The 57,671-nt window shown below is 34.0% G+C and carries 43 protein-coding genes and 1 tRNA gene (1 of these 44 cut by a window edge); 19 read left to right on the top strand and 25 right to left on the bottom strand.

The window, feature by feature from the left end:
- The 8 genes from ACFSSE_RS01480 to ACFSSE_RS01445 all read right to left on the bottom strand — a co-directional run.
- Positions 1-291, bottom strand: the 5' end (the start) of a protein-coding gene (locus ACFSSE_RS01480) for a transglutaminase family protein (RefSeq protein ID WP_379040911.1). Its footprint begins 666 nt before the window's first position; 291 of the gene's 957 nt are visible here — the first part of the coding sequence; it begins with the start codon at positions 289-291; its stop codon lies off the left edge, out of view.
- Between the two features lie 9 nt (positions 292-300).
- Positions 301-1,236 (bottom strand): alpha-E domain-containing protein, encoded by a 936-nt coding sequence (locus tag ACFSSE_RS01475; RefSeq protein ID WP_379040913.1) that lies wholly within the window; start codon positions 1,234-1,236, stop codon positions 301-303.
- A 12-nt stretch (positions 1,237-1,248) separates the two neighbouring features.
- Complete coding sequence (locus ACFSSE_RS01470) at positions 1,249-2,697, bottom strand: circularly permuted type 2 ATP-grasp protein (RefSeq protein ID WP_379040914.1); 1,449 nt, start codon at positions 2,695-2,697, stop codon at positions 1,249-1,251.
- Positions 2,698-2,938: 241 nt separating this feature from the next.
- Complete coding sequence (locus tag ACFSSE_RS01465; RefSeq protein ID WP_379040915.1) at positions 2,939-3,781, bottom strand: DUF2911 domain-containing protein; 843 nt, start codon at positions 3,779-3,781, stop codon at positions 2,939-2,941.
- A 219-nt stretch (positions 3,782-4,000) separates the two neighbouring features.
- Positions 4,001-4,639 carry a ligase-associated DNA damage response endonuclease PdeM gene (gene pdeM, locus ACFSSE_RS01460; protein ID WP_379040916.1) on the bottom strand — a complete coding sequence of 213 codons (639 nt, stop codon included), beginning with the start codon at positions 4,637-4,639 and terminating at the stop codon, positions 4,001-4,003.
- A 66-nt stretch (positions 4,640-4,705) separates the two neighbouring features.
- Complete coding sequence (locus ACFSSE_RS01455; RefSeq protein WP_379040918.1) at positions 4,706-7,183, bottom strand: ligase-associated DNA damage response DEXH box helicase; 2,478 nt, start codon at positions 7,181-7,183, stop codon at positions 4,706-4,708.
- Positions 7,184-7,484: 301 nt separating this feature from the next.
- Positions 7,485-9,080, bottom strand: coding sequence for an ATP-dependent DNA ligase (locus tag ACFSSE_RS01450; protein ID WP_379040919.1), 1,596 nt, complete (start codon positions 9,078-9,080; stop codon positions 7,485-7,487).
- Positions 9,077-10,111: a ligase-associated DNA damage response exonuclease gene (locus ACFSSE_RS01445; protein WP_379040920.1), complete on the bottom strand. Its 1,035-nt coding sequence runs from the start codon at positions 10,109-10,111 to the stop codon at positions 9,077-9,079. The genes ACFSSE_RS01450 and ACFSSE_RS01445 overlap by 4 nt, the downstream gene beginning before the upstream one ends.
- 408 nt (positions 10,112-10,519) lie before the next feature.
- Between ACFSSE_RS01445 and ACFSSE_RS01440 the strand changes: the two genes are divergently transcribed.
- Together ACFSSE_RS01440 and ACFSSE_RS01435 are read left to right on the top strand one after the other, a co-directional pair.
- Positions 10,520-14,581, top strand: coding sequence for a PKD domain-containing protein (locus ACFSSE_RS01440; protein WP_379040921.1), 4,062 nt, complete (start codon positions 10,520-10,522; stop codon positions 14,579-14,581).
- Positions 14,582-14,608: 27 nt separating this feature from the next.
- On the top strand, positions 14,609-15,616 hold the full coding sequence (locus ACFSSE_RS01435) for a PorP/SprF family type IX secretion system membrane protein (protein WP_379100663.1): 1,008 nt from the start codon (positions 14,609-14,611) through the stop codon (positions 15,614-15,616).
- Between the two features lie 120 nt (positions 15,617-15,736).
- On the opposite strand, the gene ACFSSE_RS01430 is transcribed toward ACFSSE_RS01435, so the two are convergent.
- Entirely contained in the window at positions 15,737-16,339 is a 603-nt protein-coding gene (locus ACFSSE_RS01430; RefSeq protein WP_379040923.1) for a transposase, read from the bottom strand.
- 515 nt (positions 16,340-16,854) lie between these two features.
- Positions 16,855-16,966 (bottom strand) — tRNA-Asp (locus ACFSSE_RS01425).
- A 163-nt stretch (positions 16,967-17,129) separates the two neighbouring features.
- Between ACFSSE_RS01425 and ACFSSE_RS01420 the strand changes: the two genes are divergently transcribed.
- Together ACFSSE_RS01420 and ACFSSE_RS01415 are read left to right on the top strand one after the other, a co-directional pair.
- Entirely contained in the window at positions 17,130-17,606 is a 477-nt protein-coding gene (locus ACFSSE_RS01420; protein ID WP_379040924.1) for an Lrp/AsnC ligand binding domain-containing protein, read from the top strand.
- A gap of 101 nt (positions 17,607-17,707) precedes the next feature.
- On the top strand, positions 17,708-17,938 hold the full coding sequence (locus tag ACFSSE_RS01415; protein ID WP_379040925.1) for a hypothetical protein: 231 nt from the start codon (positions 17,708-17,710) through the stop codon (positions 17,936-17,938).
- Between the two features lie 116 nt (positions 17,939-18,054).
- Here ACFSSE_RS01415 and ACFSSE_RS01410 read toward each other — a convergent pair whose 3' ends face one another.
- The 3 genes from ACFSSE_RS01410 to ACFSSE_RS01400 all read right to left on the bottom strand — a co-directional run bounded on the left by ACFSSE_RS01410 (position 18,055) and on the right by ACFSSE_RS01400 (position 23,581).
- Positions 18,055-20,208 carry a S9 family peptidase gene (locus ACFSSE_RS01410; protein WP_379040926.1) on the bottom strand — a complete coding sequence of 718 codons (2,154 nt, stop codon included), beginning with the start codon at positions 20,206-20,208 and terminating at the stop codon, positions 18,055-18,057.
- A 248-nt stretch (positions 20,209-20,456) separates the two neighbouring features.
- Positions 20,457-21,755 carry a M20/M25/M40 family metallo-hydrolase gene (locus tag ACFSSE_RS01405; RefSeq protein WP_379040927.1) on the bottom strand — a complete coding sequence of 433 codons (1,299 nt, stop codon included), beginning with the start codon at positions 21,753-21,755 and terminating at the stop codon, positions 20,457-20,459.
- 5 nt (positions 21,756-21,760) lie between these two features.
- Entirely contained in the window at positions 21,761-23,581 is a 1,821-nt protein-coding gene (locus ACFSSE_RS01400) for a M61 family metallopeptidase (protein ID WP_379040929.1), read from the bottom strand.
- A gap of 448 nt (positions 23,582-24,029) precedes the next feature.
- Here ACFSSE_RS01400 and ACFSSE_RS01395 point away from each other — a divergent pair, with 448 nt between their 5' ends.
- Positions 24,030-25,283: an LVIVD repeat-containing protein gene (locus ACFSSE_RS01395; protein ID WP_379040931.1), complete on the top strand. Its 1,254-nt coding sequence runs from the start codon at positions 24,030-24,032 to the stop codon at positions 25,281-25,283.
- A complete protein-coding gene (locus tag ACFSSE_RS01390; RefSeq protein WP_379100660.1) occupies positions 25,284-25,838 on the top strand; it encodes a hypothetical protein in 555 nt (184 codons plus the stop codon).
- A 13-nt stretch (positions 25,839-25,851) separates the two neighbouring features.
- Here the strand turns inward: ACFSSE_RS01390 and ACFSSE_RS01385 are convergent, their stop codons facing one another.
- Positions 25,852-27,132 (bottom strand): alkaline phosphatase family protein, encoded by a 1,281-nt coding sequence (locus ACFSSE_RS01385; protein WP_379040934.1) that lies wholly within the window; start codon positions 27,130-27,132, stop codon positions 25,852-25,854.
- Between the two features lie 268 nt (positions 27,133-27,400).
- On the opposite strand from ACFSSE_RS01385, the gene ACFSSE_RS01380 reads away from it, so the two are divergent.
- The 6 genes from ACFSSE_RS01380 (at position 27,401) to ACFSSE_RS01355 (ending at position 33,693) form a co-directional block, all read left to right on the top strand.
- Positions 27,401-27,976: a hypothetical protein gene (locus ACFSSE_RS01380; protein WP_379040935.1), complete on the top strand. Its 576-nt coding sequence runs from the start codon at positions 27,401-27,403 to the stop codon at positions 27,974-27,976.
- 24 nt (positions 27,977-28,000) lie between these two features.
- The gene (locus ACFSSE_RS01375) at positions 28,001-29,584 is read left to right on the top strand and encodes a flotillin family protein (protein ID WP_379040936.1); all 1,584 of its coding nucleotides are present in this window, start codon (positions 28,001-28,003) and stop codon (positions 29,582-29,584) included.
- 271 nt (positions 29,585-29,855) lie between these two features.
- Positions 29,856-31,889 (top strand): excinuclease ABC subunit UvrB, encoded by a 2,034-nt coding sequence (gene uvrB, locus ACFSSE_RS01370; RefSeq protein WP_379040937.1) that lies wholly within the window; start codon positions 29,856-29,858, stop codon positions 31,887-31,889.
- Between the two features lie 52 nt (positions 31,890-31,941).
- A complete protein-coding gene (locus ACFSSE_RS01365; protein ID WP_379040938.1) occupies positions 31,942-32,220 on the top strand; it encodes a DUF4834 family protein in 279 nt (92 codons plus the stop codon).
- A gap of 367 nt (positions 32,221-32,587) precedes the next feature.
- Positions 32,588-32,950 carry a DUF1304 domain-containing protein gene (locus tag ACFSSE_RS01360; protein ID WP_379040939.1) on the top strand — a complete coding sequence of 121 codons (363 nt, stop codon included), beginning with the start codon at positions 32,588-32,590 and terminating at the stop codon, positions 32,948-32,950.
- A 92-nt stretch (positions 32,951-33,042) separates the two neighbouring features.
- Positions 33,043-33,693 carry a hypothetical protein gene (locus ACFSSE_RS01355; protein ID WP_379040941.1) on the top strand — a complete coding sequence of 217 codons (651 nt, stop codon included), beginning with the start codon at positions 33,043-33,045 and terminating at the stop codon, positions 33,691-33,693.
- A 34-nt stretch (positions 33,694-33,727) separates the two neighbouring features.
- On the opposite strand, the gene ACFSSE_RS01350 is transcribed toward ACFSSE_RS01355, so the two are convergent.
- Entirely contained in the window at positions 33,728-34,492 is a 765-nt protein-coding gene (locus ACFSSE_RS01350; RefSeq protein WP_379040942.1) for a CDP-alcohol phosphatidyltransferase family protein, read from the bottom strand.
- A 362-nt stretch (positions 34,493-34,854) separates the two neighbouring features.
- Here ACFSSE_RS01350 and ACFSSE_RS01345 point away from each other — a divergent pair, with 362 nt between their 5' ends.
- Positions 34,855-36,129, top strand: coding sequence for a M24 family metallopeptidase (locus ACFSSE_RS01345; protein WP_379040943.1), 1,275 nt, complete (start codon positions 34,855-34,857; stop codon positions 36,127-36,129).
- A 111-nt stretch (positions 36,130-36,240) separates the two neighbouring features.
- Here ACFSSE_RS01345 and ACFSSE_RS01340 read toward each other — a convergent pair whose 3' ends face one another.
- Complete coding sequence (locus ACFSSE_RS01340) at positions 36,241-37,053, bottom strand: ATP-binding protein (protein ID WP_379040944.1); 813 nt, start codon at positions 37,051-37,053, stop codon at positions 36,241-36,243.
- A gap of 539 nt (positions 37,054-37,592) precedes the next feature.
- Here ACFSSE_RS01340 and dnaG point away from each other — a divergent pair.
- The 6 genes from dnaG (at position 37,593) to ACFSSE_RS01310 (ending at position 47,153) form a co-directional block, all read left to right on the top strand.
- Positions 37,593-39,533, top strand: coding sequence for a DNA primase (gene dnaG / locus ACFSSE_RS01335; protein ID WP_379040945.1), 1,941 nt, complete (start codon positions 37,593-37,595; stop codon positions 39,531-39,533).
- Positions 39,534-39,899, top strand: a complete 366-nt coding sequence (locus ACFSSE_RS01330) for a YraN family protein (protein ID WP_379040947.1) — start codon at positions 39,534-39,536, stop codon at positions 39,897-39,899. It abuts the gene before it with no gap.
- Between the two features lie 95 nt (positions 39,900-39,994).
- The gene (locus ACFSSE_RS01325; RefSeq protein ID WP_379040948.1) at positions 39,995-41,104 is read left to right on the top strand and encodes a glutaminyl-peptide cyclotransferase; all 1,110 of its coding nucleotides are present in this window, start codon (positions 39,995-39,997) and stop codon (positions 41,102-41,104) included.
- 38 nt (positions 41,105-41,142) lie between these two features.
- Positions 41,143-41,457, top strand: coding sequence for a DUF6660 family protein (locus ACFSSE_RS01320; RefSeq protein WP_379040949.1), 315 nt, complete (start codon positions 41,143-41,145; stop codon positions 41,455-41,457).
- Between the two features lie 135 nt (positions 41,458-41,592).
- Complete coding sequence (locus tag ACFSSE_RS01315; protein ID WP_379040950.1) at positions 41,593-45,963, top strand: CusA/CzcA family heavy metal efflux RND transporter; 4,371 nt, start codon at positions 41,593-41,595, stop codon at positions 45,961-45,963.
- A gap of 2 nt (positions 45,964-45,965) precedes the next feature.
- Complete coding sequence (locus ACFSSE_RS01310) at positions 45,966-47,153, top strand: efflux RND transporter periplasmic adaptor subunit (protein ID WP_379040951.1); 1,188 nt, start codon at positions 45,966-45,968, stop codon at positions 47,151-47,153.
- A gap of 62 nt (positions 47,154-47,215) precedes the next feature.
- Here ACFSSE_RS01310 and ACFSSE_RS01305 read toward each other — a convergent pair whose 3' ends face one another.
- From ACFSSE_RS01305 to ACFSSE_RS01265, 9 genes are all read right to left on the bottom strand, one after another.
- A complete protein-coding gene (locus tag ACFSSE_RS01305) occupies positions 47,216-48,061 on the bottom strand; it encodes a hypothetical protein (RefSeq protein WP_379040952.1) in 846 nt (281 codons plus the stop codon).
- Positions 48,062-48,130: 69 nt separating this feature from the next.
- Positions 48,131-49,069 (bottom strand): DM13 domain-containing protein, encoded by a 939-nt coding sequence (locus tag ACFSSE_RS01300; RefSeq protein WP_379040953.1) that lies wholly within the window; start codon positions 49,067-49,069, stop codon positions 48,131-48,133.
- Positions 49,070-49,137: 68 nt separating this feature from the next.
- Complete coding sequence (locus tag ACFSSE_RS01295; protein ID WP_379040954.1) at positions 49,138-50,496, bottom strand: acyl-CoA dehydrogenase family protein; 1,359 nt, start codon at positions 50,494-50,496, stop codon at positions 49,138-49,140.
- Between the two features lie 465 nt (positions 50,497-50,961).
- On the bottom strand, positions 50,962-51,303 hold the full coding sequence (locus tag ACFSSE_RS01290) for a HopJ type III effector protein (protein ID WP_379040955.1): 342 nt from the start codon (positions 51,301-51,303) through the stop codon (positions 50,962-50,964).
- Positions 51,304-51,422: 119 nt separating this feature from the next.
- On the bottom strand, positions 51,423-53,909 hold the full coding sequence (locus ACFSSE_RS01285) for a zinc-dependent metalloprotease (RefSeq protein ID WP_379040956.1): 2,487 nt from the start codon (positions 53,907-53,909) through the stop codon (positions 51,423-51,425).
- A 116-nt stretch (positions 53,910-54,025) separates the two neighbouring features.
- The gene (locus tag ACFSSE_RS01280) at positions 54,026-54,733 is read right to left on the bottom strand and encodes an SDR family oxidoreductase (protein ID WP_379040957.1); all 708 of its coding nucleotides are present in this window, start codon (positions 54,731-54,733) and stop codon (positions 54,026-54,028) included.
- A gap of 194 nt (positions 54,734-54,927) precedes the next feature.
- Positions 54,928-55,980, bottom strand: coding sequence for an NAD(P)-dependent alcohol dehydrogenase (locus ACFSSE_RS01275; protein WP_379040958.1), 1,053 nt, complete (start codon positions 55,978-55,980; stop codon positions 54,928-54,930).
- 354 nt (positions 55,981-56,334) lie between these two features.
- Positions 56,335-56,727, bottom strand: coding sequence for a VOC family protein (locus tag ACFSSE_RS01270; RefSeq protein ID WP_379040959.1), 393 nt, complete (start codon positions 56,725-56,727; stop codon positions 56,335-56,337).
- A 544-nt stretch (positions 56,728-57,271) separates the two neighbouring features.
- Positions 57,272-57,481, bottom strand: a complete 210-nt coding sequence (locus ACFSSE_RS01265; protein ID WP_379100725.1) for a dihydrofolate reductase family protein — start codon at positions 57,479-57,481, stop codon at positions 57,272-57,274.
- Positions 57,482-57,671: the final 190 nt, after the last annotated feature.

Below are 57,671 nucleotides of genomic sequence, written 5' to 3'. Positions count from 1 at the left end.
CGTTTGATGAAAAATATCAGTTTCTGGAAGTGCTTTTTTAGTAACATTTACCTCAACAATAGACTCAATTTTTAATTGATTATGTGCATTTGGATTTGTAAATGTTGCCACTTCATTCCCATAATAATCAATAAAAACATCTACTGTAGGGTCGCCAGTAATTTTTATTTGTTGTTCTAATACCTCTTGCTGTTCATCCTTTATAGGGAAAAGCATAATTTGATTGGCACTATCATAAACCAAAGAATTGTAAGAATAGGTGGTAATATGGTGTACTGTAAATTTTGGCATTTTATAAGTTTAGTTGAAAGCGAAATAGTAATGGTTTAATGAATTTCCTATTGCAAGTAACTCTTTTTTTATGTAAAACAAGTATTCTTTTAATCCATTTTCTTCTAAATCTTTTAAGTCTGAGTATCTGATATAGCTTTCTAATTTACCAATCATAAAACTTATTGCTTTATAAGCTTCGCTGTTGCGATCTGTTTTTAAGGTCTCAAAAGATTGTTTTAATCTTTTGACAGAATACACAATAGATCTTGGAAAGTGTTCGTTCCAAACAATCTGATGTAATATATTTCTCGAATCTAAAGCAGATCTGTAACTCTTTAAAAATATTTCGTACCCTGATATAGAAAGTAAAAGGTGTTTCCAATAGGTTGGGTCTGTAGGCTCTTCAAGAGAGTAATTGAGTTCGCTAAACTTTACGTTTAAAATATCAACAGATTGTATTGCCCTTTCTAAGTACTTCCCTATGTTCATAAAATAATAACCTTCTCCTCTGGCCATGGTAATTTCGCAAGTGCCATAATAGTGCATTCCTTGTTGTACCAAATTATCAAGTACAGTAACGGGGTCGTCATGCTTTAAAGCAGTACCAATATTTTCATTTCTTACAGCATGGTAATACTCATTTAAACACTGCCAAAGCTCTTTAGTAACATTATCCTGTACAGAACGGGCATTTTCTCTTGATTTACTCACTAAATTTAAAACCGAGTTTTTATTTAGTTTTTCTGTTACCATATACTGTAAAACTTTACGTCCTTCGTGTTTAGTTTCTTCTATGGTAATTGGCAGCATATCAGTAAAAATCATTAACACTGGCCGCCAGCTAAATTGTTCAAACTCATCCTGAGAATAAGCATAATCTACTCGTAATAGTCTTAAAATACCATCGCAACGCTCCATATATCTCGACATCCAGTATAAGGAATTGGCAACTCTACTTAACATAAATTTTTAAAATTAAACGGTTAATACCCAAGTATCTTTACTACCACCACCTTGTGATGAATTAACAACTAAAGAACCTTCTTTTAATGCAACTCTTGTTAATCCGCCTGGCACAATTTCTATCCCAGATGGCCCAAATAATGCAAAAGGACGTAAATCTATACGGCGAGGTTGTAAACTGCCGTTGATGTAACATGGTGCAGCCGATAAACTGATGATTGGTTGTGCTATAAAAGATCGAGGATCTAACAAAACCTCTCTTTTATAATCTTCCATTTCTTGTTCTGTTGCGGAGTTACCTATAATCATTCCATATCCGCCAGATGCGTTGGTTTTTTTAAGTACCATTTTATCCATATTTGCAAAAACATGCTCACGCTCAGCAACATCATCCATTTTATAAGTAGGTACATTTTTTAAAATAGGCTCTTCGTTAAGGTAATATTTAATCATATCTGGCACATAAATATACACCGCTTTATCATCTGCAACACCATTACCTGGGGCATTTACAATGGCCACATGACCCTTTCTGTAAGCAGACATTAAACCTGCCACACCTAACATACTTTCAGCTTTAAAAACCAACGGATCAAGATATTCATCATCTACCCTACGGTATATAACATCAACACGTTGTAAGCCTTCCGTAGTTTTCATAAATACACGGTGGTTATCTACCACTAAATCTCTACCTTCTACCAACTCTATCCCCATTAAGCGGGCTAAAGTACTATGCTCAAAATAAGCCGAGTTGTATATACCCGGTGTAAGCATTACAATATTAGGATTAGAGTTTTGACGTGGTGATAATGCAGCTAAATTTTTATACAATAACTGTGGGTATTGTGTTACTGTATGAACAGCATTATGCGGCAATAAATCAGGAAAAATACGCTTAGTAATTTCTCTGTTCTCTAACATGTAAGACACGCCAGACGGAGTTCTAAGGTTATCTTCTAATACATAAAATGTGCCATCATGATCTCTGATAATATCAATACCAGAAATATGTACGAAAATATCATGTGGCACTTTTAGATTTTGCATTTCTCTTAAATAATGCTCACAAGAGTAAATTAAATCTGTTGGTATAATTTTGTCTTTTAGTATAAACTGATTGCTATAAATATCGTTTAAAAAAAGATTAAGTGCTTTTAACCTTTGCTTAATACCACTTTCTATATACGCCCATTCAGCAGCTGTAATAATACGTGGCACTACATCAAACGGAAATATTTTTTCAATACCTTCATCACCAGAGTAAACTGTAAAGGTAACTCCTTGACTCATAAATAACCGGCGAGCCATTTCCTCTTTTTTAGTAAGTTCTTCTGCTGGATAATTTTTTAGATACTCGTATAATTTTTGGTAAGGAGGTCTAATTTCTTTACCGTTATACATTTCATCGTAAAATTCGGTACTGGCCGGATAATTATTAAATAGAGTAAACGAATCCATATTTTTGAAAGAGTTAATTTCAGATATTATATTTTTTTTTAAAAAGGTATTAATTAATTTAAGAAAAACAAATAATTATTTATAAATTTTTCACTAAAGCACTAATTATTTATTGATATTGACAAATAAAAACTACTAATATCACAATATCTGTAAATTAAAACGTATTTTATTGTTTTTTTAAAAGAAAAAAAAGCTTTCTAAATAAAAAGAAAGCTTTTTTCTATCAATTACGTAAATTTTACTTAGTTGAATCCAATAATTCTTGATTTAACTTAATATATTCTTTATTATTTATTTGTTTTGCCAAATTTAATCCTTCTGTTGCTGTAACAGCAGCTGCTTTCTTATCGCCAATTTTCAATAAAATTTTAGCCTTCCAAAGTTTAATCCATGGTGCTTTTCCATCCGCTTTTTCTGCTTCTGAAACCCAAGCTAATGCTTGTTTTAAATCCTTGTTATTAGTGTAATAGTATTGAGCTGCTGCAAAATACGGCTTCTTTTCTCCAGCCATTGCTTTTTCTATATTGGCCATTACTTTAGTGTCTAAATCAACCGTTAAAGGAATGCTTAATGCTGTGTTTTCCCAACTAAGGTTCAAATGCATACTAGCTGGAGCAACATTAGCAAATTGTATGGTAAAGGTTTCTGTTTTTGTAGTCGTTGCACTTGGTTTTACTTGTATGCGCAATACATCATCATCTTTTTTATAATCGTAAGAACCCCATTGTTGCGCTGTTTTGTTTAAAATAATGGTCCATTCGTTTTCAGTTGGGATGGTAAATAAACCATAAGTACCGGCCGGAACTTTATTACCTGCTAACATTACTTCATCTGTAAACGTAATACTTGTAGCATTGTTTGCGCCTGTACGCCAAACTTCATTGTAAGGCACTAAGTTTCCAAAAACTTTACGCCCTTTTGCATCGGGTCTGCTGTAAATAACGGTTACTTTTCCTAAACCAAAATCTTGAATAATGGTTTGCCCCGAACTAGGCTGTGGCATTAAAGCCTGTGAATAAGAAAAAGATGCAATTAAAATTGCCGCTAAGGTTAAATAAGATGATTTTATCAATGATTTCATTTTAAAAAAATTTTAATGGGTAATATAAGGCTTAATAATTTTAATGCAAACTATTTTGAACGATTAGCGATCAAATCGATGTAAAACCTCGATACCAAAATAAAGCAAAAATTAAACCGAAAAAATTTAGGCTATTAAAAACCTGAAAATGTTTTTATATTATTAAAAATTTAGGCAAAAGCAATTTAGTGATTAAAATAAATGTTTTAATTATTCATTTTAAACTTTAAATACTGATTCTTTAGTAATTGCAAAAACTTCTTCTGTAGGTGCTGGTTTAATATTATACAAACCAGTAAAACCACTAAATGCAGGCATAACCGCATAATCTTTACCAAAATAAAAGCATGGGAATTTCAATTTTTGTTTTGCTTTACCAACCATTGTAACTCCGGGGTGTACATGTCCGCTTATTGGATATAGTTCTTCTTCTGTACATTTTGGTGCATCATGAATGAAACAAAAAGGCCCTATACAAAAGCTAGGCTCATGTATTTCAATACGCATTGCAGCATAATCTGCTAATGCTAGTTTATCGTGATTACCCTTTACCAATAAAAAATTTAGTTCTTTATAATCATTTCTCCATTTATAGAAATCGTCTATATCACTGTTTAAACTGTGGTGAAACATATCGCCATTAATTAAAAGTGTTTTTGGATGATACTTTTCTATAAGCACACCTAATCTATTTAAATCACTTTGTGCAATTGTAGAAGGAACTGGCACACCTGCCTTTCTAAAATGTGCTGATTTTCCTAAATGCAAATCGCTAATAGCTAATAAACCATGCTTTGGGAAAAATATCGCTCGCTCTTTATCCAAAATTAATTCTTCGCCGTGGTTGTTTATTGTCATGTATTGAGTAATGAGTATTGAGTAATGAGTATTGAGTAATGAGTATTGAGTAATGAGTATTGGTAATTATGAATTATTTAATGCTTTATCAGATTCTGCTTTCATTCTGGCAATGCGCTGTTCTAAAGCTTCAGAACTCATACTTTCTCTCATGCTATCTACTTTTATAGGGAAAGACAATGGTGTAAAACTTTTTGGTTGTGTGATCACTATATTACCTTCCTGAATTCTGTGTAAAGCTGATGCCAAACGTGGTTCTTCTAACTGCTGGTAAAAAACCTCGTGGTAAGCTTGGCGCAAAAGTAGATTATGTTTATCAAAATCGCTAAAAACATTAAAAAACAAACCTGCGGATGACTGCAAATGACGCGTAGCAACATGTTTGCCCGGATAACCCTGAAAAACTAAGCCCGAAATGCAAGCAATGTCTCTAAATTTTCTGCGAGCCATTTCTGTAGAATTAATGCTGGAAGTGATATCTTGTGTTAGGTTTTTAGGAGAAAAAATATCATAAGCAATGGCATCATCCATGGGGATTTCTATATCACTTAGCAATTCAAAACCGTAATCATTCATGGCTATAGAAAAAGTGATGGGTAATAATTTACTTAAACGGTATGCTACCAAAGCGGCTAAAACTTCATGTACTAAACGACCTTCAAAAGGGTATGCAAACAAATGAAAACCATCTTTGGTGTTTATCATTTCTATTAAAAGTTCTGTACTTTTAGGAATGTGCGACCTTTGTTGTTGCAACAAAAACAAAGGCAACATTACCCTCATTTCTTCATCTTTGTGGTTTTGGTTTAAAGCTTCATCGTACTTTTTTCGCAATACTGCACCTAAATTTGAAGATAGTGGCAACCTACCACCAAGCCAACTTGGCGAAATGGCATTCTTCTGTTTGCTGTTTCTTACCACAACATTCATATCCTTTACCTGCACAAATTCTAAAACCCTACCGGCTAATCTAAAATTATCTCCAGCTTTTAAACGGCTCACAAAATACTCTTCAACCATGCCAATATAGCCGCCAGATAAAAACTTCACTTTCAGCATGGCATCGCTTACAATGGTGCCAATATTTAACCGGTGGCGCATGGCTAATTGCCTGCTTTTTACTTTCCAAAGTCGGTCTTCTTCATCTTTAGTCACCTTTTTAAATTCTGTGTAGGCTGTTAAACTCTCGCCGCCAGAGGTAATGAATTGCATTATCCAAGCCCACTCTTGTGGCAATAACATTTTAAAAGCAAAAGTATTTCTTACTTCTTCATAAACTATTTTATCATCAAAACCATCGCCAATAGCTAAAGTAACTAAGTATTGAATTAGCGTATCAAAAACCATAATTTGTGGCTCTCTACTTTCAATTTGTTTGTTTATTGCGGCTTCTTTAATTGCGGCAGCTTCTACCAATTCTAAGGCATGAGTTGGCAAAAAGTATATTTTTGAAACTTCATGTGGCGAATGCCCAGACCTGCCTGCTCTTTGTAAAAACCTGGCAACTCCTTTTGGAGAACCTACTTGCACAACCGTATCTACAGGTTTAAAATCGACACCTAAATCTAATGATGATGTTGCGATTACGGCTTTTAATTGCCCAGTATGCAAGGCGTCTTCGATCCAATTACGTAATTCAAAATCTATAGAACCGTGGTGAATGGCCAATTGTCCAGCTAAATCTGGCTCTAAATTCAGCAAATGTTGGTACCACATTTCTGTTTGCCCACGGGTGTTGATGAAAATTAAAGTGGTTTTACTTTTTTTGATAATGGGGATTAACTTTTCAGCGAGTTTTAAACCTAAATGCCCTGCCCAAGGCAAGGTTTCAATATCATCTGGCAATATGGATTTAATTTCAATCTTCTTTTCTAAATCTGCTTTAATAATTATTCTTTTAGCGTCAGCATCTGGTGTTAAAACATCTAAAGCTTCCTCAATATTACCAATGGTTGCGGATATGCCCCAAACTCTTAATATTTGATTATTGTCGGCTTTTTGCAAACCTTTAATTCTTGATAATGCTAACTCTACCAAAACTCCACGTTTACTTCCTAAAAGCTCATGCCATTCATCAGCAACTATACATTTAAGGTTTTTAAACAATGCTGAGGAACCTTTTTGCGCCAATAAAAGATGTAAGCTTTCTGGTGTAATTAATAATATTTCGGGCATTGCTTTTTTCTGCTTCAACTTATCTGCTTGTGAAGTATCACCGTTGCGAACGCCAACTGTCCAATCTAATTCAAGCGATAACAAGGTTTCTCGCATTGCCCTAGCAATATCTTTTGCTAAAGAACGTAAGGGCGTTATCCAAATAAATTGTAAGGGTTTAGTTTTATTTTCCTGCTGGTTAATAGCTTCAATAATTACGGCTAAAAACAAAGAATATGTTTTACCAAAACCTGTTGGCGCATTTACCAAACCGCTGTAACCATCAAGGTAACTTTGCCAAGCTTCTTCCTGAAATTTAAACGGTTTTTTACCATCGGCTTTAAGCCATTGCTTAATTTTTTTGTAGCCTTTGGTTTTGATTAAGTCCATTTTTTCTTTTAAGGTTGATTTTATACTTAGCTAATTATTGTTTTACTATAACAAACAAAATTAGGATCTATATTCTATAATAACACTCCAATAGTCCACTAATAAAAACCATCCGCACAGTCTTTTCTACCCTCATGCCGGGCAATGGCAGGCACTTTTTTTCGAAAAAAGTTCCCAAAAACTCTCGCCTGCGCCTGATGCTATGAATGGAATTGCTTTCACTTCTTCACCTATACCGCACCAGACAAGGGCGAATTTTACGTTAATTAATGTTTCTACTAATTTCTTAAAACCCGAAATCTTACGTTATTAAAGTAGCTTGTAATAACTGTTGCAAATCTTCTAAAGTATTTATTTCTGAAGCGGGTTTATCTTTTCGCCAACGTAATATTCTTGGAAAACGCAACGCTAAACCGGCTTTATGTCTTTTACTTTCGGCAATGCCTTCAAAAGCAATTTCAAAAACCAATTCGGGTTTTACAGTACGTACTGGGCCAAATTTTTCAATCGCGTTTTTGTTCACAAAAGCATTAACTTCTTTAATTTCTTTATCGGTTAAACCAGAGTAAGCTTTTGCAATAGTGACTAAATTTTCGCCGTCACGAACAGCAAAAGTATAGTCAGTAAAAAAATTTGCCCTTCTTCCGCTTCCTTTTTGGGCGTAAATCATAACCGCATCAACAGTATAAGGGTTAACTTTCCATTTCCACCAATCGCCACGTTTTCTGCCGCTGTGGTAATGCGAATCCAGTTTTTTAAGCATCAAACCTTCACTGTTTATTGAACGAGATTTCTCTCTTTCCGCTGCTAAATCTTCCCAAGATGATGCTTTGATAACTGTTGATAATAACACGTTTTCGACATCAATATTATTGATTAAATGTTCTAAAATTTCTCTACGTTCAGCTAAAGGTTTTTCTCTAATATCTTCAGCATTATATTCCAATAAATCGTAAACAAAGAAACCAATTGGTGCAGCATCTAATTCTTTTTTTGTGATGTTTTTACGATTTAAACGCTGTTGCAAAGTACTAAACGGCAAAACACTTTTATCTTTTACTGCTAAAATTTCTCCGTCTAAAACTACACCATTTGGTAAAACATCCATTAAAAAATGAAGCTCTGGAAATTGATCGGTAACTAGTTCTTCTCCCCTGCTCCAAATAAATAGTTCGCCATTGCGTTTAACAATTTGTCCACGAATACCATCCCACTTCCATTCGGCTTGCCAGTCAGCAATGTCACCTAATTTTTGCGTTTCGGAATCTAAAGCATAAGCCAAACAAAAGGGATAAGGCCAAGAATTATCAGTATTTACATGTTCGCCGTTAATTAGTGCGGCAAAAGTCATTTGGTAAGGATCCCATTTTCCCATGATGCTGTGGGTAATTTGTGCACTATCCAAATCACTCAATTTTGCTAAAGCATTCACCAACATCTTTGAGGAAACACCTATTCTAAAATTTCCAGAAATAAGCTTATTGAAAATAAATCTTTCGTTGGTTTCTAAACTATCCCAAGCGTTCAGGATGAAAGCTTTTTTGGTTTCGTCATCTTTACCTTCCAATTCATGTAAATCCTCAATCCATTGGTAAAGATTTAAATCTGAAGTTTGAGTAGCTGGCGGTAGAAGCAGCGCTATGGTTTCGCTTAAATCGCCAACGTTGCTATAACTTTCTGTAAAAAGCCATTCGGGGGTTTGTGTAATTTCTATTGCCCAAACTTTAAGCAAGGCTGATTTTATTGGACGTTTTGGTTTTTTGCCGGTAAACAAAGCAATTACCCAAACTTTATCTTTCTCGTTTGCTTCGTTAAAATAGTTTATCAACGAAGCAATTTTATCATTCGTTTTATTGCTGAGTTCTAATTGTTGGATGAGTTGGGCAAAATGTTTCATGCTTTCTCCCCTCTGTTTTGTTCCACTAAATCCGCTTTGTTTTCTTCATCGTCTTCTTGTCCAAAATGTGTAGAAACTACATCAGAAGAAATACCATTATCATTTAAATACCGACTGAAAGCTGCGGTAAAACCATGAGTAACATATACTTTCTCTGCTTCTGTTGCTTTAATTGCGGTAATTAATCCATTCCAATCTGCATGGTCACTTAATGCAAAACCAGCATCCGCACTTTGCCAACGACGGTGTGCTCTTACCTGCATCCAACCAGAACAAATCCCGGTAACGGGATGGTGTAAACTTTTCATCCACTTACTATCTCGCATTGCGGGCGGCACAATTACAATTCCTTTTTGCAATTCATCTTTTGTGGTTTCTGCTGTAATTCTGGTGGTTTGTGGCAAGTTCACACCAGCTTCAATTATCACCTCATTTAAATTGGCAATGCTGTTGTGAACGTAAATTGGAATATCGCCTTCTAAATTTTTAATCAGCCTTTGAGCTTTTCCTAAACTATAAGCAATTAAAATACTTGTTTTTTGTTGCGTGATGTTCCCGTTTATCCAGTTTTTTATGCCGTCAAAAACTACTTCTTGTTTTTGCCAATTGTAAACAGGCAAACCAAAAGTACTTTCAGAAACAAAACTGTGGCATTTTACAGGTTCAAAAGGGGTGCTTATGCCATCATCTTCAATTTTATAATCTCCAGAAATAACACAAATTTCTCCTTTATATTCTAAGCGCACTTGTGCAGAACCAATGATATGCCCCGCTGGGTAAAAAGAAATATTTACGCCATTTCTGTTGATGCTTTCGCCATAATTTAGGGTTTCTACATCTAAATCTTGGCTAATTCTTCTTTTAATAATTGGTTTGGTAAGGGTATGGCAAAGGTAATGTTGGTTTCCAAACCGGACATGATCTGCATGACCATGTGTTGTAACGGCATAATTTACTGGCCACCAAGGATCAACGTAAAAGTCTCCTTGTTTACAATAAATTCCTCTTTTGGTAAATTCTATTAAGGCCATAAATCATCAACAAATTATTAATGTTTTTGTTGAATCTAAAATTATGCCGTTAGTAAAATCCAACGTCAAAAATATATTTGGCATGAAATAAATTTTTGGAAATTTTGCTGTTTTAAAGCAATATTCGCCACTAAAAATGCATTTTCGGGCATTAAAATACTCAATATCTGTTTCCTATTTTTGTTATAGCTAAATAGATTATTTAATACACCCTATCTCCAAACCTTAGTAAAGGTTATATTTTTAACCAAAATCATCAAAACCAATACATTGGCATGCACTTATAGAAATTTTATTTCGCAATTAGATAAAACGCCTTAAATAGCGTGTTTTTATAAATTTTTAGAACCTTTTATTTTTATTGAACGTATAGCTCTACATATTCACACACTTTGTAAAGGGCTATAAATGACTAAATTAAAACTACTCTTATTTTTATTATTACTAGGAGTATCCTTTACCATATTTGGACAAGCAGTAACTATAAAAAATTTGGAAGTAGGGCCTTATGGGCAAGGCTCAAGCATTGCTGTTTCTATTAGTATTGATGATGTTAACGGAAATTTGAAAACAAATAATGTTTTTAAACTTTTTATATCTGATGATACTGGGAATTTTGAAAATGCAATAGAAATAGGATCTTATCCTGGTTTTTATACCACGTTTGTTAATGGTATAATTCCAAATAATTTACCAGCTGGAGATTATAAAGTGTTAGTAAAGTTTGCTAACGACGAACTAATTAGCAATGCATCAAATACATTTAAAGTAATTGCAAAAAGTGGTGTAAAAGCAGATATTGAGGCAAATGCCATTCAAACAATTCATGACAATCCGAAAACTTTTGGAGTATGCAAACCAGAAAAAAGCACCAATTTTAGGTTTACAAATAGCTCATCGGCAGGAGCTGTAGTTAGCTTAAATGTAATTAATGAAATAAGCTTAGCCACACAAAATTTTGATTTTAATACTGCTCAAGTAGTTATAAATGCTGATATGGCACATTACACCATTTTTGCTAAAGCAGAATTGAATGGCATAATTGGAACTAAAGCATTTTTTTTAATTAATAATGCCATAAAACCAGGATTTAACGCTCCGGCAAATAATACATTATGTTTACCCGCCGAATTACTTTATGATATTGAAACAAAATCTATTAACGGGATACAAAACAATTTTCCAGGCTATTCTTATAAAGTGAATTGGGGAGATGGAAATATTGAAGATTTTACCCCAAATAAAATAATTGCAACAGGCGCACAAATTAAACATACTTATACCAAATCTTCTTGCGGCAATCAAATTAGAATTAATGCGGTTGATTATTATAATGTTTACGGCATTATTTATCAAGTTAATAGTCCGTTTTGTGGCTTAGTAAGTGTTCCAATATCTACACAGGCTAAGTTGCTTACCAAACCAGAAAATGAATTTGGTTTGCCGGCTATCGTTTGTGTAAACACACCATTTACAATTACTAACAAATCAATTGCCGGAGACAATCCAAGTTCTACTGCTCCAGAATGTGCAAATAACAACAATGTGTATTATTGGTTTGTTGATGGTGTAAACGCAACTCCACAAGGAGTTCCGCTTAGCTATGATTTTAAACCTGTTTTTACCACTCAAGGCTACCATACGGTAAGGTTAGAATCAGAAAGTTTTTCTAGTTGCGAAGCTTTACCTATAGAAAAAACCTGTTTTGTTCAACTCACTCCAACTCCAGCTTTTAGTTTATCAGAAACACAAACTTGTGCTGGTACAATCATTAAAGCTACCAATGAATCTGTTATAGATTTAAGTGAGAAAGCTCAAAATATTTACAAATGGGAATTTAGAGGCCCTTATATTGTAGATTTTGCTAACGGAACCAACAATGCAAGCAAAAACCCAGAGTTTATTTTCAATAAAGAAGGAGTATTTGACATAAGGCTAAGTATCCTTACTCCATGCGGAGAAATTTTTGTGGAGAAAACTGTTATTATTAACGAAAAACCTACAATTATAGCAAATTGGCAAACCAGTTTATGTGGTAAAGGGCAAGTCCTTAGTTTTGATGAAAGCACAGGAAACACCATGAAAACTGTTTTTACTGGAACGGCTAAAACAGAGGTTGACACTTACAAATGGGAAATTAGTGGTGGTGCGTTTTCATTTAAAAATGGAACTCATGCAAATTCAAAATTCCCGTCTATTCTTTTTGAAGATTATGCTACTTATACCATTGTTACTACGCATCAAAATAATTGTGGCACAGAAACCATGAGTAAAACAATTGTTTTTAATGAAGCCCCAACGGTTTCTGCAGGGGTAGATCAAACGGTGTGCAACACAGCAGAAGTTGCTTTGGAAGGTTCTATTAATGGTGCTTTTACTGGTGTTAGCTGGATTGGTGGCGAAGGAGTTTTCACGCCATCAAGAAATGTTTTAAATCCTATTTACAAACCTAGTTCAGCAGAAACATTAACTGGGCAAGTGAGTTTGGTTTTTTCTGTAAAAGCTAATAGCGCAGCTCCTTGTGACATTATTGAGGATGTAATGCTTATTAAAATTAAACCAGCAAACAAAATAACCAGTGCAGCAAATAAAAATGTTTGTAGTGGCACAATGGTAAATTATAGTCCAAAAGCAACCTTAGCTGGTACTACTTTTAGTTGGATAGCAAGCGGCAAAGATAATGTTAGCGGCTTTTCTGAGTCAGGCGAAGGCGATATCAAAGATGTGCTTATTAATTCTCAATCTGATAATGAAGCCTCTGTAAGTTATTTAATAACTCCAATTAACGAGGGTTGCAAAGGTGAAACATTTGAATTTATTGTAACTGTAACAGCTTTGCCAAAAGTAACTGCAATAGCAAGCAGTCCAACCATTTGTTCTGGAAAAGAATCTGTAATTATACTTAGTACTAACACAACAAACTTACGCTACACTTGGACCAGCACAGCAACCGGCAAAATAACTGGCAATAGCCAAAAAACTACGCCAACCGCTTTAACAGAAATTGCAGAAGTATTAACAAACAATGGTGATAGCACAGGTACAGTAACTTATACTATTATTCCCGAAAACATTACAGGATGTACCAGCAGCCCAATGATTATTATTGTAAAAGTATCGGCAGCTACAGGCTTTGCTACTTTTTCTCCCGATAAAACTACAGGCTGCTCTCCTTTAAAAATAGCTTTCAAAAACACCACTCCGGGTGCTGCAAATAAATACTATTGGGATTTTGGGGACGGAAAAACGCTTATCACTACAGATAATAACACGGTTAACCACATTTATATTTCAAGTATTACTAAAACATATACTGCTAAATTAGTAACCGAAACCGATTGCGGCTCTTTCACCAGCGAATATATTATACGTGTTTCTCCAAATACCATACAACCATTTTTAGTGGTAAATGGCAACGAATATGAAGGTTGTGCGCCACACACTGTTAAATTTAATAACAACACTAAAGGAGCATTATTATACAAATATGATTTTGGTGATGGAACCATTATTGAAACCAATAAATCGCCAGAAATTATTTCGCATACTTTTAAACAAGGCGGCACTTATGTGGTAAAATTAACGGCATCAAATGGTTGTTCAGACACTACCATTACCCAAACTATTAAGGTTTATCCAGCTGCAATTTCAGATTTTGTTGCTGATGTAGCAGTGGCTTGCGATTCTGTTATTGTAAAATTTAACAATAAAAGTATTGGTGCAATAGCCTATTTATGGGATTTTGGCGATGGAACCGTATCTACAGATGAAAACCCTGTTCACCAATTTGGCAATACAAAAGCTGCTTATACAGTTACCCTAATTAGCTATAGTTCATTTGGTTGCGCAACAACATCAGAAAAAGTAGATTATATTAAGCTAGGCATCGCTCCTAAAGCTGATTTTACTGTTTCGCCAGGGCTTACCATTCAATACCCAAATTATCGTTTTGAATTTAAAAATAAAACTGCTGGCACAGCAAATACTTATACTTGGGATTTTGGAGACGGCACAACTTCTTCCTTAACAGACCCAATACATAGCTATGCTGATACTGGATCTTATAAAGTTAATTTACTAGTAACCAACCAAAGCGGGTGTTCAAGTATGTTTAGCCAAACGGTAAGAATAATAGGTACACCAGGCAATCTTTTTATTCCAAACGCTTTTATGCCAAATAGCTTAACAAATGAAATTAGAACTTTCCAAGCAAAAGGTTCTGGAATGGCCGAGTGGCACCTTCGCATTTTTAATAAATGGGGGCAAATGGTATGGGAAACACATTTATTAGACGATAAAGGAAGGCCTACCGAAGGTTGGGACGGAATGATGTTTGGACAGCCTGCACCCCAAGGAATTTATTTTTGGGATGTTGCAGCAAAATTTATTAATGGTACAGAATGGGCCGGTATGGTTTTTAGCGAAGGCACAAATCCCAAAAAGGCAGGTACACTAAATTTAATAAGATAATAATTTAACCATTTTAAAAGGATAGTGATGAAGATGAGGTTAATGGAAATTAAAAAGATAGTAAAGATTGCTATTTTGCTATTGTTTGCTACAAATACGCAAGCACAAGATCATATTTTTTCTCAATTTTATAATGCGCCTATTTATTTAAATCCTGCTTTAACTGGGCAGTTTGATGCCACTTTTAGAATGAATATGACTTATAGAAACCAATGGTCTTCTATTGCTGGCGAGTTAAGTTACATTACTGCTTCTGCCGATTTAAAATTGCCGAACGGTGCTGGAGGTGTAGGTATCATTGCTAACAGTTCTTCCGAAGGTATGGCTGCGCTCAAAAAGAATTCCATAGCAGGCGTTTACTCTTATATTGTTGGCGACGATCGTTTTTCTGCATCTTTTGGTTTACAAGCGGGCGTAACCAACAGATCTTTAGATTTTGATAAATTGGTTTTTTCTGACCAATTAGACCCAAGACTGGGATTTACAGGCGGTTCAACTCAAGCAGAGCAACCTTTTAGTAATAGCAAATATTATTTTGATACCGGTGCCGGCGCTAATTTCATTTACGGAGATTTTATGTTAGGCGGTTCATTATTACACCTCAACAAACCTGACGAATCTTTTACAGGAAGTAAAGTTCCTACGCCAGTGCGTACTGCAATTTACACCAGTTATAAATTGGCTTTAAACGATGATGAGATGATGTTAATTCCGTCTGTAGTTTATTACAACCAAGCCAAAGCAACAGCTATAAGTGCAGGCATGCAATTTAAATACAATGGCGTAAATGCAGGGCTTTGGTACAGAACTGGTGGAGATTATAAAGCCAACGCAGTGGTTTTATCTTTCATCTTCGATATTTTTACCAACAGAAATAGAAACCAAAAAATGAGGTTAGGAGTTAGCCACGATGCTCCTATGAATAAACTTAACTATGGCAACACCAGTGGAACAACAGAGTTAAGCGTAGGTTTTGAAACTGGAGAAAGCAGACAGCAGCAATTTGGAGCTGGGCAATGTTTTAAGTTTTATTAGTTGGAGTTAAAAACTGTGTGTATAAAAATGCAAAAGATTTTTTATCATTTTCCATTTCAAATATTTCTCAAACAGAAAAAGAAATATTATGCACTCACTTGTAAATTGTTATTCTAACAGCTAGGTAAGCTTCTTATAAAATTTATCCTTTCCCCAATTTAATGCGTTATTGGCAATATAATTTTGAATGTTTTCAAACGATTGAGCATTTCGAATGATATGATCGTGAAAACGGGATTGCCAAGAAAAATCAACAATCCCCAGTTTCCGGGCATTGGTTGTAACCGATGATTTAAAACCACGAACAATGGATGCCAAATTTTTTGATTGTGGTCCAAACCGGTTTTGCGTTGTAGAGGCGCAATGCATTGCGCCTCCATATTCACCATCAGAAGCATCAGTAATACCATCACCACCCCCATCCACACATTCCGTATTATATTTATTGTTGCCAAACACAATAATAGCATGAAAATGATTTGGCATTACCACAAAATTGCCCATTTCCAAATTCATATCTGGCCGTAATTCAATTGTTTTTAACCATTCGTTTTCTACAATTTTTCCAAGTTCGTTTAAATGCATTTCATATTCGGCAATTTCACCAAAATAATGAATCCTATTTTGAGTGCAAATAGTGATAAAATATGCAGCATGATATCCATAATTCCAAGATTGCAGCCGGGCAGATGGTATGCGGTATTTATTTTTAAATTTATCCATTTATATTAATTCTTCATTTAGATGATATGCTTTTATCAAAAATGCTGTGCTTTTATCATTAATGCTGTGCTTTTATTGAGACGCAAAGCATTGCGTCTGTACGATATAATTAAATATCATGATTTTTTTATTTATTGAATAAGCTAATTATAGGTTATTTAGGAAAATTATAAATTAAGCATGGTTTGGGTGTTTGAAGCAAGGTTTTGCAAAAATCTTTTCTTTTCAAGCTAGCAGTTATATAAAAAAGCATCAGTTCTTAAATAAGTGAGCTAATAATAAAATACACTAAGTACCTTTTTCAGGTTTAAAAAACTCAAAAATTCCATCAATTTGTATGGTTTTTCTGATTTTTAACTCTAAAACACCCTAATTTGATGCTATTTTGAGTACTTAATATTTTATTTGATTGCTTTGCTAGAAGTCGTAACCGAAAGGCTATAAAACAGTTAAGCTCCAAACGGGGAGAATGGAGCTTAAACTAACCAATTATAAACCTAAATTAAACGAAAGGGCTGTAGGGGTAGGAGTCGAACCTACACGAAGTGGTTATTTCACATTGCTGCTATTTCCCAAACCTTCGCCACCGAGACAAGGAGGTGTGTCTGCCAATTTCACCACCCTACAGTATATTTGTTTTTTCAATTTTAACATTCGGCTTGCCCGTTTGTCTTATTGTATAGAACAAATGTAAGCGTAATCACAATACGTTGCAAATATTTCAACAAATTATTTTAATTTTTATAAATTTTTTATTTATACTTGTTTAATATTAATAATTGGTAAAAACATGATTGATAAAACGCGACCTAATTTAGAAATTGATAATTTAGATATTGACATATTATCGATTTTAATGAATGATGCTACCACAGCATATACAGAAATTGCTAAAGAATTGATAGTTTCTGGCGGAACCATACATGTGAGGATGAAAAAGATGCAGGATATGGGTATTATTAAGGGTTCTAATTTAATTGTTGATGCACAAAAAGTAGGATATGATATTACTGCTTTTTTGGGTATTTACTTAGAGAAAGGATCTATATACCACGAAGCTGTTGAAAAATTGAAACAGGTTAAAGAAATTGTAGAATTGCATTATACTACTGGTGGTTGGTCTATGTTTGCTAAAATTATATGTAGAGATACCACGCATTTACGCCATGTTTTAAATGATGAGGTGCAAGCTGTACCTGGCATACAACGTACAGAAACGTTTATTTCTTTAGAAGAGAGTATTAAAAGACAAATTACGCTTAAGTAAATTAAAGGCGGAAGGCGGTATCTGATATTACTTTTATAAGGTATTTTTACAATTGGCAAGGCTTTTGACCTATGGTTGATTATTCATTAAATTTTATAGCCATGGAAACTGAAAATAAAAAATGGGAATCTGGTCCGATGCAAGAAACGGAAGATAAGCGTACAGAAGAGCAATTAAATAGAGCTAAAGAAGAGTGCGACCGTAGAAATGAAAATTTAGACGAAGGAGGTGATATTGAAGGGTCTTACAAAGAAAAGAATGGTGACGAAGATGAGCAGTTTACTGATTTAGAAAGCGAACCAAAATTGGATAAAAAGCCAACTAAATCATAAAACTAACATTAATGTTTTGAGCATTATATAGCTAATTTTTGAAACTTAATATTGAATTGAACTTATAAGAACATAAAAAAGGAGCGATTAGAAAGTCGCTCCTTTTGTTTTTAGTTTTATTTTGCCCCCGGTGGACAGTTTTCTTTTAAAAACTTGGTATAGGTTAAAGCCAAATGTTTACTTGTACCAGCGCCTTCACTAATACTATGCGAACGGTTAGGGTAACTCATCATTTGGAAAACTTTCCCATGTTTTATTAATTCGTTAATCATTTGTTCGGCATTGTTATAGTGCACATTATCATCGCCAGTACCATGTACCAATAATAAATTTCCTTGTAAATTTTTTGCATGTGCTAACGGAGAGTTATCTACAAAATAATGTTTGTCTTCTGGCAATAAACCCATATAACGTTCTTGGTAAATGTTATCATAGTTTAACTGATTGTCAACTGCGGCAACAGATACTCCTGTTTTATAAATTTCTGGATATTGCATCATTAGGTTTAATGTTGATGAACCGCCACCGCTCCATCCCCAAACTGCTACTCTATCTGCATCTACAAAATCCCATTTTAAGATTTCTTTAGCTGCCATTGCTTGGTCTTTAATATTGATATTTCCAATGTTGTGGTAAATTGATTTGCGCCACTCTCTGCCTTTTGGCGCTGGTGCTCCCCTACCTTCAACAGACATGTATATATAACCATCATTTGCCATATTGCCAACATATAATCTATTAGAACCAGTTCCAAATCTGTCAACTACAGTTTGGCTAGCTGGCTCGCCATATACATAAAATACTACAGGATATTTTTTTGTAGGGTCAAAATTATTGGGCTTCACCATCCAACCGTCTATTTCAATACCGTCTTGGGTTTTTACCTTAAAGAACTCTACTTTAGGTAATTTCATAGACTTTGCTCTTTCACTTACCTCGCCACCGCTTATTCTTTTGTGCGTTGGTAAAGCCACTACATCACTTACAGGGTAAACCGTACTGCTAGAGTAATTATGGAAAGCTAGTTGCCCGTTAGGAGATATGTCGTAACCATGTGTTCCGCTTTGTTCTGCAGGTGTAATGCGACTGGCTTTACCGCCTTTTAAACTTACTTTATATAAATATTTTTGTGTGGCATTATCTGGCGATGCCATAAAATAAACAAACCCATTTTTCTCATCAACCAAATTTAGTTCAATGGCGTCAAAATTATCTTTTGTAATAAGCGTTTGTTTACCATTCAAATCTATGGTGTAAATGTGGCGCCATCCGTCTTTTTCAGACAGCCAAACAAATTTATTTCCTTTATCAATCCATGTCCAACCGCTTGCTTCTTCTTTTGCATCTACCCAAGCTTTATCTGTTTCTGTATAAACTGTTTTTGAAGTATTATTTACCACATTTAACAACATAATATTACTTACATTTTGCCTACGGTTTAGTTGTTGGATAATTAAATGAGTTGAATTGTTAGCCCATTCCATACGTGGAATATAGTTTTGTACTGCACTTCCTGGTACATTCATCCATTTTGTATTTGCAGTATTGAGGTCTACTACTCCAATTTTACAAGCACTTGGGTCTTCGCCAACAACAGGATATTCTACTGGTACGGTAAATGGATATAAAGAATCGGTATTATTAATCATTAAATAGTTTTTAATTTTACGGGCATCTATTTGCCAATAAGCAATTGATTTACTATCTGGCGACCATCTAAAACCGTCTCGGCAATTAAATTCTTCTTCGTAAACCCAATCAAATGTGCCGTTAATTAAGCGCAAAGTTCCATCTGTAGTTAAAGCTTTGGTTTGCCCATTGTTTAAATCTTCCACATAAATATTATGCCCACTTACATAAGCCACTTTATTGGCATCCGGAGAAAACTTGGCGAACATTAATGAAGCAACGGGTTTATCTTTACCTATTTGTTTTAAGCTTTTATCTTTTAAATCGTAAACCCAAAAATCTCCACGGGTATCATAACGCCAAACTTTTTTAGTATTGGTGCTTAATAAAACTTTTTGGTTACCATCTGCAAAAGCAAAGCGTACCACATTTAAGTTATTTAAGTCGGTTTTTGATATCAATACGGTTGTTTTACTGGCGTCTTTTGCATCACGTTGTACAATGTTGCCGTCTTCCACCTCCATAATTTTATTGCCATCTAAAGACCAATAAGTCTCTCTTCCCCATTGGGCAAAAGTGTTTGAGAAAACAAGCAGTAAAACTGCAGAAAATAGAAATTTAAGTGTTGATTTATTATTCATTTTATTTTGCTTTGAAATTTTATAATATGGCGACTTATTCTGTCTTTTTAGGTTAAAATTTATCATTCTAATGATTTTTTCTATCCTTCACGTCACATTGAGGAACGAAATGTCTCACAAGCAAAGTATGCTCATACAATTTTATACTTATTTGCGAGATGTTTCTCCACCAGCCGGCGGATAACATGACGAGCTCCTTTCTGTAATGGTAATAGCCTTATTTTTATTTAAAATAATATACCTAAAATCTACTTCACCCCACTCACTCTATTTGGTGTGTCTTTCCCGCTTACAATAGAACCAGAACTAATTGCAATGGCTTTTATAATTTCGGTAATGTTAGTAATATCCATGCTTTCAAACTCATCGTCAACAGAATGATATAATTTATCAGTATCAATTTGATCAGAAGAAATGGTATGAGCCGGAACACCTAAACGAGCTAATGTTGCATTATCTGATCGGTAAAAAAGATTTTGCTTTGGATATGGGTCTGGATAAAATTTGAAAGTTGTGCCTTCTAAATTTTTCTGTAGAATTTCTCCGAAGTTGGATTTTTCATAACCTGTAATAAAAGCGTTGTTTTTACCAAATTTAGATTCTTTCCCAATCATTTCTATGTTGAACATAGCCACCACTTCATCAGGATTTAATTGCTTAGAAAAATATTGAGAGCCATAACCGCCAATTTCTTCTGCTGTAAATGCAACAAATATTAAAGTACGTTCATTATCTTTTTTTGTTGCAAAATATTTGGCCAACTCAATAACAGCTGTTGTACCACTAGCATCATCATCTGCACCGTTGGCAATAGAATCTTGATTTACTGCTTTAATAATACCCAAATGATCATAATGACCACTAAACACCACATATTCATTTGGCTTAGATTTTCCTGGCAAAACACCTAAAACGTTAAACATAGGAATGCTGGAGATTTTATTCTTAAAATTTAAGCTCATGCTTTGCACATCATTATTACTTAGTAAGTAAATTATGGTTGGTGTTTTTGCACCATCAATTGCCATATTTCCGCGGTTTAAAAATGCTTTTAACCGATTGAAAGAAGACTTAAAACTTTCGTCAATTTGCACCAATGCATCGTTTTCTGAAGCACTTATTTCACTGTATTTTGCAAAAAAATCATCGCCTTTATTAATTTTAATAATGTTTGATAAAGTTGTTTGCTCGATATTTTCACTTGCAGATGATACAATAAAATTATCGTTAACTATTTCAGTACCGTTAACTATTAATTTTCCACCTAATGGTTTAATACTGCTTACGGTAAAACTTTGGCGGTAACTATTTAAAGGTTTAAACTTTTGCAAACCAGCTTTTTTAAACTCATCCGATATAAAATCTGCAGATAGACCAATTTCAGCCGGCTTTAAAGCACTTCTTCCCAACTTATCATCTGCAGAAAGCGTTTTGATAATTCTTGCAACTTCAGTTTCAGAGATGTTTGGAACTGATTTTTTTTGTGCTGTGCATGCTTGGCTAAATAATAAAGCTACGCATGCTCCTAATATCCATTTGTTTTTCATTTTTGTTAATTTTTACTTTTACTACCTAACCAATTTTGTCTTAAAGTTTCAATTTCTGGTGTTACAGTTAAACCTGCTTCTTCAAAACTTATTACCTCTAAATTTGGGTCACTCAATAACGTTAGTTTAGTTTCCATAATTTCGTTATTTCTTTCAAATGTTACTTTAACTGTGTAACCAATTGGAGCCTTTAAAAATTCGGGCATAACTGCTAAACCTGCAATTTCTCCATCTTCAAATTTCAATATTTTATCGCCCTCTTCTAAACCTGCCTCATAAATTGGACTGCCTTTTATGGCTGCGGAGGAGATAATAATTTTACCATTATCTTCTTTCAAAAACTCGTTTCCTATCCACGCCTTACCGGCATTTGTAAGTTTTAATACATAGCCAAATTTTGCCAATAGCGTTTTGTAATTTGCTTTTTCGGTACCATAAATATATTGCTCAAAAAATAGTTTAGCAAAATCAGGACTTTGGGTATAACTGGCTAATACATTTTGTAAATCTGATAGCTGATACGGTTTTTCCGGTTTCCCGTACGCTTGCCAAACGGCTTTCATATAATCATCTAAGTTTAAATTAAACTGAGTTCTTAAAGTTAAATCAAGCGCTAAAGCGGTAATGTTGCCATAAATGTAATAGGAACTAAAAATATTACCATGATTATTTTTATCAATAGACACACCAGCATCAACAAAAACAGCTCTTTTACTCATAAATATTGGAGAATATTTATTTGCACCTGGCGCATTTAAAACTGAATTTAAAAAGCGACCTTGCGTTTTAGCAAAATTTTCTGCGCTATTTATTCCAGCTCTAGCTAATAATAACTCTCCATAATATTGTGTAAAACCTTCTGCAAACCATAAACTTTCGCTCATGTTTGCTTTTTCAAAATTAAAAGGTTCTAAACTTTGTGGGCGTATGCGTTCTACATTCCAAGCATGAAAAAACTCGTGAGAAACAGTACCTAAAATACGGTTTGCAGATTTGTCTAAACTCTCGGATTTATTGGTAATAATAGTTGAGTTACGGTGCTCCATGCCATCGCCAGCGTTGGTTGGTAATACATCAATTAAAAACCGATACTCGCCGTTATCAAATTTGGGTAATTCGCCAAAAACAGCTTGGGCCTCTTTAACTACTTTTTTAACTTTTGTTTCAAAATCATTAAAAGTACTATCACTTGTTTTACCATGTAAAACAATATTAATTTGTTGCTTTAATCCATCCGCATTTTCTACTTCCCATGTTTTAACATCGTAATTTGAAAGTTCTGTTGGGCTATCCATAAAATATTGCAAGTTTGGCGCATGGTAGAAACCATCTTTTAGAATTAGCTGTGTTGCTATTTTCCAGTTTTGTGGAGTTACAAATTTTACAGTAATTGGTCTGTTTTGTAAAGCAGGTATCCACATAAAACTAGCCGGCATATTTAAGTGTGCATGCTGGCTGTCAATTCCAGTATAAGTTCCATCAACCCAGTTTCCAAATAAAGTATAAGTAATTTTCACCTTGTCTTGATGTTGCGGAACGGTGTAAACATCGCCTTCCGTTTGTTCAATTATTATTTCTTTACCATCGGCATTGTATGCTTTAACATCGTAAATATTTTTACCAAATTCGTGGGTGGCATATCTTCCTGGCGAGGAACGACTAACCCTAACTATTAGCGGTTCAGTTGTTAATTGGGTAACATACATGCTAATAGTAGCTTCGTGGTGTACTGCATTTTCAAAAGAAACAGTGTATTGTATAGCTTCTTGCGCTTTTATTTGCAAAGCAGCGGTAAAAATGAATAATAAGAGTAAGGTTTTTTTCATGCGTTTTATTTAATGGATGAATTTAGGATAAATTTTACAGTTTAGTTAAATGTAAAGGAATTGTGATAGTTGAGGTTAGTGTGATTTACCACCAAGTTTACAGAGTTTTTATTACAGGAAGTATAAAGTTGAGTGGTTTTCTAAAATTAAGTATCTGCGTAAATCTGTGATATCTGCGGGAGAAAATATTTAACCACAAACTTCACCAAGTTAAGAATTTTTTTAACCCCAGAGTATGCGGAGATCACAGAGCTATTTGTGAATATGTTTTCTCAAAGCAGAGTTCTTCTTTTCGAGGAAGCTGACCTTTTTATACATTTAGCTCATCTTTAAAAAATCATTTTCTAAATAAAATCCTAACTAAATCAACAGCATCAAAAAAACTTAAAACGCTTTGTATCATTTAAGTTAAAAGCTTCGTACTGCTAGATAAACAACCTCAAACTTTATGAAAAAAAATATACAAAACCTCAAATTCCTATTCTTCATAGCAATTGTTATTGTTTCTTTGTCATCATGTAAAGATGAAGTGGTAAAAACATTTACTTACCATACCCAAACACCTTATTACTTATCTGTAGCAGATATTAGGCAAATGGTTGTAGCCGAAGAAACTCCTAGAGCCATAGCTGCACCAGGCAAAATTTACATCTACAATGATTTCCTTTTTGTAAGCGAGCCTAATAAAGGCATCCATATTATTGATAATAATAACCCTGCAAAGCCACAATTTATTAGTTTTATTAACATACCAGGAACGGCAGATTTAGCAATTAATAATAATGTGCTTTACGCCGATAGCTATATAGATTTATTGGCTTTTGATATTACTAACCCAAGGGATGTAAAATTGGTAAAACGTGTTGAGGATGTTTTTGAAAACTTATATATAAATAAAGAAAAAGGAATGGTTTTAGGATATAAGGACACTATAATAACCTATACTCAAAACAGTGGCGATATTTACCATAATGGTAGAGGAGAGATGTTTACCTTAACAAATTCCTTTTCTAGCAATGCAAAAGCAAGTTATGGCACTGGTGGTTCTACTGCAAAATTTACGCTTCAAAATAGTTCACTTTATACTGTAGATAATAATAGTTTAAAAACTTTTAATGTAAGTGATGAAAAAAACCCTGCGTTTGTTAAAACAATAAATCTTGGTTTTGGGATAGAAACCATTTTCCCTTATAACGACAAACTTTTTATAGGTTCAACAACGGGAATGCATATTTATGATGCTAGCAATCCATTATCGCCAAAAAAGCTTTCTATATATCAACACGTAACCAGTTGCGACCCAGTTGTGGTGCAAGGAAAATATGCTTACGTAACCTTACGTTCTGGTAATTTTTGCAGGCAAGGAGTTAATTTATTAGAGGTTATTGATATTGAAGATGCTACAAAACCAAAGTTAATTTCTTCTTTCCCAATGATTAATCCGCATGGTTTAAGTATAGATGGTGGCAATTTATACATTTGTGAAGGGCTAAGTGGTTTGAAAGCTTTTGATAGCAGCAACATTTACAACATTGGCCAAAAACAACTTTCGTTTATTAAAGGTTTTGAAGCTATTGATGTTATTGCTGGTCCAAAATCTTTAATTGTAACTGGTAAAGATGGCGTTTATCAGTTTGATTATAGCAACCCTGCTAACTTAATACAATTGAGCCGAATTAATATAGATTCTGACTACCAATAAATGAGGAAACTTAGCTGCCTTTTGTTTTTGCTGATGTTTACTGTACAAGTAAAAGCGCAAAAACCAGAGTTTGTTAACCAAAGTGATTTTGGGGTTTTATTAGGCGAAAATACCAAAGGTGTGTTTACCGTACAAAACTTTAGTGGTTTTGCTTTTAAAAAGTATAAAACAGAATTAGGTGTAGTTGTAGGTTTTGATAATTACCAATCTATTAAAATAATTCCTTTAGCTTTTGCAGTAAAGTATAACTTGAACACTTTAAAGAAAGTAACGCCATACTTAATGATAAATACTGGCTACGGTTTTGGTTTTAACAAAGAAAATGGAAGTAGCGAAACCTATAAAGGTGGCTTTATGTTTAACCCTAGCGTTGGTTTAAAATTTAACAACACAGGTAAAATTGGTTATCATTTTATGGTGGGTTATAAAACACAAAAAGCTGTTATTACTCAAATTAACGATAACATAAATCGTTTTAGTTGGTTTATACCTAGTTTAACTACTGATAATTATTTATTCAGAAAAATTGCTGTAACTATGGGTGTAAGTTTCTAAAATAGCATTTCTTCTATTTCTCTTTTAATATTGCTTTTAATATTTCTAATTTTCCATCAATTTTTTCTTGATAAGTTAGCCCAAGAATATCTGCAACAAGCGGATAAACATTTACGTTTTCAAAAGAAGGAATTTGAATACCACTTTTAAAGGCTGGACCCCAAGCCATAAATGTGGCATGCATATCTTTAACAACAGAAGGATCAAATCCATGATAGCCTGTACCAGGTTTTCTGTTAGAAAAAACTTTAGGACAAGTAGGAATTAATAATATGTCCCCAATTCTATTCATTCTATCATCTGTAGCGTTGTAATGAAAATGTGCAGGCATCTCTGTTTTAAGATAAGCGGTATAATCTTTTTCTTGAGATTTTAACTGCTCATATAAAGGCTTAATATCAGCTTTATTTTTAGCATGAATATCCATCATTGTTCCGGCAGAAGCTATAATGTATTTAGCAGTGTCAATTGCTCTTGGTATAGAAAGTGGATTTTCCCGGTCAACTGCGGTCATACCATGGTCTGATAAAAAAATAAAATTGACTGGCAAATTTGTTGCAGCCACAGCCCTTGTTAGTTCATAAATTGCGGCATCTACATCTTGCACAGCCTTATAAGTACTATCAGATTCTGGGCCATACCTATGCCCAGCATGGTCTGGTTCTGATAGATAAAAAGTAATAAAATGTGGTCTTTTTTCTTCTGGCAGCATTAACCATTCTTTAATTTTACTAATTCTTTGTTTAACAGGTATATCTTCATTATAATCGTAATAATAAGACGGACGAACACCTTTTATAGCAGCCTCAGAACCCACCCAAAACATACTTGCAGCAATCATTTTCTGTTCTTCTGCCAGTACCCAAAGCGGAGTACCGCCATACCAACTCCCGTCTCTCACTTTCTCTTTTGCACCCATTGAGTATTTTTCATTTTTAACCCTATCTAAAAAAGAGTTATTAACTATTCCGTGGTGAGATGGGTACATTCCTGTGATGATGCTGTAATGATTTGGAAAAGTTACAGACGGAAAACTTGGAATCATAGAAGCAGCTGTTATGCCGTTTTCACTTAGTTTTTGCAGGTTTTTTGCATTATACTTTTTTGAATAATCCCACCTAAAACCATCAGCAGATATTAAAATTACGTAAGGCTTTTTTTGCTGTTTAACAGCATTTATGCGTCCTGCAATTTTATGTTCAACAGTATCAATTTGTGCAAATGTATTACCCTTAATAAACAGCAACAAAACTGACATTAATGCAGCTGTCAAAATTCTTTTAAAACTCATCATACTATTTTAATCAATAATTGAAACAATAAACTGTGAAAAGCATCGTCAAAAATACATTGAAACATTAACGTATATGTATTTTTAAGGTTATCAAAAGTTTAATACGGAGTATAAATTTTGTTACAGCGTGTTCGCAATTTGCCCATAAATCAAAATTTAATTAATTTTTATTGTAACATTATTAAAAGAAATATATCTTATTTAAAAGTAAAATTTTCTATACAAAATCTTCAAAATTAATTATCTTAACTGCATTAAATATTTGGCTATGAATAACTGGTGGGCATCCCTTGATACTTTTGATCAAACAATTTGGTTAATTACCATTCCTGTAACTGTTATTTTTGTTTTGCAGATGATTTTTACTTTTTTAGGTATGGATAGCAATAACGATTTGGATGCAGATTTTGATGGAGATATGAGTAGTGAGCATGGACAAGCCCCATTTCAGTTGTTTACTTTCCGTAATTTTACCAATTTTTTATTGGGTTTTGGGTGGACAGTTATTTGCTTCAAAAACGTAATACCTAACCAAGGAATTTTGATATTATTGGGCGTAATTGTTGGTTGCGCTTTAGTTGCTGCGGTGATGTATATTTTTATTTCTATGACAAAGCTATCGCAACAAGGCAACATGGATATTAACAATGCTTTAAACCAAACTGCTGAAGTTTATTTAACCATACCCGCAAAAAAAACAGGGTTAGGCAAGGTGCATATCCAAATACAAGGTACTTTACGAGAAATTGATGCCATTACTTTGGGCGATAAAATCCCTACTGGTAGCCAAGTCAAAATATTATCAGTTACCAAAAACAACTTACTATTGGTTGCTTTAGCTTAAAAATCAAACCTTAATTTATAAACTATGAATCCTTTAATTTTAATTGTGATTGTTGCTGTAATTCTATTTGTTACAGTTGCTGCAATACTATCACGTTACAAACGCTGCCCATCAGACAAAGTGATGGTTATTTACGGTAATACTGGTAAAAATAAAGTTGGTGGTACTTCTACCGCCCGTTGTGTACATGGTGGAGCCGCATTTATTTGGCCAGTTTTCCAAGATTATGCTTTTTTAGACTTAAAACCAATGTCTATTGAAGCTAATTTAACCAACGCATTATCAAAACAAAATATTAGGGTTGATGTACCTTGCCGTTTTACCATTGGTATTTCTACCGACCCCGAAGTGATGAGTATTGCTGCCGAAAGATTGTTAGGCTTACCAATTCCACAAATTCAAGAATTGGTTAAAGATTTATTATTTGGTCAGTTACGTTTGGTAATTGCCACCATGGATATTGAAGAAATTAACTCGGACAGAGATAAGTTTTTGACCAACGTAGCCAATAACGTTGATAATGAAATCAGAAAAATTGGACTAAAACTAATAAACGTAAACGTTACAGATTTACGCGACGAATCTGGTTATATAGAAGCTTTAGGAAAAGAAGCTGCTGCAAAAGCCATTAACGAAGCTAAAAAATCTGTTGCAGAACAAGAACGTTACGGAGAAATTGGTAAAGCCGAAGCCGATAGAGATAAAGATATTAGAATTGCCGAAACGCAAAGAGACCGTGACACCAATATTGCAAATGCGGTGAAAGACCGTGAGGTTTTAATTGCTATGGCAAAAAGAGATGAAAGCATTGGTAGAGCCGAAGCAACAAGAGATACAAACATCAAGGTTGCCGAAACGGAAAGAGATACACGTATTAAAATTGCAAGTAATAATGCTACAGCTGTTGAAGGAGAGAACAGTTCGAAAATTTTAATTGCAAATTCTGAAGCTTTAAGAAGAGAAAAAGAAGCAGAAGCAAACAGAATTGCAATTGCGGCAGAAAAAGTACAACAAGCAAAAGCCTTGCAAGAAGCTTATACCGCAGAAAAAAATGCAGAGTTAGCTAGAGCTGACAAAGAAAGAGCATCGCAAAAAGCAAATATTGTAGTGCCTGCCGAAATTGATAAAGAGAAAATGATTATTGATGCTGAAGCTGAAGCTGAAAAAATTAGAAGAGAAGCGCAAGGTCAGGCCGATGCTACTTTTGCTAAAATGGATGCAGAAGCAAGAGGTTTATTTGAAATTTTAAGTAAACAGGCAGAAGGTTACCAACAAATTGTTGCTGCCGCTGGTGGAGACCCAAAACAAGCAATCATGTTTTTAATTGCTGATAAATTACCAGAGTTAGTTAAAACACAAGTAGAGGCGGTTAAAAACATTAAAATTGATAAAATTACCGTTTGGGATGGTCAAGGTGGTGGAAGTGCTAATGGCAAAACTTCAACCGCTAATTTTATATCTGGGATGATGCAAAGTGTACCTCCACTTAACGATTTATTTAACATGGCAGGTATGGAGTTGCCTAACTATTTGAAAGGAGCAAACGCACCAGATGCTTTAGAAACCAAAGCAGATCTGGAACCCAAAACTCCTGAAAAAGAAGACTAATTTTAAAAATCACAAAAAAATCTGAGCCAAAAACTCAGATTTTTTTGTTTATATACATCGCTATAAAGAAAAAATTTATATAGGTGATTAATAGTGAAATTTTCATTACTTCTAAACGTACAATCCTTAATAAAATCTTCCACCAGCTTGCAACAATAAAACAAAATTTCCTAAATAAACATTTATAAAATTAATGGCATTTTTTTAGCTTTCTGCTTTAAGCATTAAGCCTTTGGCATTAACCCAATCAATTAATATTTATATTTGACACATGGATTTTAAAATGAACTCGCACTATCAGCCAGCTGGCGATCAACCTGCTGCAATTAAACAGTTAGTGCAAGGTGTGCAAGAGGGAGAAAATTATCAAACATTATTGGGTGTAACCGGCTCTGGTAAAACATTTACCGTAGCCAATGTGATACAGCAAACTCAAAAGCCAACTCTAATTTTAAGCCATAATAAAACTTTAGCCGCACAATTATACGGCGAGTTTAAACAGTTTTTCCCAGAAAATGCAGTCAACTATTTTGTTTCTTATTATGATTATTATCAGCCAGAAGCATTTTTACCAACCACCAATACTTACATAGAAAAAGACCTTCAAATTAATGAAGAAATAGAGAAATTGCGTTTGCGCACCACTTCATCTTTAATGAGCGGCAGGCGAGATGTGATTGTTGTTTCCTCGATTTCTTGCATTTATGGTATGGGAAATCCAGAAGATTTTTCTAATTCTGTTTTTAGATTTGGTGTTGGCACACGCATCAGCAGAAATGCTTTTTTACACCGTTTGGTTGAAATTTTATACTCACGAACCATTAACGATTTTAAACGCGGAACTTTCCGTGTTAAAGGTGATACCGTTGATATTTACCCAGCATATTTAGATTTAGCGTACCGTATTTCCTTTTTTGGCGATGACATTGAAGAAATGACCGTGATTGACCCAGCAACAGGTAAAACCATTGAAAAGATGGATCAGGTTGCGGTATTTCCAGCAAATTTATTTGTTACACCACGAGATAGGTTTACCAGTGTCTTACACCAAATTGGCGAAGACATGGTAGAAAGAAAAGCGCAATTGGAAAGAGATGGACGGTTTTTAGAAGCCAAACGTTTAGAGGAACGTACCAATTACGATATGGAAATGATGCGTGAATTAGGCTACTGTTCTGGTATAGAAAACTATTCAAGGTATTTTGACAACCGTAAACCCGGCGCAAGACCTTTCTGTTTATTAGATTATTTTCCGGATGATTATTTGATGGTAATAGACGAAAGCCATGTTACTGTACCACAAATAAGAGCCATGTATGGTGGTGATAGGTCTCGTAAATTATCTTTGGTAGAGTATGGTTTCCGTTTGCCGGCAGCTTTAGATAACCGCCCTTTAAACTTTAACGAGTTTGAAACTTTAGCACCGCAAACCATTTATGTGAGTGCCACTCCCGGAGATTATGAGCTAGAAAAAACAGAAGGTGTTTTTATAGAACAAGTAATTCGCCCAACAGGCCTTTTAGACCCAATTATAGAAATACGCCCAGTTGGCAACCAAGTGGATGATTTGCTGGATGAAATTGACAAAACCATTAAAATGGGCGACCGTATTTTGGTAACCACCTTAACCAAACGTATGGCCGAAGAGTTAGCTAAATACATGGATAGGCTAAATATTAAGGTGCGCTACATACACTCGGAAGTGAAAACTTTAGAACGTGTAGAAATTTTACGTGGTTTGCGTTTGGGCGAGTTTGATGTTTTAATTGGGATTAACCTTTTGCGTGAAGGTTTAGATTTACCAGAAGTTTCTTTAGTTGCTATTTTAGATGCCGATAAAGAAGGTTTTTTACGCTCAGAACGTTCATTGATACAAACTATTGGTAGAGCCGCCCGTAATGATAGAGGCCGAGTAATTATGTATGCTGATAAAATTACAGAATCTATGAGAGTAACCATGGATGAAACCGACCGTCGACGAGAAAAACAAATAAAATACAATGAAGAACACGGCATTGTACCAAAAACTGTTGGTAAATCTCGTGAAGCTATTATGGAGCAAACATCTGTAATGGATTTTAAAGGAGGCGTACAAAAAATTTATACTGAAGACAATGCTGAAGTAACTTTAGCCGCCGACCCAATTGTACAATACATGAGTAAAGGGGAGCTAAAAAAATCTTTAGAAAACACTAAAAAAGAGATGCAAACAGCTGCAAAAGAACTTAATTTCTTACTGGCTGCAAAACTACGGGACGAAATGTTTGCATTAGAAAAAATGATTTTAGAAAAATTTGGAGCGTAACATTACGTAAGAATTATAGTCAAATTACGTTAAAAAACTATATTTGTAAACAATGGGATTTATACGATTTTTAATTATAGCAATCTTTGTTATTTATATACTACGTGTTTTAGCTCGTATATTTTTACCTTTTTTATTTAAAAAGGTAGTTAATAATATGCAAGAAAAAATGAATAAACAACAAGCTGGCTATCAGCAATACCAACAAAAAAATAGCAAACCAGAGGGTACTCTTTCTGTAGATTATGTACCGCCAACAAACCCTGTTAAAAAGCCAAGGCTTGATAACGCCGGCGACTTTGTAGATTACGAAGAAGTTAAAGAAAAATAGGTGTTTTAGAAAAACAATGTATTTGCAACTTGGTGGCCGACAGTCCGGCTATACGCTCATACTGCTTCAGGCCTTATTCACAAGGCGGGTATCCGCTACTATCCGGTTTATGAATTTGGGGTTTTTCTAAGGTTACAAAATATAAAATCCTATGGTTTGTGTCCTTTATATTGCCAAAGAGTTTAGCAAAACGTCTCTTGGGATTAATAAATGAATTAAAGCTCTGACTATCTATAATCAATTCTTCAATTTCCTTAAATTAAACCCAATCTAAAGTGTTAACTTACCATCAAACATTAACATGATTCAACACCATATTTATAGGTAATAAACTAATTTCTTAACCCATAATTGTTTAATAAATTCTATGAACATCATTACTCAAATATTAATAGGTTTTATAGCGTTTGAACATTTATACTTTATGTATTTTGAAATGTTTGCTTGGGAAACAATTGGCAAAAAAACTTTTAAAAGCTTGCCACCAGATTTATTTACACCAACAAAGGGTTTGGCTGCAAACCAAGGTTTGTATAACGGTTTTTTAGCATCAGGACTAATTTGGTCACTCTTAATATCAGATACTATTTGGCAAAAAAATATCGCAATTTTCTTCTTGTCTTGCGTAATTGTAGCTGGTGTTTTTGGAGCTGTAACTGCAAGCAAAAAAATATTTTATGTGCAAGCTTTACCGGCAATATTCACTTTAATTTGTGTGTTGGTTTTATAATGAAAATCTAAAAACCTTTAAGTAGCAAAAATTAATGAATACAAGGCAAGATTGTTGTTTGTAAAAACCCAATTTATATAAAGTCTCGAAAAATGAAAAATAGAATCTCGTTATTTATTATTTTAAGCTTAATAGTATTGTCTGCTTGTACCAATAATACCAAGAAGGAAGCTATTCAACAAGACACCATTGTAGAAAAAACCATACCCCTGGAACCAATTTCTGAAACTATTGAAACTGTAGAGGATTCGGTTTTAGAAACTACAAAGAAAATTTTAACCAGTTTAAAAAATAAAGACTACGAAACCTTGGCCACATTTATTCATCCCAATTTAGGCCTAACATTTTCACCTTACGGTTTTATAGATACCACAAAATCTATCAATTTCTCTAAAAATCAATTTGTCAACAAAGTTCAACAACAAAAAACGATAAATTGGGGAGCTTACGATGGATCTGGAGATCCAATTTTATTAACACCTGAAAACTATTTTAAAAAATTTGTTTACTCAGCTGATTTTTTAAAAGCCGATACTACAAGTAAAAACAAGATTATCTCTAAAGGGAACTCATTAATTAATTTGAATAAAGTATTTAAAGATTGTGATTTTACTGAAAGTTATTTCGCTGGTTTTAACAAAAAATACGACGGAATGGATTGGCAAAGTTTGATATTGGTGTACAAAAAATCGAATAATCAGAATAAATTAGTAGCCATCATACACAACCAGTGGACTATTTAGAAATCTAAATTTATAAAAGGTATGATTATTTAAACTACAAAAATATTCTTCTTATCCCAATAAAAACTAAGATAAAAACAGAGTATCCAATAAAAAACGGAATAACATATAAATGCAAATTCAACAATAATAAAATTGACATACAAAGTAATTGAAATCCTAATCCATAAATAGAAATCAGTGTCATAAACCATTTAGGAAAAGGTTTACTGTTTGGTGCATTTTTATCTAACTGGTAAATTATTTTATCAAAAACTCCGTAAAAAAAGTAATAAATTTTATACAGCCTATTTACTGTACTTTGCTTCTCGCCTTTTAATGCAATTGGAGCTTCAATTTCAAAAATGCGGCTTGTAGAGTCACCGTTTACACTATTTCTCAAAATAACATAATAATAATTATACACTGTGCCTTGCAACTGAATCCCAAAAAAAGCTAAAAAAGTATAAAGCAAAGACCCATCAGTCACGTACATAAAAGTTAATAGAAACAGCAAATTCAAAATAATATCTGCAATAGAATCGTAATAACGCCCAGTGTATGACGGTGTGTTTTTTAATCTTGAAAGTTCCCCGTCTGCTGCATCTAAAGTTGATTTAAGAATTAATAGAAATGCTGCTAATGCAAAATATTTAAACAAAATAGCTGCAATTGCAAAAATACCAGAGATAATAAATAAAGTAGTAATTCCAATTGGAGTTATACCAGTATTTACCAATGAAGTTGCTATCCAACGACCAGGACGCCTTCCATAATCTGATAAATCAACAAATTTAAACTGCTTAGGTAGTTTCGACATTTTATGATGGTGAAATCAATCAATTATTTGATTGATTTTATTCCTGAAATTTATTTGAACTGCGAATTTACATAAAACATAAAATAAAACCTGTTTCTATTAATAAAAGAGGGAGATTGCTATTATAAGATTAATACTCTAATGATAAAAAAATCAAAAAATCTTTACAAAAAGAACAAATTTTGCTTAAATGAAATTTAAACAAGCTTTAAGTCAAACCATTTAAAACTGTAAAAGTTTTGTAGTAGAAAGATTAACAGCTTTAAATATCTTTATTTCGTCCTTTAATTGCCCTATATTTATTGGATAACGTTTAGAATTCCTTATGTAAGCTGTTACAAAACACCCATATTAACTGATAAATGAAAAGAAAAGAATTTTTAGGTCTATCTGCTTTAGCTGCAACTGCTGGGCTTACTTTAGGATTTACTCAGCTAAACAACCATAAAGAAAAAACATATTCTCAAGAAATAGAAAAACTAAAATTAACAATTAGTGATGCTGAACCAATTACTGTTAAAGAAAGAGAAAATAGAATTGCAAAAGCGCAACGCTTACTCATAGAAAATAAAATTGGTGCTTTAATATTAGATAGTGGCACATCACTCAATTACTTTACAGGTGTAAAATGGGGCCAAAGTGAAAGGGCAATGTTAGCAATTATTCCTGCCAAGGGAACTGTAAAATACATTTGTCCGGCTTTTGAACTGGATAGGTTAAAGGAAAGAATTATTATAGGTAATGATGTACGTGTTTGGGAAGAGGATGAAAATCCTTTCCGTTTAGTTGCTCATATTTTTAAAGAATTGGGTATTAAAGCTGGAGATATTGGCTTAGAAAAAAAAGTGCGCTTTTTTATAATGGATGGCATTAAAAAAGAAGCCCCCCACTTAAATTATGTAAGTGGCGACCCAATTTCTGTTGCTTGTAGAATTATAAAATCTGAAGCAGAAATTAAACTGATGCAGAAAGCTAATGACATTACATTGGCTGCTATAAAAATTGGTGTGAGCAAACTACAGGAAGGGATGAAACAAAGCCAACTTGCAGCCATAATTATGAAAGCTCAAAATGATTTAGGTGGCAATGCAGATTTTGCTTTATGCTTATTTGGTCAATCGTCTGCCTACCCACATGGTAGCAAGCAAGCGCCAACTTTGAAAACTGGAGATATTGTTTTAATGGATTGCGGTTGCACAGTTGAAAGTTATAATTCTGACATAAGCCGTACTGTTGTTTTTGGAAATAGCCCAAGCAAACGCCAAGAAGAAATATGGAATTTGGAAAAAAAGGCGCAATTAGCAGGTTTTGAAGCCGCTAAAGTTGGGGCAACTTGTGAAGCTGTAGATTTTGCTGCAAGAAAAGTATTAATTGATGCAGGCTTTGGGCCAGGTTATAAATTGCCTGGTTTGCCACACCGCACTGGCCATGGTATTGGTATGGACGGACACGAGTGGAGAAATATGGTTAAAGGAAATAAAAAACTGCTTGAACCCGGTATGTGTTTTAGCATAGAACCAACAATTTCTATTATTGGCGAGTTTGGTATTAGGTTTGAAGATTGTGTTTATATGACAGCGGATGGACCACAATGGTTTTCGCAACCTAGCAAATCTATTAATGAGCCATTTGGATAGCAAATTAATGGCAATGCCTCATTATATAAAAGAATAATTAAAGGATTTTAAGCAAACACTAAAAAAAACATTAAACCAAAACTGTTTTAATAATAAAATGCAATAATAAAATTACTGCACTTTGTAAGCTACCACACTATTTTTATTAAATGTAGGTACATATAAAATATTTGATTTGGGATTAAAACCAATATCAGCAGTGTTAATTTTATCTGCTCTGGTATCCATTAGCAAAGTAAAAGTACCGTCTTTTTTAATATGATAAATTAAACCCACCCAACAAGTAGCTAAAAAATCTCCATTGGCATAAGGCTCTAAACCATCGCCTCCGGCAGCTAAACCTTTTGCAATAGTTTGTATTTGTTTGTTTTTATCCACTTTTATTAAGGCTGGTCCGCTTAAAATATGGAGCTCATTGTTAATAAATTTAAGTCCATTTGCACTTTTAATACTATCTAAATAAAGATTAGGAATATCGTTTTTTATTTGGTGTACTTTGGCTAATCTGGTATCAGAAACAAATACTTCGCCTTGCTTGTTAATTGCTATATCATTTAAAAATACAGACCCACCAATTTGGATTTTAGCTTCTACCCTAGCAGATTTAATATCAATTTTAACTACTTCATTAATATCGGCTACGTATAGTTTTCCTTTATAAACACCCATACCTTTTGGTGCATTTAAACATGTAACCCAATCTTTACTAATTATAGTTCCATCCTCGCTTAAAATGGCAATACCTCCTTTTCCATCAGCTTTTGCGCCATCGCCATCTATTAAAGAAACATAAAGTAAATTGCCAATTGGCAAAACAGATTCGGGCGTTGCCAAATCTTTAGTTTCCCAAAGTTTATTCAGTTTTAATTGTGCGTTACTTGTGATGGTAAAAGATAACAATAGTATAGAAAATAGTAATTTCATGGTGTTATTTTTAAAAGACTAAAAGCTAAATTAATGATTAGGAATTGGATTTTATAAGCTCCAAAACCATAAATAACCTGCCTAAAGATATAAACAAATTCAAGATTAGCCATAGCCTCTTTTTTGTTAATGTGGTGTTTCCTGTTAAAGACTTATGAAGTTTCCTAGTCTAACCAGGCTTTCTATTCTTTGAGGACCCCGCTTTATTTAGCCCAAACATAATCTGTCATTCTGTAGAACCGTACATTATATTTTTTTGCGTTTAGGTCAAAGCAGGGTCTCTCTTTTTCAGGACCCTGCTTTATTCAGCCCAAACATAATCTGTCATTCTGTAGAACCGTACATTATTTTTTTGCGTTAACGATGGAAATAACACCCCGGATTGACCGCCTCTTTAGCGGGCAAACGGAGTTATAACGGACAGCGTGTTACCTTGCCTACCAGCAGGTAAAAAACGCAATATTAAATTCATAAAAAACCCTTACCCTAAAACTTTACTTTGCGGCTCACTTAATTTTCTGCAATTTTGCACCTACCGCATGATAAAAAAGGAAACCATTGATAAAATTCTTGAAACCGCTTTAATTGAAGAAGTGGTTGGCGATTTTGTGAACCTTAAAAAAAGAGGTTCTAGCATGACTGGTTTATGCCCTTTTCACAACGAAAAATCTCCTTCTTTTCATGTATCGCCTGCTAAAGGAATTTTTAAATGTTTTGGCTGTGGTAAAGGTGGCGACTCTGTCCATTTTATTATGGAGCATGAGAAATACAGCTACCCCGAAGCCTTAAAATACGTTGCCAATAAGTACAATATAGAGGTTGAAGAAACCGAAGTTACACCAGAATTTAAGTTAGAACAAGACCGCAGAGAGAGTTTATACATAGTTTCAACGTATGCTGCATCGTTTTTTGCGGATACTATGTGGAATACTGATACTGGTAAAACAATTGGCTTAAGCTATTTTAAAGAACGTGGTTTTAGGGATGATATCATCAAGAAATTTGAATTGGGCTATTCGCCCGATGACTGGAGCGCACTATTAGATGCTGCTGTTACAAATGGCTACCAACAAAACTTTTTAGAAGATGTTGGCTTGGTGATTAAAAACGACCAAGGTAAAGTTTACGATAGGTTTAGAGGCCGAGTGATGTTCCCAATCCATAATTTTACGGGCAGGGTAATTGGTTTTGGTGGCCGTACTTTAAAAACAGATAAAGCTGTAGCTAAATATGTAAACTCGCCTGAAAGTGATATTTACCATAAATCTAATGTGCTTTACGGCCTTTTTCAAGCTAAAAAAGCAATCAGAGATTTTGATAATTGCTATTTAGTAGAAGGTTATGCCGATGTATTATCTGTACAACAAGCCGGCGTTGAAAACGTAGTGGCATCTTCTGGTACATCTTTAACTACAGAACAAATTAGGTTAATTGCCCGTTTTACCAAAAGTGTCACCATTTTATACGATGGTGATGCGGCAGGAATAAAAGCTTCTTTACGAGGCTTAGACATGATTCTGGAGGAAGGTTTGGATGTGAAAGTCGTACTTTTCCCTGATGGACATGACCCTGATTCTTACATTCAAAAACTAGGGGCTGCTGCTTTTAAAACACATATAGATAAAAATAAAAAGGATTTCATTTTTTATAAAACAGAGATTCTTTTAAAAGATGCCAGTAATGACCCCATAAAAAAAGCAGGTGTAATTAGGGAAGTGGTAGAAAGTATTGCTAAAATTCCTGATGCCATTAAAGCTTCTGTTTTTTTAAGAGAGTGTAGCAATTTGCTACAAATGGAAGAGCGTATTTTAATTACCGAGCTAAATAAAATGCGTTTAGCAAAGGCGAAAAAAGACGCTCCAAAACCTCAATCGAATTACGAGGAAGGTCCATCGCCAGAAATGGAAGCCATGTTATATGGTGCCGAAGAAGTTGCTGCACCTATTATGCAAGCAGACGAATTTCAGGAGCGAGATATGATAAGGGTTTTGTTGTTATACGGAAACCAAATGGGCAACTGGGACGAAACTACCGACACCTATATTGGCCCATATATTATTTTGCATTTAAGCGATGTGGTTTTTATAAACCCACTTTACGCCAAAGTGGTTAAGTTTTACCACGATGAATTAGAGCAAGGCAGATTACCAACCGAAAAAGATTTTATACAACACCCAGATAGAGAAGTTTCTTCTTTAGCTGTTTCTTTAATTTCTAGCCCTTATTTACTGAGTGAAAACTGGTATAATATGCATAATATTACTGTACCAGATGAAACTGAAAAGCTAAGAGGGACAGTTATGGGCGCAATATTTCACCTGAAAAAGAAAAAAATAAGCGCTATTATAAAAGCTAAGCAAAAAGCCATTCAAGAAGAAAAAGATGCAGATAATGTGATGATTTTGATGAAGGAATATTTAGATTTAAAAGAAGTTGAAAAGTACATCTCTAAATATTTAGGTTCGGTAATTATTAGGTAAATGGCTAGGCATAATGATGATGGTAAACAGGCAGAAGTGCTTGCAAAAGCTTTTTTAGAAAATAAGGGTTACCAGATTTTAGACCAAAACTGGACTTTTAAAAAAGCCGAAGTTGATTTGATTGCCTACCATAACAAAACCTTAATTTTTGTAGAAGTAAAAGCCCGCTCTGGTACTGGCTTTGGTAAACCCGAAGAATTTGTTGACGATAAAAAACAAAAGCTGCTCTCTCAGGCAGCTGATGAATATATTTATTTAATGGAACACGAATGCGAAATTCGTTTCGATATTATAGCTATTTTATTTAAAAAAGACTTTGAACAATATGAAATTAACCATATTGAAGATGCCTTTTGGAACTACTGATTCCAAAATTACTGCTACTCAATTATCCTTAAAATAAAATAAGACCTTAGCAAAAACTCCCTAAACGCTTTAATTTAGTTTTTAAACAATATTAATTGGCATTATTTAAAGCAAAGTTTTACTTTAGCTATTCACATCCAGTAATTAGCATGAATTATAAAAACATCATAGGTTTATTTATTTTAAGTACAACTTTCTTACTTTTTTCTTGTAACGATGATAAAAAAGCAAGCCCGTCTTCTTCTTATTTTACAAGTCCAGAAAGTGGCGATGTAATTAAAGCTGGTGATGAAATTAACTTGAAACTGAGTTTCGCTGATGGTTTAGTAGATTCTATTCAATACTATTTAGACACCGTAAAAGTTGCCACCAAAACAGATACTGCCCAATTTAATTTACCTAGTGCTGGCTTATCACTTGGGAGCAGGTTAATCACAGCCAAAATTTATAGAAAAGGAGTTGCCGAAGAAGTTACAAGTAACGTTGTGCTTTTAAGCAGAATTAAACCAAAACAATATGGTTATAAAATAATTAAAACCTACCCTCATTCTACTACATCTTACGTGGAGGGTTTAGAATACCATGACGGTGTATTTTATGAAAGTGCTGGAGATTATGGAAATTCAAGTTTAAGAAAAGTTAGCTTAGATGGTAAAGTTTTGCAACAGAAAGATGTAGACAAGCAATATTTTGCAGAAGGAATGACGGTAATTGGCGATAAAATTATACAGTTAACTTATAAAGAAAAAGTAGGTTTTGAGTATGATAAGGCCACCTTCAAATTACTTAAAACATTCCCTTACAACCACGCTGCAGAAGGCTGGGGTTTAACGTTTGACGGTGAAACTGTTTATAATACAGATGGTAGCAACCGCATTTTTAGATTAGATAAAAACACCTACATGCCAAAAGGTATTATTGAAGTGTATGATGAAAAAGGCCCGGTAACAGGGTTAAACGAATTAGAATGGATTGATGGTAAAATTTATGCCAACATTTACACATCGGAATTAATTGCTATTATAAACCCTAAAACTGGTGAAGTAGAAGCATATATAAATATGATGGGTTTACCACATGGACCATTAGGCGACCCAGACCAAGATGTTTTAAACGGAATAGCTTATGATAAAGCTGGTAAACGCTTATTTGTTACCGGTAAAAAATGGGACAAACTTTTTCACGTAGAATTAGTTCCACTATAAATTAAAATCATTTTAAATCTCTTTTTTGTACATTTGAAATGATGAGGATATTTTCTTCCATATTAATGCTTTTAATATTAGCCATAAATTTTAAACCATGTGCTGATGAATTGCCATCAAAAGAAAATACCATATCTAAAACTATTCAACAAGAAAACCCCAACAATCAAAACGAACAAGATGATTGTAGTCCATTTTGTTATTGTGCTTGTTGCGCTATCAGAACTTTAACGCGTAATTTTGCTTCTCTCAATTTTTACGCTGCAAATTTAGCCAAAACAAACTCCGTTCATATTTGTGGCAAAACAAACAATGCTATATACCCGGTATGGCAACCTCCAAAAACAGCTTAAATTTTTTTTAATAATTAAAGATTTTCTTGGACTAATTAAGGAGCTTTAGGTTCTTTAATATACACCGACTAATTGTTGGCAACGAAGGCGAAAAATTCTTTTTATTTAAAATTCATTTAAAAAACTAAGACAATTATGTTGGATAGAATTATAAAATTCTCCATAAAAAATAAACTGGTTATTAGTGTTTTTACACTAATTTTAATTGCTTGGGGTTCCTACTCAATAAAGCAATTACCAATAGATGCTGTACCAGATATCACCAATAATCAGGTACAAATTTTAACCACATCGCCCAGTAATGGTGCAGAGGATATTGAACGTTTTGTGACTTTTCCTTTAGAGCAAACCATGGCCACCATCCCAGATTTAGAAGAAGTGAGGTCTTTTAGTCGTTTTGGTTTATCTGTAGTTACTTTAGTTTTTAAAGAATATGTAGATATTTATTGGGCAAGGCAACAAGTAAACGAACGTTTAACAGAAGCCAGCAAAGCTATTCCGGACGGAATGGGGAAACCGGAAATTGCACCATTAACTACCGGTTTGGGAGAAATTTACCAATACGTTGTACATACAAAAGAAGGTTATGGTAAAAAATACGATGCCACACAATTAAGAACCATACAAGATTGGGTTATCCGAAGGCAATTATTGGGCTTACCTGGCATTGCAGATGTGAGTAGTTTTGGAGGCTTTTTAAAACAATATGAGGTTTCATTAAATCCCGAGAAATTGCGAAGTATGAATATTAGCATTGCTGATGTTTACGATGCATTAAAAAAGAATAACCAAAATACGGGTGGATCTTACATTGATAAAAAACCTACTGCTTATTTTATTAAAAGTGAAGGATTAATTACCAGCATAGCCGATATTGAGAATATTGTAGTTAAAACCAATAATAACAGCACACCTGTTTTAATAAGAAATGTTGCAGATGTAAAAATTGGCGCTGCCACTAGATACGGCGCCATGACAAGGAATACAGAAGGCGAAGTTGTTGGTGGCTTGGTATTAATGCTTAAAGGTGCAAATGCAGCAAAAGTTATTGCTGATGTAAAAACCAGAATGGCTCAAATAGAAAAAAACTTACCCGAAGGGATTTTGGTTGAGCCATTTTTAGACCGTAGCAAATTAGTAGATAATGCCATTAGCACAGTTACAAAAAACCTTCTAGAAGGCGCATTGATTGTGATTTTTGTTTTGGTTTTATTGTTAGGGAATTTTAGAGCGGGTTTAATTGTAGCCTCCGTAATTCCGTTAGCCATGCTTTTTGCCATTGCCATGATGAATCTTTTTGGCGTAAGTGGCAACCTAATGAGTTTAGGCGCCATAGATTTTGGTTTAATTGTAGATGGGGCGGTAATTATTGTAGAGGCTACACTCCACCATTTATCATTAAGAAAAAACAAATTAGCTTTAAATCAAGCGCAAATGGATGAAGAGGTTTACCAATCTTCGTCAAAAATCCGCAACAGCGCAGCCTTTGGAGAAATTATAATTTTAATAGTTTACCTGCCAATTTTAGCTTTAATAGGTATTGAAGGTAAAATGTTTAAACCCATGGCTCAAACGGTAAGTTTTGCCATTTTAGGAGCATTTATCCTTTCTTTAACTTATGTGCCAATGGTAAGTGCTTTATTCTTAAGCAAAACGGTTAGCACTAAGAAAAACATTTCTGATAAAATTATGTCCTCTTTTCAAAGGATTTATACCCTAATGTTAAATTTCGCTTTAAAAGCCAAATTGCTTGTTTTAGGCATTGCCATGGCACTTTTAATAGGGGCAGTTTTACTTTTTAACAGCATGGGCTCAGAGTTTATTCCCACACTTGATGAAGGAGACTTTGCAGTAGAAACCCGTGTGTTAACTGGAAGCAGTTTATCACAAACCATTGAGGCAGCAACAAGATCAGCGGAAGTGCTAAAAAATAATTTTCCAGAAGTTATAGAAGTGGTGGGTAAAATAGGTTCAAGTGAAATCCCGGTAGATCCTATGCCTGTAGAAGCTTGCGATTTAATTATTGTTTTAAAAGATAAAAAAGAATGGACCAGTGCCAATAACAGAGAAGAACTTGCAGAAAAAATGCAAGCAAAGTTAGAACAACATGTACCCGGAGTTACTTACGGTTTTCAGCAACCCATACAAATGCGTTTTAACGAATTAATGTCGGGCGCAAGACAAGACGTAGTAATTAAAATTTATGGCGAAGATTTAAAAATGTTAAGTGCTTATGCTAAAAAAGTAGGAGCTATTGCCAGAAGAATTGATGGAGCAGAAGATGTTTATGTAGAACAAGTATCTGGCCTACCACAAATAGTGGTTAAATTTAATAGAGATAAAATAGCACAATTTGGTTTAAATGTTGAGGACATTAACACCGTAATTAATACCGCATTTGCAGGGCAATCTGCAGGGTTGGTTTTCGAAGGCGAAAAAAGGTTTGATTTGGTGGTAAGGGTTGGAAAAGACCAACGTCAAAGTTTAAACGATATTAAAAATGTTTACATCACCGCCCCAAACGGCAGCCAAATTCCGCTTACGCAATTAGCTGATGTTAATTTTGAAATTGGCCCAAACCAAATACAAAGAGATGATGCCAAACGTAGAATTATTGTAGGTTTTAATGTGAGAGGTAGAGACGTTAAAAGCATTGTTGAAGAAGCACAACAAAAAATAGATGCTGAAATTAAATTTGAAACAGGCTACTATCCTACTTATGGTGGTACTTTCGAGAATTTAGAAGCTGCTAATGCTAGGTTAGGTGTTGCTGTGCCGGCAGCATTACTACTTATTTTTCTTTTACTTTATTTCACTTTTTCATCTGTAAAACACGCATTGTTAATTTTTACTGCCATTCCATTATCTGCAATTGGTGGCGTGTTTGCCTTAGGGTTACGCGGAATGCCTTTTAGCATATCAGCCGGAGTAGGTTTTATTGCACTTTTTGGGGTAGCCGTTTTAAACGGAATAGTTTTAATTGCAGAATTTAATCGACTAAGAAAAAACGGAATGACAGATTTAATAAGCATTGTAAAAGAAGGAACTGCTGTTAGGCTTCGCCCAGTGATTATGACTGCCTTAGTGGCATCATTAGGTTTTTTACCCATGGCATTATCTAACAGTAGCGGTGCCGAAGTGCAGAAACCATTGGCAACCGTTGTAATTGGTGGTTTGCTAACCGCAACTTTATTAACCTTAATAATATTGCCAATACTTTATATTCTATTAGAAAAATATCAGCTTAAAAAGGTTTCCAAAAAATTAGGATTGGTTTTATTGATTTCTGGCTTTTATTTAACTAGTACAAAAGCGCAAAACAAAACTTATACTTTAGAACAAGCTATCGCGACAGCAAAACAAAACAACCAAGGCTTATTGGCTAATGGTTTAGAGGTTAATATGGCCGAAGTTTTAACAAAAGGCACAACGGAAATACCTAAAACAGATTTAGCTGTACTATATGGGCAAACTAATAGCATTGTAAAAAACGATAATAATATTTCTATTGTACAAAAATTCCCCTTCCCTACTGCATTTGCTGCAAATACTGGCTTAGCAAATGCAAAAGTAGAAAGTGCAAAGAAAATGCTGTCTGTATCCACAAATGAGTTGGTTTATCAGGTTACTGTAACCTACCAAATGTTACAGTATTTATACGCAAAAAAAGAACTATTGCTAAAGCAGGATACTATTTTCTTTGGATTTAAAAAAGCTGCAGATTTAAGGTTTAAAACAGGCGAAAGCACACTATTAGAAAGCACAACAGCCAATACTCAATTTAACGATTTGCAAAATAAATTAAAGCAAAACATATCTGAAATTAATATCCAGCAATCAAAATTGGCAGTACTTTTAGGCACTACTCAGGCTATTGATATTGAAGAAAAACAATTTAAAGCGTTAGAGTTTTTTGGCGATAATGATAGTACTTTGGTTCAAAACAACCCAGCATTTGCTTACCTCCAACAGCAGCGCACAGTTTTAGAAAACCAAAGAAAAGCCGAAGTTGCAAAAGCTTTGCCCGATATTACTTTGGGTTATTTTAACCAATCATTAATAGGTATTCAAAATGTTAACGGTCAAGAAGTTTATTTTGATGGAAATAAACGTTTTCAAGGGGTTCAATTAGGGCTTTCTATTCCTTTGTTCTTTGGTAATTACCAAGCAAAAGTTAAATCTATTGTTATCGCTAAAAATATTGCCAGCAATAATTTAAACTATTACCAACGTCAGTTAATGGGCGATTTTGAACAAAACTATCAAGAATATTTACAGCAAAAGGAAACTTTGGTCTATTATGAAAAATCGGCTTTGCCTAACGTTTTATCAATAGAAAAAACAAGTAAAACAGCTTACCAAAGTGGTGAAATTGGTTACCAAGAATATTTATTGAGCTTAAAAAGCGCACTCGAAATTAAAGCCAACTATTTAATAGCTGTAAAAGAATTGAATGAAAATATTGCCCAATTAACCTATTTAACAGGCAATTTAAACCAAAATTAATTATGAAATTGAGATATAAAATTTTAAGCATTTTGTTGGTATTTAGTATATTAACATCATGCGGAAGCAAAGAAAATAAAGCAGTTGAAGCGCATCATGATGAAGAAGAAGCGCATGAAAACGAAGTAAGCTTAACCCCAGAGCAATTTAAAGTGGCCAATATACAATTAGGCTTAGTGAGTGAAAAAGCCTTAAGTGGAACCATTAGAGTGAATGGCCTATTAGATTTGCCGCCACAAAGTAAAGTGTCTTTATCAACTCCTTTTGCTGGCATTCTTAAAAGCACTAACATGCTGCAAGGTAAAAAAGTAAGAAAAGGTGAGGCTGTAGCTGTGTTAGAACATCCAGATTATATAGAAGTACAACAATCTTATTTAGAGCTAAAAAGCCAAAGCAATTATGCCAAAGCAGATTTTGAACGTCAGCAAGAATTAGCTAAAGAGCAAGTTAATGCACAAAAATCACTACAAAAAGCAGAAAGTGACTATCAAATTTTGATGGCAAAATTTAATGCTGTAAAAAGTAAATTAAAGTTAATGAACATTAATATTAGTAATTTAGATAAAGGCAATTTAACCAATACCATTACTTTATACTCGCCAATAAATGGTTATATAACAACAGTAAATAAAAACATAGGCGCAATGGTAAACTCCAATGATGTAATTTTAGAAATTGCCGATACAGAGCATTTACACGCCGAACTTACTGTTTATGAGAAAGATGTGCCTAAGCTTAAAATTGGGCAAAAAGTACGTTTTGTTTTAGCTAATGAACAAAAAGAACGCATGGCAACAGTTTATTTAATTGGTAAAGAAATTAGCGCAGAACGTACCATTAATATTCATTGCCATTTAGATGAAGAAGATGCCCATTTAATACCTGGAATGTACTTACAGGCTTTGGTAGAAAGCGGAGTCAAAAAAATGCTTTCCTTGCCAGAAGATGCTATTGTAGATTTTGAAGGCGATAAATATGTTTTTGTTGCCCAAACTTCTGAAAATAAAAATGAGCATCGTTTTAAAATGCTAAAAGTAAATTTAGGAGTTGCAGAGCTGGGTTATGTTGCTATTGAAATCCCAGAGTTAAAAGACATACAGAACGAGCAATTTGTATTAAAAGGTGCTTACGATTTATTGAGCCAGTTAAAAAACCGGGAAGAAGAAGAAGAAGGTGGGCATGGGCATTAAATAAAAGCTAACCCTAACAACTGCAAATTACATCTACCTATTACTTTTACCAAAATACCAGCTTACCATTTTAAATAAAATCCAGCATTATAATTAGGCGCTTTTAAAACATTTTTGGCATAAATGGCTCCTGCTACAGACCCGCTTACTCCAAGTTTTGGAGTAATTTGATAATTTAGTTCGAAAGATGGAGAAAGGTACTCTATGTTATTTGCAAACAGACTTCCTTGTGAGGTGAGTGCGTTTCCGTTTTTAAAAGGTAAAACGCCATTCACTTTAATGATAGGAATAAACTTTTTAAAGGTAAACCCAAGTTCAAAGCCATAACGCAATTCATCAGAAAAACCCTTTGTACGGTTATTGAAACCCGTATAAATAGAAGCATAAACAGGTTTTGGGTAAAAGGAATGACTGGCATCAACTCTTAACATTTGATTAAACTCTCCGTCTCCAGTCTGTAATATACCAGTTTCGCCTGCACCAGTTTTACCAAAGGGTAATCCAAATACTAAACTTGTGCTTAATACTATTTTTTTATCTTGAAAAAAGCCGTATTTGATCCCTAAATCGGCATCTCCAACACCACTTGTTTGATCGCCAGGAATGGTTTTACCACTTTGCCTAAATTGTATATCGTTAATTGTTTGTTTAACGTAAAACGGAAAATTAAGAATACCAGTTATCTTATTGCTAATTCCATACTCCGCATAAATAGAAGTGCCAAATTGGTTAATTGTTGTAATATCAACAGTGCTACCGTCAGGTGCGAAGTATTTGTTGCTACTTACAATATTCTCTGCAAGTTTAATATAACCGTCGCCTTTTTCTTTTACCCATCCTTGCGAAAAAACTGTTTGTGTACTAATTGAAAGTATAATAATCAATACTGAGAGGTACTTTATTTTCATTAAAATGACTTTATAAGGTGAAAAGCATTATTGGATATTTGGATATCAATTTTAAAAGATAAGATTTTCTTATTTTAATTCGGCGTAACCAAATGTTAAACTTGCTGGTTTACAAAAAATAATTACATATTTATAATCACGCAGGGCAACGCCGCTTTTAATTTGGCTCACGTTAAATGTTTTGGCACCGTTGGTTTTAATCTCGCCTAATTCTAAACCTACCGAACGTACTGTTGCGCCGTTAGTTGAGTTGGCTAAGTAAATAAATGTTCCCAAGGCAAAACTTGTTTGGAAATTGCTGGATAAATTTAAAATAACCTCTCCGTTAACGGTCTTTAAGGTTGCATTGCCAACAGCTCGGTAACCACCTGTAGCAATAAAGCTACCCATTAATTCATTACTGCTACCCACGGTAAAATCAATACTATTACTTTTTATACCATCAATTTTTCCGTAAATACTAGCTACTCCGTTGGCTACTGCGGTAATTTTACCATTGGCATCTACTTTTAAAATATTTTCATTTTCCGAAAACCATTGTACAGTTTGCCCATTAACAGTTTGTCCGTTAATGTTTTGAGCACTGATGCCCAAGTTTAAACTTTCATTCAATGTTAAAGAAGTTTTACTGGCAGTAATGGTTACTTTAGCAATCGCATTATCATTAGCAACAACAGTTATGTTTATAGCATTTGCAGTGGTATTTTGATATTGCGTGTAAATTTGTGCGCTACCTGCTGTTAAAGCAGTTATTTTACCTCCCGAATTCACACTTACAATTTGAGGTTGAGTGGACACCCAAGTATAAGGTACTATTTTTTCTATTCCGTATTCATCAAAATATTTTGCGCCTATTGTAGCAGTTTCGCCTAATCTAAAAACTGTTTGGTTAGCAGAAAGCTCAAATTTTGGGTCAACTATAGCGTCGTCTAAAATATCTGTACCTTGGCAAGCACTAAGTGCTAAAAATGATAGAAATGCAATTTTAGAAATGGTTAACTTTAGCATAATTTCTTTCTTGATAATTAAATATCGAGAAAAAATCTTGTATTTTTTTAAATTTTTAAATAAACAGTTTATACAAAAGCACTAAACCCTGTAATTGCTCTACCTACAATTAAAGTATTTATTTCTTTTGTACCCTCGTAAGAGTAAATGGCTTCCGCATCGGCAACAAAACGAGCGACATCATATTCTAATAAAATACCATTTCCGCCCATTACTTCGCGGGCTTTGCTTACTACATCACGGGTACGCATGGTGCAAAACACTTTAGCTAAAGATGCATGTTCGTCTGTTAACTTACCTTCATCTTGTAATTTAGAAAGCTGAAAAACCAAAGTTTGCATTGCTGTTAAATTAGAAAGCATTTCTACCAAATGGTTTTGAATTAACTGAAAAGAAGCAATAGGTTTTCCAAACTGAATACGCTCTCTGGTATATCTTAATGCGCTTTCATAAGCTCCTCTAGCACAACCTACAGCCATCCAGGCAACACCAGCCCTTGTCATTTGTAAAACTTTTGCGGTGTCTTTAAAAGAGTTACAGTTTTGCAATCTGTTTTCTTCTGTTACCACACAATCTGTTAAGTTAATAATGGCGTTTTGTACAATACGTAAAGCCATTTTATCTTCAATTTTTTTGGCAGAAAAACCCGGATTTCCTTTTTCTACAATAAAACCTTTTACTTGGTTATCGTCTAAATCTCTGGCCCAAATAATATTTACATCAGCAAATGTGGCGTTGCCAATCCATTTCTTTTGCCCGTTTAACACCCAAGTATCGCCGTTTCTTTTTGCTGTTGTTGTTAAGCCGCCTGCCGCTGCCGAACCTACTTCGGGTTCTGTTAAACCAAAAGAACCTATTAACTTTAATTGTTGCATTTGTGGCAACCATTTTTGCTTTTGTTCTTCGGAACCGCAAATGTATATAGAACCCATTGTTAAGCCACTTTGTACCCCAAAAAATGTAGCTATAGAAGCATCTATTCTCCCCATTTCATTTGCAATAATGCCTTCCATTAAAAAAGAACGATTAGGGCAACCGTAACCTTCATAAGTTAAACCGCAGATATTAAGCTCTGCCATTTTTGGTATAATTTCAAAAGGGAATTCGGCCTTGTTCCAATATCTATTTACAATAGGCTTAATCTCAGTTTCCATAAAAGCTCTCACTTTCAATTGCAATGCCCTATCCTCTGGAGATAAAGCATCCGAGAGTTCGTAAAAATCACCATTAATAGGTGGCAGTTCTTTTTTCTTACTCCCGCCACTTACCATTTTCATTAAACCCGAAATTTGCTTTTCGTCAAGTTTACTAAATTGGTTCATTACCGTTGGTAAATCAACTTTTCTTGATAAAGCATCTAACTGATTTAAATCTACAGTTTTTAGTAACTGATAAATATTTTTGATTTTAGAGAATAGTCCAGACATAAGGTTTATTGGGGTTATTGATTTTACAATATAGTAAAATTGTTTGTTGAACAACAAAGGCAAAATTGGTTTAATTCAATTTTGCCCTTAAACATTCAAAATTTCAAAATTTTATTTCTTTAAAGCATTTCAGTAGCTGTGTTAGAATGTATATACGAAATCTCTCTTTTACTTTCAGTGCGGTTTGTATAGTCTGATAACAACCAGACTAAAATACCACAATTGCAAAAACTAGAAAGAAGTTTCTTGCTAATTCAACTTCTAAATATTGTATTAAAAAGCCAAACCTACCAATGCAAAAGAAACTACTAATTCTATCTTCGCATGTATTTTAAGCGAGATAAAACGGACTAAGCTGTATTTGAAATTAGTAAAGGCAGTTAAAACTAAATGAATTTAGCCTAAACCATAAGCACAACCAGCAATAATACTTGGCAAATTGAGTAATAATTGATTAGTTATAATTTATTTCTCTGCTAAAGCTTTTCCTTCAAATTTAATTCCATCCCAACCATTCGCCATAAACTGCCTAATGTTTTGATGGTCTGTTGCTGCTGGTGTATCTAATACGGCTTTATAATGTTCTGCAAATAATAATAACGTTTCTTCTTTTTTTAAATTATTGAGTTTTGCAAAAGAGAATACTTTAGCACTGCCTTGGTTTTGTGTAGTTTCATTATAAGCTTCGCCGTTTTTAAAAGCTGTTGGTGTATGGTTATACAATGAATCTATAAAGGCAATAACGTTGGTAAATGCAATTTGATTTTCTTTTAAATCTTGTAATAGTGTGCTGATGTTTTCTTTCATATTATATTTTTAGCTATAAATATAAAACAAAAGAGCTAACCCTAAACCCCAAAATCTAATCCAAAAAAAATCAGCATTAGGAAAACCTAATGCTGATTTAAAAATTATATTAAAAGATCTTATTTTTTAGGATCTAAAATAGCATCTATTCTTGCCAAAGCATCAACCAAATGTGCTTTTAAAATAATGTTACCGTATTTAGGCAAACTTCTTTTAATTTCTGATTGTAAGTTAGTTAAAGCCAACCTAGCCATTGGCCTAATGTCTGATTGCGCAGCATTAATTCTTGTAGGCTCTCCAAAAGTAACCGACTGGCTTTCTGTTAATAAATACTCTAAACGAGAAATATATGCTCTTTGCAAACCTCTTCGGTATAAATCTATATTTGCACCACTGGCTAATTCACTAAATATTCCCTTTTGCAAATCCCCAAACAATTCATCAATTGAATAAGCATTAGCGCCATTTTTAGCGCTATTATCAATTACTCTAGCTAACCTAGCAAATTCTAAAATGCTACTTAAAACACCTGTTTGCATTCTGCCCACACGCTCTATCATTGTAGCATTATCAATCTTAGACAAAGCTTCATTATCAAACATCCAAGTTGGTGTTTTAAACGCTTGATCATTGATAAACTTCATGGCTTCTTTTTGTTTCGCTTTTGCTACATGAGTATAAACCGCCCCGGCTTGGTCGTAAGTTTTATCATTCTCATAAATACCACCAATGTTAGATTTAACATGACCCATATAACGGGTAAACTGACCTATCACCTCGCCGTATAATTCTTGTAAATTATTATATGGTTGGCCTTCTTCATAAGTCCATTTTTGAATGTTTGGTAAAATTCTCTTCAAGTTTGCAATACCATAAGTTGAAGCTTTAACAGCATCATCTCCTAAATCTTCTGATTGCGCTCTTGGATCTACAGGGTTACCAGTTTGTTGTCCGTAAAAATAAAGTGGATCTCCAGCTTTTTCTACCGTCCATTTATTTAAGATAGCAGATTCTTCTGTAGTAGATTTATTATCAAAATAAGTATAACCCCATTTAACAGCCCATTTATCATAAGGGCCAATGCCTGGATACAATAAAACACCTTTATCTTCTGGTTGTGCAATGTAATTAAAACGAGCATAATCCATAATTGATGGTGCTGTGCCTCCCATTCTTTTTGTAAAAGCAGCAGAACGTAAAGAATCTACTGGATAGGCCACACTTGAACCAAAGTTATGAGGTAAACCCAAAGTATGCCCAACTTCATGTGAAGACACAAAACGAATTAACTGCCCCATTACCTCATCTTTAAATTTAGGCATGCGAGCATCAGGATTAACCGCCGCTGTTTGTACAAAAAACCAGTTACGCACTAAATTCATTACGTTATGGTACCAACCAATATCTGATTCTAAAATTTCGCCAGAACGAGGATCTGAAATATGCGGACCGTAAGCATTTGCAATATTTGAAGCAAAATACCTGATTACTGAATACCTAGCATCTTCTGGAGACCAATCCGGGTCGTCAGTTGGTGCTTCTAAACAAGTAATGGCATTTTTAAAACCAGCTGCTTCAAAAGCTGCATTCCAATCTTTTACACCATCAATTAAATAAGGTCTCCATTTTTTTGGAGTTGCTGGGTCAATGTAGTAAACAATTTGTTTTTTTGGTTCAACCAATTCGCCTCTTGCATAAGCAGCAGGGTCTTTTGGTTCTAATCTCCAACGGGCAATGTAACGTGTTACTGTTGCTTTTTGTGCATCTAAACCGTAATCTGTTTGTCTTTGAGAAAAATAACCAACCCTGTCATCATAAACTCTAGCTTGCATTGGTACCTTTGGTAATAAAACCATTGATGTTGCTAACTCTACCGTCATAGAACCTAAAGAATTATCAACAGGTGGGCTTGTTGCATTGTAGGTTTTAACAGTTCTAACTTCAATATTAATTGGGAAAGATTTGATAGTATCTATATAAGAACGAGTCTCATCTAACCTTGTAATTTTGTAAGTAGTTTTAGTTCTTTGTGCTAAACCTAATGCTGCTACATCTTTAGAAAACAATTCCGTAACATCAATTACTACTCCGCTAGAGTCTTTACTTAAGGCTTTAACATCAAAAGAAGCTAAAATAGGTTCCAAATTAGAGTTACGCACAGATTCGTACATATCAGAACCTTCTGCAGCTATATTGCTGTAAGATGGTACTCTAATCATTACTTGGTTACCTCTTTTTTCCCACTTCCATACTTGCTCGTTAATTTGTTCGCCACCATAAGTGCCATCTTCACTAGGTACTTTTACATAACGAGTTACTGCAAGCATTTCTCTTCCAAATAAAGAGTCGGGAATTTCGTAATAATACTTATCATCTAATTTATGTACAGTAAATAAACCTTGGTCTGATTTTGCTTTAGCTGTAATTACCTCTTTATAAGGTTTAATACCATCTTTTTTAGCTGGTGGTGTGGCACTAGCTGGCTTTGAAGCTGATGTTGCGGCGGCTTTCTTTTTATTTTGCTTTTTTGCAGAACAACCTGCAACAGCTACCGATAATAACAACATGGCAACCAACTTAACTGGTCGTAAATTTTTAATCATCATATTTAGTGTTATGGTAAAGAAGTAAAAATAGGTATTAACAACTTATTTTTATTACTATAACTGTATTGTTACTATTTAATGATTTATATAAAAATTTAAGCTAATAGCAGTTCATGTTAATTAGTTGTTTTAGTTGGTCTTACCTCAATTTTACTTGGTAATGTTCTTGGGTTCATATTTAATAAATCGGAAACCAATTGCCCTATATCTTCGGGTTGTATTTTCCAAGCATCTTTTTCTTTATCTGGCGTATGGTCTGCAAAGTTTGTTGCTACAGAACCAGGCATAATGGTACTTACCTTAATACCGTAATTACGTAAATCTAACATCATGGCTTGCGAAAAACCTGTTAAACCAAATTTACTTGCATTGTAGGCAGCTCCACCTGCAAAAAAGTTCGCTCCTGCTAAACTTGAAATGGTAATAATATATCCTTTAGATTTTTTAAGTGCTGCAATTGCTGCTTTAACGCTATAAAACACACCAGTTAAATTGGTGTCAATGGTGTCTTGCCATTCATCAATACTTAGTTCATCAATTGGTGCAAAATGCCCAACACCAGCGTTAGCAATTAAAACATCTAAGCTTCCAAATGCTTCAATTGTTTTTTTAACGGCATTTTGCTGCGAATCCCAGTCTTTCACATCTGCCGCTATTGCTAAAACGTTATCTCCTAATTTTTTTGCAGCTTCATCAGCACTTTCTTGAGTTCTACTTGTGATTGCCACTTTTATGCCTTGCTTTAATAAAGCTGCTGCAATTCCGTAACCAATTCCTTTTGTTGCGCCAGTAATTAATGCAACTTTATTTTTTAAATCTTCCATTGTATTTTTTTGTTTAATGATAAAAGCTTTAAGGCTTTTTTTAATCTCTCCAATTTCTTTGCCATTAAGCGATATGTATTTAAAACATATTAAAATTGATGTTTTTGGTTAGCATCATTTTTTTCATGAGTAATTGGAATTAAACAAACAAGGAGCCTTTTAAAACGCTCCTTGTTTGTTTAGATGAATTTCTCTTATCCTTCTTTTAAAGATTTCATGTCAATCACAAATCGGTAATGCACATCACCTTTTAAGGTACGTTCATAAGCTTCGTTAATTTGATCAATATTAATCATTTCGATATCTGAAACAATGTTATGTTCTGCGCAATAGTCTAACATCTCTTGAGTTTCTTTAAGACCACCTACTAAAGAGCCTACCAAACTTTTACGCCCCATAATTAAAGAACCTGCATGTACTGGCATTGCTTCTGGCGGAACACCTAATAATACCATTACGCCATCAGTTTTTAATAAAGCTAAATAAGCATTATAATCATGAGGGGCAGAAACGGTATCAATAATTAAATTAAAACTGCCTGCCAATTTTCTCATGTTATCCTCATTGGTGGTTAATTCAAAATGATGTGCTCCTAATTCGTCTGCATCTTTTGCTTTTTCTGGCGAGCGACTTAACATGGTTACCTCGGCCCCCATTGATGCCGCTAATTTTACTGCCATGTGCCCTAAACCACCTAAACCAATAACAGCTACTTTATCCCCTTTTTTACAATTCCAATGTTTTAATGGAGAAAAAGTGGTAATACCCGCACACAATAATGGTGCTACCGCAGCTAAATCTAATTTATCAGAAACTTTAAGTACAAAACTCTCTTTAACTACAATATGAGTAGAGTAGCCACCATAGGTGATGGTTTTTTTATCTTGTAAAAGCGAGTTATAAGTTTGCGAATGACCATTTTCACAATATTGTTGTAAGTCATCTTCACAATTTGCACAATGTCCGCATGAATCTACAAAGCAACCAACGCCTACCGTATCTCCAACTTTATGTGTGGTCACATCAGCACCAATGCGACTTACTTTACCAACAATTTCATGTCCTGGTACAACTGGGTACATGGCGCCACCCCATTCATTACGGGCAGTATGAATATCAGAATGGCAAACTCCACAAAATAAAATTTCTATTTCTACGTCTGTAGCTCCTGGCTCTCTGCGTTCTAATTGATATGGTGCTAATGGTGCGTCTGCTTTTTGGGCAGCGTATGCTTTTACTAATGTCATGTTAAATTCTGTATTTTATTTAGGCAACATTGCCTATGGCTATTTTGTTTGATTAGAATTATTCTTTTATAATTCTAATCAACTGATGTGCCATAGCTTTGTGTTGGTTTAAACTGATTGTTTTTATGACCTTATCATTAGCGTTTTGAATGAAAATTATAGATTTAACCATTTGTGGGATTAAACTAATTTAAAAAACCTGTTTTTTTGATGCTTTATTCAATTGGTGGAACGAAACATTAATGCTTAAAAAAGAACATTTTAAACTACTGTTATAAATTAAAAAAGCCACAAATATTTTTGTGGCTTTCCTTAATATGGGTTTTTATTTTAAAGAACGATTGTCAGTATTTTTTATTTATCAGAATGAAAACCAATTGAATTTCCTTCTGTATCCATTACTACTGAAATAAATCCGTGTTCTCCAATCTGAAATTTTGTTTGTAAAACTTTCCCTCCTGCTGCTTCAACTCTTGATGTTTCAGTTGCACAGTCTTCGCTGGTGAAATATACTAAAGTACCACCAACCCCTGGTTTTATGTCGTTAGTTTTACATAATGCACCACTTATATTTCCTTGGCCCGGTTCCCACGGAAAGCTTAACATTTCTAAATCTCCAAAATCTCCTGGAGCTTGCATAGCAATCATTTTAATAGCTAAAACTGTTTCGTAAAATTTTTGAGCTCTGCTCATGTCATCTACATAAATTTCTACCCAAGTAAACGGATTTTTTATTGGTGTTGCCATCTTCTATCTATTTTATTTTGTGAACATTTATTTTCAGTTTTTGCATTTTTATATTGGTGATTATGCTAAAACACTAATTTAGTAAATACCTATCTATTTAAAAATAGCTTAGATCTTTAATAATGTGTTAATTAAAAAAAATGGTTATAGCAGAAAAAGGAGGATGAAATTATTATGGTCAATATGTAGATTTTAACTTGTGGTTGGTGTTATCACCAATCACTATTGTTTTAGAGCAATTCGTAAGCAATATTATTATGTGGTGCGGTGAAAACCTACTAATATAAAATTAGCTATAGAACATCAATAGTGCTTAAATAATCGAGGCTTAAAAGTCCAATTTGGTTTAACTTAACTTGTGGTTGGTGTTATCACCAATCACTATTTTTTTTTAAAGCAATTGGCAAGTAAATTCAATTTTCAAAAATAAAAGATTAGCCATCACATGAAACATATATGTGGTGCGGTGATAACACCGACCACAGGTGAAAAATGAATTTAAGTGATCCTATTGGAATACTTAAACAAGGGGGGTATGTTTCTTCTAATTGTCTGCACATTTATAATGAAGTTGAGTTAGTCCTTTGTCAAATGATTTTACCGAAATAAGTTCTAATTTTTGTTCTGGTCTACCGTCTTTAAATAGTTTTATGCCATTACCTACTAGTATTGGTATAACAGAAATTATAAACTCGTCTATGAGGTCAGATTTTAGAAGTTCATTTACAATTTCTGCTCCACCATCGCAGAATATATTCTTTCCATTCTCTGATTTAAGTTTATCAACAAGCGTTTTAAGGTCCCCTGTATAAAACTTTACAGATGGAATTGCAATAGTTTACTAGAGGTTTTTTATTGTCAGATTATTGTTTTTTGAGGAGCATTAATTAGATTTATAAAAGCCAATATTTATGCTGCTGTTTTGGATTGAATTAATAGCTCTC

It is taken from the genome of Pedobacter alpinus (genome assembly GCF_042684645.1).
Lineage (GTDB): Bacteria > Bacteroidota > Bacteroidia > Sphingobacteriales > Sphingobacteriaceae > Pseudopedobacter > Pseudopedobacter alpinus.
Note: the sequence above shows the minus strand (reverse complement) of the source record. Positions and strands in the feature narration are given on the sequence as shown.

Excerpts from the sequence above, each read along its gene's own strand:
- ACFSSE_RS01320 (WP_379040949.1), top strand. The coding sequence starts at position 41,143 with ATGATGAGGATATTTTCTTCCATATTAATGCTTTTAATATTAGCCATA.
- ACFSSE_RS01405 (WP_379040927.1), bottom strand. The coding sequence starts at position 21,755 with ATGAAAAACAAATGGATATTAGGAGCATGCGTAGCTTTATTATTTAGC.
- ACFSSE_RS01365 (WP_379040938.1), top strand. The coding sequence starts at position 31,942 with ATGGGATTTATACGATTTTTAATTATAGCAATCTTTGTTATTTATATA.
- ACFSSE_RS01340 (WP_379040944.1), bottom strand. The coding sequence starts at position 37,053 with ATGAAATTACTATTTTCTATACTATTGTTATCTTTTACCATCACAAGT.
- ACFSSE_RS01445 (WP_379040920.1), bottom strand. The coding sequence starts at position 10,111 with ATGGCCTTAATAGAATTTACCAAAAGAGGAATTTATTGTAAACAAGGA.
- ACFSSE_RS01300 (WP_379040953.1), bottom strand. The coding sequence starts at position 49,069 with ATGCTAAAGTTAACCATTTCTAAAATTGCATTTCTATCATTTTTAGCA.
- ACFSSE_RS01390 (WP_379100660.1), top strand. The coding sequence starts at position 25,284 with ATGAGGAAACTTAGCTGCCTTTTGTTTTTGCTGATGTTTACTGTACAA.
- ACFSSE_RS01275 (WP_379040958.1), bottom strand. The coding sequence starts at position 55,980 with ATGACATTAGTAAAAGCATACGCTGCCCAAAAAGCAGACGCACCATTA.
- ACFSSE_RS01385 (WP_379040934.1), bottom strand. The coding sequence starts at position 27,132 with ATGATGAGTTTTAAAAGAATTTTGACAGCTGCATTAATGTCAGTTTTG.
- ACFSSE_RS01315 (WP_379040950.1), top strand. The coding sequence starts at position 41,593 with ATGTTGGATAGAATTATAAAATTCTCCATAAAAAATAAACTGGTTATT.
- ACFSSE_RS01290 (WP_379040955.1), bottom strand. The coding sequence starts at position 51,303 with ATGAAAGAAAACATCAGCACACTATTACAAGATTTAAAAGAAAATCAA.
- ACFSSE_RS01430 (WP_379040923.1), bottom strand. The coding sequence starts at position 16,339 with ATGGATAAATTTAAAAATAAATACCGCATACCATCTGCCCGGCTGCAA.
- ACFSSE_RS01395 (WP_379040931.1), top strand. The coding sequence starts at position 24,030 with ATGAAAAAAAATATACAAAACCTCAAATTCCTATTCTTCATAGCAATT.
- ACFSSE_RS01415 (WP_379040925.1), top strand. The coding sequence starts at position 17,708 with ATGGAAACTGAAAATAAAAAATGGGAATCTGGTCCGATGCAAGAAACG.
- ACFSSE_RS01435 (WP_379100663.1), top strand. The coding sequence starts at position 14,609 with ATGAAGATGAGGTTAATGGAAATTAAAAAGATAGTAAAGATTGCTATT.
- dnaG (WP_379040945.1), top strand. The coding sequence starts at position 37,593 with ATGATAAAAAAGGAAACCATTGATAAAATTCTTGAAACCGCTTTAATT.
- ACFSSE_RS01375 (WP_379040936.1), top strand. The coding sequence starts at position 28,001 with ATGAATCCTTTAATTTTAATTGTGATTGTTGCTGTAATTCTATTTGTT.
- ACFSSE_RS01305 (WP_379040952.1), bottom strand. The coding sequence starts at position 48,061 with ATGAAAATAAAGTACCTCTCAGTATTGATTATTATACTTTCAATTAGT.
- pdeM (WP_379040916.1), bottom strand. The coding sequence starts at position 4,639 with ATGACAATAAACAACCACGGCGAAGAATTAATTTTGGATAAAGAGCGA.
- ACFSSE_RS01285 (WP_379040956.1), bottom strand. The coding sequence starts at position 53,909 with ATGATGATTAAAAATTTACGACCAGTTAAGTTGGTTGCCATGTTGTTA.
- ACFSSE_RS01345 (WP_379040943.1), top strand. The coding sequence starts at position 34,855 with ATGAAAAGAAAAGAATTTTTAGGTCTATCTGCTTTAGCTGCAACTGCT.
- ACFSSE_RS01410 (WP_379040926.1), bottom strand. The coding sequence starts at position 20,208 with ATGAATAATAAATCAACACTTAAATTTCTATTTTCTGCAGTTTTACTG.
- ACFSSE_RS01360 (WP_379040939.1), top strand. The coding sequence starts at position 32,588 with ATGAACATCATTACTCAAATATTAATAGGTTTTATAGCGTTTGAACAT.
- ACFSSE_RS01450 (WP_379040919.1), bottom strand. The coding sequence starts at position 9,080 with ATGAAACATTTTGCCCAACTCATCCAACAATTAGAACTCAGCAATAAA.
- ACFSSE_RS01330 (WP_379040947.1), top strand. The coding sequence starts at position 39,534 with ATGGCTAGGCATAATGATGATGGTAAACAGGCAGAAGTGCTTGCAAAA.
- uvrB (WP_379040937.1), top strand. The coding sequence starts at position 29,856 with ATGGATTTTAAAATGAACTCGCACTATCAGCCAGCTGGCGATCAACCT.
- ACFSSE_RS01440 (WP_379040921.1), top strand. The coding sequence starts at position 10,520 with ATGACTAAATTAAAACTACTCTTATTTTTATTATTACTAGGAGTATCC.
- ACFSSE_RS01470 (WP_379040914.1), bottom strand. The coding sequence starts at position 2,697 with ATGGATTCGTTTACTCTATTTAATAATTATCCGGCCAGTACCGAATTT.
- ACFSSE_RS01455 (WP_379040918.1), bottom strand. The coding sequence starts at position 7,183 with ATGGACTTAATCAAAACCAAAGGCTACAAAAAAATTAAGCAATGGCTT.
- ACFSSE_RS01475 (WP_379040913.1), bottom strand. The coding sequence starts at position 1,236 with ATGTTAAGTAGAGTTGCCAATTCCTTATACTGGATGTCGAGATATATG.
- ACFSSE_RS01280 (WP_379040957.1), bottom strand. The coding sequence starts at position 54,733 with ATGGAAGATTTAAAAAATAAAGTTGCATTAATTACTGGCGCAACAAAA.
- ACFSSE_RS01380 (WP_379040935.1), top strand. The coding sequence starts at position 27,401 with ATGAATAACTGGTGGGCATCCCTTGATACTTTTGATCAAACAATTTGG.
- ACFSSE_RS01355 (WP_379040941.1), top strand. The coding sequence starts at position 33,043 with ATGAAAAATAGAATCTCGTTATTTATTATTTTAAGCTTAATAGTATTG.
- ACFSSE_RS01465 (WP_379040915.1), bottom strand. The coding sequence starts at position 3,781 with ATGAAATCATTGATAAAATCATCTTATTTAACCTTAGCGGCAATTTTA.
- ACFSSE_RS01400 (WP_379040929.1), bottom strand. The coding sequence starts at position 23,581 with ATGAAAAAAACCTTACTCTTATTATTCATTTTTACCGCTGCTTTGCAA.
- ACFSSE_RS01295 (WP_379040954.1), bottom strand. The coding sequence starts at position 50,496 with ATGTCTGGACTATTCTCTAAAATCAAAAATATTTATCAGTTACTAAAA.
- ACFSSE_RS01270 (WP_379040959.1), bottom strand. The coding sequence starts at position 56,727 with ATGGCAACACCAATAAAAAATCCGTTTACTTGGGTAGAAATTTATGTA.
- ACFSSE_RS01420 (WP_379040924.1), top strand. The coding sequence starts at position 17,130 with ATGATTGATAAAACGCGACCTAATTTAGAAATTGATAATTTAGATATT.
- ACFSSE_RS01350 (WP_379040942.1), bottom strand. The coding sequence starts at position 34,492 with ATGTCGAAACTACCTAAGCAGTTTAAATTTGTTGATTTATCAGATTAT.
- ACFSSE_RS01310 (WP_379040951.1), top strand. The coding sequence starts at position 45,966 with ATGAAATTGAGATATAAAATTTTAAGCATTTTGTTGGTATTTAGTATA.